The sequence below is a fragment of the Secundilactobacillus yichangensis genome, from assembly GCF_016861565.1.
Taxonomy (GTDB): Bacteria; Bacillota; Bacilli; order Lactobacillales; family Lactobacillaceae; genus Secundilactobacillus; species Secundilactobacillus yichangensis.
Genome location: NZ_BOLK01000011.1, coordinates 1 through 57,671 on the forward strand (window position 1 = coordinate 1; position 57,671 = coordinate 57,671).

Annotated in this window: 56 protein-coding genes and 1 pseudogene (1 of these 57 running past the window's edge); 44 read left to right on the forward strand and 13 right to left on the reverse strand. The window is 43.9% G+C overall.

Features of this window, described 5'->3' with window-relative positions:
- Positions 1–255: 255 nt before the first annotated feature.
- From JUE95_RS08990 to JUE95_RS09015, 6 genes are all read left to right on the forward strand, one after another.
- Positions 256–969 carry a glycosyltransferase family 2 protein gene (locus JUE95_RS08990; protein WP_203650833.1) on the forward strand — a complete coding sequence of 238 codons (714 nt, stop codon included), beginning with the start codon at positions 256–258 and terminating at the stop codon, positions 967–969.
- A 33-nt stretch (positions 970–1,002) separates the two neighbouring features.
- A complete protein-coding gene (locus tag JUE95_RS08995) occupies positions 1,003–1,509 on the forward strand; it encodes a plasmid pRiA4b ORF-3 family protein (RefSeq protein ID WP_203650834.1) in 507 nt (168 codons plus the stop codon).
- Between the two features lie 174 nt (positions 1,510–1,683).
- Positions 1,684–2,319 carry an NAD(P)H-binding protein gene (locus tag JUE95_RS09000; RefSeq protein ID WP_203650836.1) on the forward strand — a complete coding sequence of 212 codons (636 nt, stop codon included), beginning with the start codon at positions 1,684–1,686 and terminating at the stop codon, positions 2,317–2,319.
- Positions 2,320–2,472: 153 nt separating this feature from the next.
- Positions 2,473–2,754 (forward strand): hypothetical protein, encoded by a 282-nt coding sequence (locus JUE95_RS09005; protein ID WP_203650838.1) that lies wholly within the window; start codon positions 2,473–2,475, stop codon positions 2,752–2,754.
- 215 nt (positions 2,755–2,969) lie between these two features.
- The gene (locus tag JUE95_RS09010; protein ID WP_203650840.1) at positions 2,970–3,413 is read left to right on the forward strand and encodes a GNAT family N-acetyltransferase; all 444 of its coding nucleotides are present in this window, start codon (positions 2,970–2,972) and stop codon (positions 3,411–3,413) included.
- A gap of 14 nt (positions 3,414–3,427) precedes the next feature.
- Positions 3,428–3,769, forward strand: coding sequence for an iron chaperone (locus JUE95_RS09015; protein ID WP_203650842.1), 342 nt, complete (start codon positions 3,428–3,430; stop codon positions 3,767–3,769).
- 111 nt (positions 3,770–3,880) lie between these two features.
- On the opposite strand, the gene JUE95_RS09020 is transcribed toward JUE95_RS09015, so the two are convergent.
- Positions 3,881–4,912 carry a LacI family DNA-binding transcriptional regulator gene (locus tag JUE95_RS09020; protein WP_203650844.1) on the reverse strand — a complete coding sequence of 344 codons (1,032 nt, stop codon included), beginning with the start codon at positions 4,910–4,912 and terminating at the stop codon, positions 3,881–3,883.
- A 145-nt stretch (positions 4,913–5,057) separates the two neighbouring features.
- On the opposite strand from JUE95_RS09020, the gene JUE95_RS09025 reads away from it, so the two are divergent.
- Positions 5,058–6,470: an SLC45 family MFS transporter gene (locus tag JUE95_RS09025; protein WP_373305683.1), complete on the forward strand. Its 1,413-nt coding sequence runs from the start codon at positions 5,058–5,060 to the stop codon at positions 6,468–6,470.
- A gap of 33 nt (positions 6,471–6,503) precedes the next feature.
- Positions 6,504–8,816, forward strand: coding sequence for a glycoside hydrolase family 31 protein (locus JUE95_RS09030; RefSeq protein WP_203650846.1), 2,313 nt, complete (start codon positions 6,504–6,506; stop codon positions 8,814–8,816).
- A gap of 221 nt (positions 8,817–9,037) precedes the next feature.
- On the opposite strand, the gene JUE95_RS09035 is transcribed toward JUE95_RS09030, so the two are convergent.
- On the reverse strand, positions 9,038–10,144 hold the full coding sequence (locus JUE95_RS09035; protein WP_203650848.1) for a helix-turn-helix domain-containing protein: 1,107 nt from the start codon (positions 10,142–10,144) through the stop codon (positions 9,038–9,040).
- Positions 10,145–10,491: 347 nt separating this feature from the next.
- On the opposite strand from JUE95_RS09035, the gene JUE95_RS09040 reads away from it, so the two are divergent.
- From JUE95_RS09040 to JUE95_RS09140, 21 genes are all read left to right on the forward strand, one after another.
- Positions 10,492–10,785, forward strand: a complete 294-nt coding sequence (locus JUE95_RS09040) for a BMC domain-containing protein (protein ID WP_054707976.1) — start codon at positions 10,492–10,494, stop codon at positions 10,783–10,785.
- Positions 10,786–10,819: 34 nt separating this feature from the next.
- Positions 10,820–11,644 carry a propanediol utilization microcompartment protein PduB gene (gene pduB / locus JUE95_RS09045; protein ID WP_203650850.1) on the forward strand — a complete coding sequence of 275 codons (825 nt, stop codon included), beginning with the start codon at positions 10,820–10,822 and terminating at the stop codon, positions 11,642–11,644.
- 18 nt (positions 11,645–11,662) lie between these two features.
- Positions 11,663–13,339: a propanediol/glycerol family dehydratase large subunit gene (locus tag JUE95_RS09050; RefSeq protein WP_203650852.1), complete on the forward strand. Its 1,677-nt coding sequence runs from the start codon at positions 11,663–11,665 to the stop codon at positions 13,337–13,339.
- A 28-nt stretch (positions 13,340–13,367) separates the two neighbouring features.
- Positions 13,368–14,063 (forward strand): propanediol/glycerol family dehydratase medium subunit, encoded by a 696-nt coding sequence (locus tag JUE95_RS09055; protein ID WP_203650854.1) that lies wholly within the window; start codon positions 13,368–13,370, stop codon positions 14,061–14,063.
- 19 nt (positions 14,064–14,082) lie between these two features.
- Complete coding sequence (locus JUE95_RS09060; RefSeq protein ID WP_203650856.1) at positions 14,083–14,604, forward strand: diol dehydratase small subunit; 522 nt, start codon at positions 14,083–14,085, stop codon at positions 14,602–14,604.
- A 15-nt stretch (positions 14,605–14,619) separates the two neighbouring features.
- Positions 14,620–16,452, forward strand: coding sequence for a diol dehydratase reactivase subunit alpha (locus JUE95_RS09065; RefSeq protein ID WP_203650857.1), 1,833 nt, complete (start codon positions 14,620–14,622; stop codon positions 16,450–16,452).
- A 1-nt stretch (position 16,453) separates the two neighbouring features.
- On the forward strand, positions 16,454–16,804 hold the full coding sequence (locus JUE95_RS09070) for a glycerol dehydratase reactivase beta/small subunit family protein (protein WP_203650862.1): 351 nt from the start codon (positions 16,454–16,456) through the stop codon (positions 16,802–16,804).
- A gap of 17 nt (positions 16,805–16,821) precedes the next feature.
- Positions 16,822–17,517 (forward strand): BMC domain-containing protein, encoded by a 696-nt coding sequence (locus JUE95_RS09075; RefSeq protein WP_203650863.1) that lies wholly within the window; start codon positions 16,822–16,824, stop codon positions 17,515–17,517.
- Between the two features lie 9 nt (positions 17,518–17,526).
- The gene (locus tag JUE95_RS09080; RefSeq protein WP_308440904.1) at positions 17,527–17,814 is read left to right on the forward strand and encodes a BMC domain-containing protein; all 288 of its coding nucleotides are present in this window, start codon (positions 17,527–17,529) and stop codon (positions 17,812–17,814) included.
- A gap of 32 nt (positions 17,815–17,846) precedes the next feature.
- Complete coding sequence (gene pduL, locus JUE95_RS09085) at positions 17,847–18,494, forward strand: phosphate propanoyltransferase (protein WP_203650866.1); 648 nt, start codon at positions 17,847–17,849, stop codon at positions 18,492–18,494.
- A 29-nt stretch (positions 18,495–18,523) separates the two neighbouring features.
- Positions 18,524–19,027, forward strand: coding sequence for a PduM family microcompartment protein (gene pduM, locus JUE95_RS09090; RefSeq protein WP_203650867.1), 504 nt, complete (start codon positions 18,524–18,526; stop codon positions 19,025–19,027).
- On the forward strand, positions 19,009–19,278 hold the full coding sequence (locus JUE95_RS09095) for a EutN/CcmL family microcompartment protein (RefSeq protein WP_505973612.1): 270 nt from the start codon (positions 19,009–19,011) through the stop codon (positions 19,276–19,278). Before pduM ends, JUE95_RS09095 begins: the two co-directional genes overlap by 19 nt.
- 18 nt (positions 19,279–19,296) lie before the next feature.
- Positions 19,297–19,875 carry a cob(I)yrinic acid a,c-diamide adenosyltransferase gene (locus JUE95_RS09100; protein ID WP_203650870.1) on the forward strand — a complete coding sequence of 193 codons (579 nt, stop codon included), beginning with the start codon at positions 19,297–19,299 and terminating at the stop codon, positions 19,873–19,875.
- Between the two features lie 2 nt (positions 19,876–19,877).
- Positions 19,878–20,372: a GlcG/HbpS family heme-binding protein gene (locus JUE95_RS09105; protein ID WP_203650872.1), complete on the forward strand. Its 495-nt coding sequence runs from the start codon at positions 19,878–19,880 to the stop codon at positions 20,370–20,372.
- Positions 20,373–20,374: 2 nt separating this feature from the next.
- Positions 20,375–21,820, forward strand: a complete 1,446-nt coding sequence (locus tag JUE95_RS09110; RefSeq protein WP_203650874.1) for an aldehyde dehydrogenase family protein — start codon at positions 20,375–20,377, stop codon at positions 21,818–21,820.
- 2 nt (positions 21,821–21,822) lie between these two features.
- The gene (locus JUE95_RS09115) at positions 21,823–22,944 is read left to right on the forward strand and encodes a 1-propanol dehydrogenase PduQ (protein ID WP_203650876.1); all 1,122 of its coding nucleotides are present in this window, start codon (positions 21,823–21,825) and stop codon (positions 22,942–22,944) included.
- A 22-nt stretch (positions 22,945–22,966) separates the two neighbouring features.
- On the forward strand, positions 22,967–24,154 hold the full coding sequence (locus JUE95_RS09120) for an acetate/propionate family kinase (protein ID WP_203650878.1): 1,188 nt from the start codon (positions 22,967–22,969) through the stop codon (positions 24,152–24,154).
- Between the two features lie 27 nt (positions 24,155–24,181).
- Positions 24,182–24,526 carry a BMC domain-containing protein gene (locus JUE95_RS09125; protein WP_203650880.1) on the forward strand — a complete coding sequence of 115 codons (345 nt, stop codon included), beginning with the start codon at positions 24,182–24,184 and terminating at the stop codon, positions 24,524–24,526.
- A 15-nt stretch (positions 24,527–24,541) separates the two neighbouring features.
- The gene (locus tag JUE95_RS09130) at positions 24,542–25,597 is read left to right on the forward strand and encodes an oxidoreductase (RefSeq protein WP_203650882.1); all 1,056 of its coding nucleotides are present in this window, start codon (positions 24,542–24,544) and stop codon (positions 25,595–25,597) included.
- Between the two features lie 18 nt (positions 25,598–25,615).
- On the forward strand, positions 25,616–26,407 hold the full coding sequence (locus tag JUE95_RS09135; protein ID WP_203650884.1) for a tyrosine-protein phosphatase: 792 nt from the start codon (positions 25,616–25,618) through the stop codon (positions 26,405–26,407).
- Positions 26,408–26,692: 285 nt separating this feature from the next.
- Positions 26,693–27,154 (forward strand): DUF8821 family protein, encoded by a 462-nt coding sequence (locus tag JUE95_RS09140; RefSeq protein WP_203650886.1) that lies wholly within the window; start codon positions 26,693–26,695, stop codon positions 27,152–27,154.
- A gap of 50 nt (positions 27,155–27,204) precedes the next feature.
- Here the strand turns inward: JUE95_RS09140 and JUE95_RS09145 are convergent, their stop codons facing one another.
- The 8 genes and pseudogenes from JUE95_RS09145 to JUE95_RS09175 form a co-directional block, all read right to left on the reverse strand.
- Positions 27,205–28,827 carry an ABC-F family ATP-binding cassette domain-containing protein gene (locus JUE95_RS09145; RefSeq protein WP_235995392.1) on the reverse strand — a complete coding sequence of 541 codons (1,623 nt, stop codon included), beginning with the start codon at positions 28,825–28,827 and terminating at the stop codon, positions 27,205–27,207.
- 204 nt (positions 28,828–29,031) lie between these two features.
- The gene (locus JUE95_RS09150; RefSeq protein ID WP_203650887.1) at positions 29,032–30,426 is read right to left on the reverse strand and encodes a sugar porter family MFS transporter; all 1,395 of its coding nucleotides are present in this window, start codon (positions 30,424–30,426) and stop codon (positions 29,032–29,034) included.
- 526 nt (positions 30,427–30,952) lie between these two features.
- Positions 30,953–32,062 carry a 2-aminoethylphosphonate--pyruvate transaminase gene (gene phnW, locus JUE95_RS12770; protein ID WP_235995399.1) on the reverse strand — a complete coding sequence of 370 codons (1,110 nt, stop codon included), beginning with the start codon at positions 32,060–32,062 and terminating at the stop codon, positions 30,953–30,955.
- A gap of 39 nt (positions 32,063–32,101) precedes the next feature.
- A pseudogene (phnX, locus tag JUE95_RS12775) lies at positions 32,102–32,848 on the reverse strand (phosphonoacetaldehyde hydrolase); the annotation flags it as partial.
- A gap of 29 nt (positions 32,849–32,877) precedes the next feature.
- Complete coding sequence (locus JUE95_RS09160) at positions 32,878–33,738, reverse strand: PhnE/PtxC family ABC transporter permease (RefSeq protein ID WP_235995395.1); 861 nt, start codon at positions 33,736–33,738, stop codon at positions 32,878–32,880.
- Positions 33,735–34,535: an ABC transporter permease subunit gene (locus JUE95_RS09165; RefSeq protein ID WP_203650890.1), complete on the reverse strand. Its 801-nt coding sequence runs from the start codon at positions 34,533–34,535 to the stop codon at positions 33,735–33,737. The genes JUE95_RS09160 and JUE95_RS09165 overlap by 4 nt, the downstream gene beginning before the upstream one ends.
- Positions 34,525–35,295 carry a phosphonate ABC transporter ATP-binding protein gene (gene phnC, locus JUE95_RS09170; protein ID WP_203650891.1) on the reverse strand — a complete coding sequence of 257 codons (771 nt, stop codon included), beginning with the start codon at positions 35,293–35,295 and terminating at the stop codon, positions 34,525–34,527. Before phnC ends, JUE95_RS09165 begins: the two co-directional genes overlap by 11 nt.
- A 28-nt stretch (positions 35,296–35,323) precedes the next feature.
- Entirely contained in the window at positions 35,324–36,349 is a 1,026-nt protein-coding gene (locus JUE95_RS09175) for a phosphate/phosphite/phosphonate ABC transporter substrate-binding protein (protein WP_203650892.1), read from the reverse strand.
- A gap of 224 nt (positions 36,350–36,573) precedes the next feature.
- On the opposite strand from JUE95_RS09175, the gene JUE95_RS09180 reads away from it, so the two are divergent.
- The 9 genes from JUE95_RS09180 (at position 36,574) to JUE95_RS09220 (ending at position 45,961) form a co-directional block, all read left to right on the forward strand.
- The gene (locus tag JUE95_RS09180) at positions 36,574–37,908 is read left to right on the forward strand and encodes a dihydrolipoyl dehydrogenase family protein (RefSeq protein WP_203650893.1); all 1,335 of its coding nucleotides are present in this window, start codon (positions 36,574–36,576) and stop codon (positions 37,906–37,908) included.
- A 90-nt stretch (positions 37,909–37,998) separates the two neighbouring features.
- Entirely contained in the window at positions 37,999–38,583 is a 585-nt protein-coding gene (locus JUE95_RS09185) for a uracil-DNA glycosylase family protein (protein WP_203650894.1), read from the forward strand.
- Between the two features lie 124 nt (positions 38,584–38,707).
- Positions 38,708–39,367 carry an HAD hydrolase-like protein gene (locus JUE95_RS09190; protein WP_203650895.1) on the forward strand — a complete coding sequence of 220 codons (660 nt, stop codon included), beginning with the start codon at positions 38,708–38,710 and terminating at the stop codon, positions 39,365–39,367.
- A gap of 94 nt (positions 39,368–39,461) precedes the next feature.
- Positions 39,462–40,406: an ABC transporter ATP-binding protein gene (locus tag JUE95_RS09195; RefSeq protein ID WP_203650897.1), complete on the forward strand. Its 945-nt coding sequence runs from the start codon at positions 39,462–39,464 to the stop codon at positions 40,404–40,406.
- Positions 40,402–41,925, forward strand: a complete 1,524-nt coding sequence (locus JUE95_RS09200; RefSeq protein WP_235995401.1) for an ABC transporter permease/substrate-binding protein — start codon at positions 40,402–40,404, stop codon at positions 41,923–41,925. Before JUE95_RS09195 ends, JUE95_RS09200 begins: the two co-directional genes overlap by 5 nt.
- A 291-nt stretch (positions 41,926–42,216) precedes the next feature.
- The gene (locus JUE95_RS09205) at positions 42,217–43,590 is read left to right on the forward strand and encodes an Nramp family divalent metal transporter (protein WP_203650987.1); all 1,374 of its coding nucleotides are present in this window, start codon (positions 42,217–42,219) and stop codon (positions 43,588–43,590) included.
- An 83-nt stretch (positions 43,591–43,673) separates the two neighbouring features.
- Positions 43,674–44,279, forward strand: a complete 606-nt coding sequence (locus JUE95_RS09210) for a TetR/AcrR family transcriptional regulator (protein ID WP_203650899.1) — start codon at positions 43,674–43,676, stop codon at positions 44,277–44,279.
- A gap of 105 nt (positions 44,280–44,384) precedes the next feature.
- Positions 44,385–45,158 (forward strand): sulfite exporter TauE/SafE family protein, encoded by a 774-nt coding sequence (locus JUE95_RS09215; RefSeq protein WP_203650901.1) that lies wholly within the window; start codon positions 44,385–44,387, stop codon positions 45,156–45,158.
- Positions 45,159–45,343: 185 nt separating this feature from the next.
- Positions 45,344–45,961 (forward strand): LysE/ArgO family amino acid transporter, encoded by a 618-nt coding sequence (locus tag JUE95_RS09220; protein WP_203650902.1) that lies wholly within the window; start codon positions 45,344–45,346, stop codon positions 45,959–45,961.
- A gap of 62 nt (positions 45,962–46,023) precedes the next feature.
- Here JUE95_RS09220 and JUE95_RS09225 read toward each other — a convergent pair whose 3' ends face one another.
- Complete coding sequence (locus JUE95_RS09225) at positions 46,024–47,901, reverse strand: heavy metal translocating P-type ATPase (protein ID WP_235995397.1); 1,878 nt, start codon at positions 47,899–47,901, stop codon at positions 46,024–46,026.
- A 96-nt stretch (positions 47,902–47,997) separates the two neighbouring features.
- On the opposite strand from JUE95_RS09225, the gene JUE95_RS09230 reads away from it, so the two are divergent.
- From JUE95_RS09230 to JUE95_RS09245, 4 genes are all read left to right on the forward strand, one after another.
- Positions 47,998–48,390, forward strand: coding sequence for an ArsR/SmtB family transcription factor (locus JUE95_RS09230; protein WP_373305684.1), 393 nt, complete (start codon positions 47,998–48,000; stop codon positions 48,388–48,390).
- 152 nt (positions 48,391–48,542) lie between these two features.
- A complete protein-coding gene (locus JUE95_RS09235) occupies positions 48,543–48,914 on the forward strand; it encodes a cupredoxin domain-containing protein (protein ID WP_203650903.1) in 372 nt (123 codons plus the stop codon).
- 38 nt (positions 48,915–48,952) lie between these two features.
- Positions 48,953–50,881 (forward strand): copper-translocating P-type ATPase, encoded by a 1,929-nt coding sequence (locus JUE95_RS09240; protein WP_203650904.1) that lies wholly within the window; start codon positions 48,953–48,955, stop codon positions 50,879–50,881.
- Positions 50,882–51,060: 179 nt separating this feature from the next.
- Positions 51,061–52,377: a Na+/H+ antiporter NhaC family protein gene (locus JUE95_RS09245; RefSeq protein ID WP_203650905.1), complete on the forward strand. Its 1,317-nt coding sequence runs from the start codon at positions 51,061–51,063 to the stop codon at positions 52,375–52,377.
- 75 nt (positions 52,378–52,452) lie between these two features.
- Here JUE95_RS09245 and JUE95_RS09250 read toward each other — a convergent pair whose 3' ends face one another.
- Entirely contained in the window at positions 52,453–53,859 is a 1,407-nt protein-coding gene (locus JUE95_RS09250; RefSeq protein WP_203650906.1) for a C69 family dipeptidase, read from the reverse strand.
- Positions 53,860–54,057: 198 nt separating this feature from the next.
- Between JUE95_RS09250 and JUE95_RS09255 the strand changes: the two genes are divergently transcribed.
- Complete coding sequence (locus JUE95_RS09255; protein ID WP_268920921.1) at positions 54,058–54,888, forward strand: YitT family protein; 831 nt, start codon at positions 54,058–54,060, stop codon at positions 54,886–54,888.
- A gap of 107 nt (positions 54,889–54,995) precedes the next feature.
- Positions 54,996–55,226: a hypothetical protein gene (locus JUE95_RS09260; RefSeq protein WP_203650907.1), complete on the forward strand. Its 231-nt coding sequence runs from the start codon at positions 54,996–54,998 to the stop codon at positions 55,224–55,226.
- 150 nt (positions 55,227–55,376) lie between these two features.
- On the opposite strand, the gene JUE95_RS09265 is transcribed toward JUE95_RS09260, so the two are convergent.
- Positions 55,377–57,671 carry the 3' portion of an HAD-IC family P-type ATPase gene (locus JUE95_RS09265; RefSeq protein WP_203650909.1) on the reverse strand. The gene runs 447 nt beyond the window's last position, so 2,295 of the gene's 2,742 nt are visible here — the last part of the coding sequence; its start codon lies off the right edge, out of view; the stop codon is at positions 55,377–55,379.

Genomic DNA, 57,671 nt, shown 5'->3' on the forward strand with positions numbered 1-57,671 from the left:
TCTAGAAACACTGTGAAACGGCCATTTTATTTAACGGCATGTTTGCCAAAAAAGCCTACGACCTTAGTTCCACTATCACTTTATCAAAAAAGTGATGTAATCATCTCCGTCGAGATTGATTACATCACTAATGTTAGTAAGTTTAATTGGGAACACAACATTTGCAGTTTCAGTTTTAGAGTCGAGTGAAGATAATTGACTATGGCGTATATTCTGCCATAATGACGGCAAAATGAAAGTTTTGGGGTGAATACAATGACCAAGCTGACACTAGTAGTACCCACCTATAATTTAAGTCATTACTTCAATGAAGCACTTAAAACGATTGCCAACCAAACCGAAGATTTTGAACTTTGGCTGGTTGATGACCATTCAACGGACGGTACGGCAGAAAAAGCGCTGGATTTTGTGCAGGGAATTCCAATGTTTCACGTGGAACAATTTGATCGTCATCAAGGTGTTTCGGTTGCTCGCAACTTTGGCATTGATCATGCCACTGGAGACGTTATTGCCTTTGCGGATGGCGATGATCGGTTGCATCCGGACTTCGTGAAAACACTGATAAATGGCTTTCAAGAAGACACTCCCGCGGTCACGGTAGGCTATCAGTGGTGGCATACACCGATGGATCAGCGTGATCATTATGAGACACTCTCGCAGAAGGCGATGTTTCGCCAAGCGAGTCAGCGAGGTTCTGAAATTGGCGGTTATATTTGGAATAAGGCTTATTCGTTACCGGCTATCCGGCAGCAGCAGTTACGGTTTGACGAATCGCTGACAATCGCCGAGGACTACTTGTTTACCGCGACGTTTGTTGTCGATAATCCCGGTGTTTATGTCTATGACCCAGCAATTAGATATACAAAGATCAATCGGCCAAACAGTACATTGCGCTCGCGGGGATTTTCGGAACGCCGAGTTGAGGATCAGGTGTTTGATCAAATCTACCGAATGGGCGAACGTTTATAAACAATCATCAGGTGGATTAAATGGGGGTGCATCATGACAGAAAGCAGTATTATGCAACTTAAAGTGACATTAAAAAACGTCAAGCCGGATACGTGGCGTCGGGTATTGGTTCCCACAAGTATTCGGTATGACCAGCTTCATGCTATTATTCAGGTTTTATTCGGTTGGACCAATAGCCATTTACACAGTTTTTCACCAGTCGATGATCCAGCCATTGAATATGGCATTGTTATGCAAGACTTAGATGTGGGTGATGAGATGTTAGATGAGAGTGAAAATTTTGCTTATCCGGATCTCGAGAAAGGTAATGTGATGTATATTTACGACTTTGGTGCCAGTTGGACACACCAAATTGAGTTGGAAAAGATGATCACTATGAAGGCCTTTCTTCAAGCTAAGCATCATCAGCTCCCAGTAGTGTTGGCAGGTAGGGGACCAGAACGAATAGAAGCAACGGGTGATCGGGGTGGCGCTTTTAATGCACAGAAAATTAACGGCTTATTTGGTGAATTTGCCGGTAGTTGGGATGAAGCTTATTGATTTTGGCACGTTTGCATGCTGCAGACGTGCTTTTTAATTGACTGACAGTAATTTTTGGAGATTATCTACGGATTAACTGTTGACGGCTAAATTAATATGCGTTATATTGTATCGGTGGTCGGCAACATAATATGAAAGTCAACTAAAATTTAAACTTAACTGGAGGATTTCCTCATGAAAATTGGTATTATCGGTGCAACGGGACACGTTGGCCAAGCGGTATACAAAGAAGCTGTTGCAAATAACATTGATGCCACAGCAATTGTTCGCGATGCTAAAAAAGCCCAGTCTTTACTGGGTGCAGACGCACAAATCGTTGAAAAAGACGCACTCGCGTTAACTTACGATGACTTAAAGGGATTTGACTACGTTATTGATGCCTTTGCTTCACTTAAGACCTATCAGCACATTGACATGGCAGCCAATCTGATCACGATGTTCCGTGAAAATACGGCAACTAAATTGGTCTTCATCATTGGTGCCAGCACGTTATTGGATGATGATGGCAAGCCAATGATCGATACTGTTTTGAAAAAGTATGCCGGTCAGCCTTGGATTGACGCCCCCGTTCAGCAAAGTCATGAATTTGAATACCTGAAGTGGGTGGATAACGTCGATTGGATCGCCGTTACACCTCAGGATGAATTAAGTGATGGTCCTAAGACCGAATTTAAAATTGGCGGTGACCACCCAATGGTCAATAAAGAGGGGAAACCTACAACATCTACAGGTAACATTGCGGCTGCCATTGTACAAGAAATGAAAGAACCTAAGCATATCAAACAGCGTTTCAGTGTTGTTGACGCCTAATCATACGAGTAGATAAAAACAGCTCGTCCTTTTGCTGTCTCATTTAAGAAAATTGCAAGTGCTTCTTAAGCCTTTCTCAAGCTTCTTTTTGGCTTTTTTTAAGCTCTGAAATCTAAACTGGGTTTAGTTTTAAAGATAAGGAGTGTGAAGCATATGCTGCTTGACCATGATTCTAAAATGATTAACATTATTGCTGCGCAGATCACCAAGGTGTTCTATCCCTTCGTGGTCGCAAAGACTGAAAATGGTGACTATCTCCATATCAATCTATCGGATAAAGAACGTGAAGACCCCCTATTTTGGGACGAATTACGAAGTATCTTGAACGCTAAACTATGGGTACCGGTGGGGCGAAAATACCATCAGTTACTAGATAATGGCTGGCTGGTTTCCGAACCGCAAACGGATGATGGGTGGCTCGTTTCGGAGCCGTAATAACAGTGAAAAGTCAAAAACGTCTTGCTAAGGCATCTGCCAGCAAGACGTTTTTTTGCTGAAAATGAATTGCGTTACAGTAATACCATGCAGTTAGTGATAAGCTAGACATACTGATGTGCTATAATGCCATTAAATTTGAAGCAAGTGAATAAACTTAAACAGTGTTTGAGTTGATAAACTACCAGTCAGTAAATCAGAACGGAGGGACCATAATGAAATTAAGTGTGAAAAAGACTTCAGAACTATCTGTTCCTGAACTACTAGAAATCATCAAAGCCCGAATTAAGGTGTTTGTGGTAGAGCAGGAGTGTCCCTATCAAGAGATCGATGATCAAGATGACAATGCGATTCATATGATCCTTCGTGTGGATGGACAGCTGGCAGCATATACGCGAATCATTCAAAGCCCTAAACGCGGATATATCAGCTTTGGCAGAGTTTTGGTTGTTAAGGAATTTCGTAAACAACACCTTGGCCGGGAAATAGTCAGTGCCACAATTGAAGAAATTAAAGAAGATTTCCCGGGAAATGATATCAAGATTGCTGGGCAAAGTTACTTGCAGAAGTTTTACGAGTCTTTTGGGTTTAAGCCAGTTTCCGACGTTTATTTAGAAGACGGTATTCCCCATATTGATATGCTCCTTAAAGTAGTGTAATAGGGGGTGTTCAGATGAGTGTTATTACAGCGTATATTGAAGAGCAGCCAGCGGAATTTCAACCCCAACTGACGAATGTATACCAATTATTGAAGAACACCTTACCGAATGCTGAAGAAAGAATCTCGTACGGTATGCCGGCATTTTTTCAGCCTAAGGTATTGATTTATTTCGGTGCTAATCAACACCATATTGGTATTTATCCGACAAACGAAGGCATTTCATTCTTTGCGAAGGAACTGGCTGATTATGAAACGACTAAGGGCAGCTGGCATCTGCCGTATGATGAACCGCTGCCTGAACAGCTGATCGTTAAGCTGGCTCAGCACCGGTTAGCGGTAGTGCAGCACGTTTAAATCATGTTCTAAGTGGAAATTAGAGTCCGTTATTTTTGAAAAGTAGTCAAAGAGAGGTACAGCTATTTGTGTGATAGCTGTACCTCTTGTCGTGTTATAAACGGTTAATGATTACTTTAAAGCCCTTGTGGAATCACGTTCGATTACTTTAAATGGTAAGTAATTTTTTTGAACGGGGGTCCCATCAGTTAAAAACTTAATCCCGGCAAGCCCCATATCGTAAAATGATTGGCTAATACTAGTAATTCGGGGCCGTACCATGTCGACCATCTCGGTTCCGTCAAAACTGAGCAGACTGACGTCATCCGGAACCTTGAGCCCAGACTCGGTGATGGCGTTTAACATACTGACTGCCGTTAGGTCACTGGCACAGATGACACAGGTAATTTCGCGTTTCTTGGAATAAGCCTGCCACGCTTTTTCACCGTCGGCATAGGTACAGGTTCCGTACTGGATCCACTCGGGGTCGACATTAAGGTGATGATTTTCCATACACTGCAAGTAGCCCTTGATTCGCTGATTAATGGAACCAGCTGTTGGGATACCCGCCATAGCGATCTTAGTGTGACCCTTTTTAATCATGAGTTCGGTGGCAGCATACCCCATCTGGTAGTTATCGGAAGTTACAAACGGAATGGCAGCGTTTTTGACTGAGGTGGATAAACAAATACTGGGGATGCTGGTGCCATGAAGAATGCTTAACACAGTATCATCCAGTTCCAAGGAGACTAGAATAATGCCCATTACAGCCCGTTCAATCACCGTTCTAATGGCCTTGATCTGTGATTGTTCATCTTGATTACCTGCATGTAGAATAAAAACGTTCAGGTCATCTAAGGCTGCTTTGGATTCGATTGCGTCAATAATATGTTCACTGAAGTTAGACTTAGTGTTTGAAACGATAACTGCAACAATGCGGCTTTTCTGATTCACTAAATCGGCAGCGGAGGTATTACGGACATAGCCCATTTTGTTAGCAGTATCAGTGACCCGTTTAACGGTTTGACTGCTGTGCTGCCCCTTTTTATGAAGAATGCGTGAGACCGTCGCAACAGAGAGGTGGGTCACTTTAGCAATGTCTTTAATTGTGACTCGGTTATCCAATGACATGTTATCAGTCCTCAAAAAAATTTCTAATTTCATTATCTCGCTTCACGCTTAGAAATAGTAGTGGTTTAGCTTAATCTGTAACATCGTTTTAAAGAAAAACTTGTTTAAAGGCATTGTAAACGTTTACACCAAGAACTACAATAGTAGCTGTAAACGTTTACACTAACTTTTTTGGGAGGTGTTTCTTGTGGAAAGCTCACAAGGAAAATTGGGTACTGTTAAGCCGCGTGCAACGGCAAAGGCAGAGAACGCTAATAAGCAAACACATTCCCTACCAAACATTAGTTTAAAGACGATGTTCGCCATCACCTTTGGTTTCTGTGGTGTCAATATGGCGTTCTCGTTGCAAACGTCGCAAATGAGTCGGATTTTTCAAACGATTGGTGCTGATCCAACTAAACTTGGTTATTTCTTTATTTTTCCACCGCTGATTGGTATGATTGTCCAACCAATTTTAGGTAAATTCTCAGATGGTTTCTGGTCACCGCGGTTTGGCCGCCGGATGCCAATCTTAATGTGGGCAGCGCCGCTAGCAGCTATTGTGTTAGTGCTGCTGCCAAATGCCGGATCGTTTGGCTTTGGGTTTGGTTCGCTGGCTGCTTTAATGTTCGGTTCCGTTGCAATTATCTTGATGGATCTTTCAAATAACGCATGTATGCAGCCATTCCGGATGATTATTGGTGACATGGTTAACGAAAATCAAAAGGATCAAGCGTGGTCATGGCAACAAGCCTTCAGTAACGTCGGTGGTGTGTTAGCTAACCTATGCCCCTTCTTCTTAACTTGGATCGGTGTCGCTAACATCGCTAAACGCGGGGTCGTACCGCTATCAGTTCGGTTGTCATTTTACATTGCAGCCATTGTTTTACTCGCTACTTCAATCTATACGATCGTCTCTGTAAAGGAATACGATCCAATTACTTACGCACAGTATCATAATTTTGATCCTAACGAAAAGAAGAAAAAGAAGTCTTACTGGACTTTGATCAAGGAAGCGCCAAAGACTTTCTGGGAAGTTGCCCTAATTCAATTCTTTGCATACTTTGGTATTCAATATCTTTGGACTTACACGACTGGTGCCATTGCACAAAACGTTTGGCACACAAGTAACGCTACCTCTGCCGGCTTTCAATCAGCAGGTAACTGGTATGGTGTTTTAACCTTTGTTCAATCAATTGTCGGCATTTTATACGGGTTCCTCGTGCTTTCTCGTACTAGTCAATACAAGCGGAAATTCTGGTACCGCATTGGTTTGGCCAGTGGTGGTTTAGGGATGATCTGGACTGCATTCACGCATAACCAATACATGCTGATTGCAGCATTCGTTTTGATTGGGATTTGCTTCTTAACGATGCACACTGAACCATTTGCTATCTTCACGACTTCAACTGACGGCGCTAACGATGGTGCCTACATTGGCCTCTTCAACGTCTTTATTTGCTTGCCGCAAATTGTTGCATCGGTCAGCAGCTTCGTGATCTTTCCAATGGTTGGCGATTCAATGCCAACAATGATTGTCATCGGTGGTGTTTCATGGTTAATCGGTGCTGCTTTGATGGACATTATCAAAGTTGAAAAGAAAACAGCTTAATCGTAAAGTTTAGGTAAGAGGGATGAGATAGATATGACAACAGATTCATTTGATTTTACTGACAGCAACCAGCAGGTTCAGGTTGTTTCTGGCAATAAGAGTATGACGTTCTCCGTGATTAAACCAGAGATCGTCCAGGTTTTTCAAGATTACGGTAAAAGTACCCATTCGTACGCGGTTGAGGGTAACAAATCCGTTGACACGAAGTACGCCGTTGCTAAAGATGGTGACGTTATCACCATTAAGACGGATGCATTAACGGTTAAAGTTGATCCTCAGTTGCACGTGGATGTGTACGATGCCAATAATCATCCGCTGGTGGTTCACTATGACGGGCAGCGGGAATCAATCAATCAAAACATTGATGCCGCTCATAAAAAGATCGTTCGTTCTGAAGGCCATGAGGTCGCTGCAGTTGATGAAGCCAGCCACGCATATTATGAAGTGCTTAACCAATTGGATGACGATGAACAGTTCTATGGCTTAGGTGGTAAAACCGGGTTCTTAAACAAGCGCGGTTACGAGTATGATAACTGGAATACTGACGAACCGCGGCCACATATTGAAAGTTTTACTCACCTGTACAAATCAATTCCAATTTTATTTGGGATCAAACAGGGTCACCCATATGGGCTGTTCTTTGACAACACATATCGCAGTCACTTTGACCTAGGTAAGGAAAGCAGCAAGTATTACGTTTACGCAGCTGATGATGGGAATTTGAACTACTACATTCTTGGCGGGGATACGTTAAAGGATGTTGTTGCTGATTATACCTACCTGACTGGTGTCGTACCGTTGCCGCAGCGCTGGATGCTGGGTTATCAGCAGTCGCGCTGGGGCTACAGCATGGACCAAAGCCGGGTTGAAGAAATTGTCGACAAGTTTGAACAGTATCATTTACCGTTGGAAGCCGTTCACTTCGACATTGACTATATGAAAGGTTACCGGGTATTTACTTGGGACACCGATAAGTTTGCTGATCCAAAGGCGTTTCTAACGTCATTGCGGAAGCGCGGCGTGCGGGTCATCCCAATTCTTGATCCCGGTGTTAAACAAGACGATGACTATGAGATTTATCAAGAAGGGCTCAAAAAGGGCTACTTCGCTAAGAACAAAGATGGTTCCGTCTATATCAACCGGGTATGGCCAGGTAAGTCAGCCTTTCCAGACTTTGGGAATCCTGACGTCCGCAAATGGTGGGGCAAGCACTGCAAGTTCTTGCTAGATAACGGTGCTGCTGGTATCTGGACGGATATGAATGAACCTGCAACCTTTGACGGCGATATGCCAGATGATGTTGTGATGACGGATGAGGATCAGCCATCAACGGCGAAGATGATGCATAACGTTTACGGTCATAACATGGCTAAGGCAACGTATAACGGGATTAAAAACGCCACGGGTAAGCGGCCATACGTTATTACCCGTGCAGCGTATGCTGGGACGCAGAAGTACTCAACCGTCTGGACCGGTGATAACCAGAGTCTCTGGCACCACTTACAGATGTCAATCCCGCAATTATGCAACCTTGGTATGAGTGGTTTTAGTTACGCTGGCACCGATATTGGCGGGTTCAGTGCCGACACGACGCCAGAGCTATTAACGCGATGGATCGAAGCAGCACTGTTCAGTCCTTTGTTTAGAAACCATAGTGCTCTGCAAGTTCGAAATCAGGAACCTTGGGTCTTTGGCAAACACGTGCTGGATATTTATCGTAAATTCTTAAACTTACGGTACCGGTTTATCCCATATCTGTATGATTGCTTCCATAATGAGACTCAGGATGGACTACCAGTCATGCGGGCATTGGTATTAAATTATCCCGATGACAGGACAGTTCGTAATATGAATGATGAGTACATGGTTGGTGACGACGTTTTGGTTGCCCCAATTGTTCAGCAAGGCCAAACAGCTCGTGCGGTATATTTGCCGAAGGGTCAGTGGATCGCGCTTGATACAGGCGTTGAATACGCTGGTCAAACAACGATCTTGGCTAACGTGCCACTCGATAAACTGCCAATCTTTATTAAGAAGAATACGTTGCTGCCATGGGGGCAAGAGGTTGAACACATTTCTGATCAACCAGATAAAACCATGACCTTCAGATTATTCGGTGATGCTGCAACTTATACCCACTACCAAGATGATGGTGTAGACTTTAACTATCAAAATGGCGAGTATAACGAATACACCGTAACGGTAAGTACTTCAGGTGATTGCAGTGTCGATCTTACGCACCATGGTTATGATGGTCAATATAAGACGGTTAACGTGCAGCTGAATGATCAGCTTGTGACGTTTAAGTATGATGACAAGACTGCCAAGTACGTTGCAGAAAAGTAGTCGTATGATTTACTGAAAATGCTAAAAACCCCATCAAACAAATCGCGTGTTTGATGGGGTTTTTATTGTCCTATTTTTTAAATACGGAAGGCCTTTTAGTGTTTTAAGGCGCTATATGTCAAAAAGGTCAAAATAATACTCTTTTTTATCTGAAAATCATGAAAAAATAAGGCGGGTTCAAAAAAGTGCTATTTTCACTTGGTAAGTATTGCACTAGTTATTTAGTTGGCAAAGGCAGTATAAATCCACTGAACAACGGATTTTCCTTTGGTGCTGACCGCACTGGAAGGGACCGTTGGCTGTTTACAGTCAACGGTGTAGATCCAGCCGCGGGAACCCGTAGAGTCAGCTAAATTATTGATGCTGTTGAAGTAGGGATAACCGTTGACCGGTTGGGAGAAGTAAGGAATGTCATTTTCTTGAAAGTAGCGCTTGGAAACATCGAAAATGGTGTCACTATCCCGCCAAGAGATAGTGCGAGGAATCGTAAAAATCTTTTGAATTGACGTATTTTGGTGACGGTATTCGGATGGGGTTAAACCAGTGCGCTGCTTGAATATCTTGGTAAAGTAGCTGGTTTGCTGGAATCCAGTTTGGTTAGCAATATAGTTGATGGGTAGCTTTGAAAGTGCCAGCTTTTCGCTTGCAATCGCTATTTTTCGGTAGTTGATATAGTCGATGAAGTTAACGTCCAGATGCTTTTTAAAGATGCGACTGAGATAGGAAGGGGACAGAAAGACTTCATGTGCCACGGTTGAAAGTGAAATGGTGTGTCGGATGTTCTTTTCAATGTACTGAATCGCAGCGTCAATACTTTGGTTGACCCCGTCGTCGTCTTGCAGATTATTTTCTGTATTATGATACTTGTTCCGATCAGTCTTGACCGGCTGAGTGGTAATTTGATTACCTTCTGTTTTTGAAGTCTGCAAAAAAGTGTTAAAGTAACGAATTTGAGAGAGCTGTTCTGAATCCAGTGCGTCCCAAACTGTGACAGTAATGTTGAATTCCGGCTCCAGCAACTGATTGAAGATATTTTCTAAGTAGCTGCGGGATAGGTAAATGCGTTGCTGGGACACGTTCACCGAATTACAAATAATAAAGCCCCATAATCGGTGCTCAATGGTTACGGGAAAGATGGCATAGACTTTAAAACTGTCGAAATTAATGTTTTGCTGAACTTCGCTCAATCCCGAAAATACAGTATTATCCTTAAGAAGCTGTTCATCTAAAGAGTAGAAAACAGTATCAATCTGAGTGATACCCGAAAACGTTGCAACCGCTCCAGCGAGTGTGCGGTAGTCCTCTTTTTTTAATGGATAGTCGATCATAAAAGGGTCCTCCTCCAAACGACTATGATAGTTTCTTCACGTGCACAGCATAAATAACGTAAGCGCTATCAAGTCTTGCGCAACTGATTCTGAAATAATTGCAACTTTAGTTTAACATATTTTTTAAATAAATTTGTATTATTTCACACTAATGCAATAATATTTTGAAAGCGTTTACTTTTTTTGACATTGGAAAAACCACTTGCTTAAAATATCACAAGTAATATCACCTATAATGTAAGTGTTTTCAAAACTAATTGGAATTGCATCGAAATTTAGACGGCAACGATATTTTACCGTTTATTGTCTAATATCGCTGCAGTTCCAAATTTTAGGAGGAAGCTCTAATGAACCAAGAAGCTTTAGGATTAATCGAAACGAAAGGTCTAGTTGCCTCAATTGAAGCAGCCGACGCAATGGTCAAGGCCGCAAATGTCGACCTAGTGGGCCAAGAAAAGATTGGTCACGGGTTAGTCACAGTTATGGTCCGCGGTGATGTTGGTGCCGTAAAAGCAGCTGTTGATGCAGGTGTTCAAGCTGCCGAAAATATCGGTGAAGTTTTATCTAACTACGTCATTCCACGTCCACATAGCGATGTTGAAAAGATTCTTCCAGATCCTAAGAAACTCTCCGCTGAATAGTCAGGATACCTGATTTTAGATAGGAGATTAGGGTATGAGTAAGAATAAAGACGCGTTAGTTGAGCAGGTAATGGGTGAGCTTCTCAAAAAGGGAATCTCACTTAAAGATAAAAATCAGTCAAATGCATCGGGAGGATTCGAAATGAATGATTTTTTAAACTCTACTAGTGTTGTCCCTGAGTTTGTTGGAACTCGTAAAATCGGTGACACCATTGGTATGTGTATTCCCAGTGTTGACCCAACTCTGTTAGATCAACTTCACATTACAAAGCGTTACTCTGTACTTGGTATTCTTAGTGCTCGTTCAGGTGCCGGTCCACATATTATGGCGATGGATGAAGCGGTTAAGGCAACCAACACAGAAGTTGTCGATATCGAGTTACCACGTGATACAAAGGGCGGCGCTGGTCATGGTTCTTTGATTCTTGTTGGTGGGTATGACCCTTCAGACGTTCGTTCAGCTATCAATGTTGCATTGGATAACTTGAGCCGGACATTTGGGGACGTTTATAACTCTGCTGCTGGTCACTTGGAATTACAATTTACTGCCCGTGCTTCAGGTGCTTGCCACATGGCATTTGGTGCTCCTGAGGGTAAAGCTTACGGTTTGATTTGTGGTGCCCCTTCTGGGATCGGTGTTGTTATGGCCGATACTGCTATTAAAACTGCTGGCGTAAACGTACTTTCCTTTGCTTCTCCTTCACACGGGACAAGCTTCTCAAACGAAGGTATGGTTCACATTAGCGGCGATTCAGGTGCCGTTCGTCAAGCTGTTATGGCTGGTCGTGAAGTTGGCCTTAAACTTTTGGCTGAACTTGGCGAAAAGCCCGTAAATGATTTTCCATCATACATTAAGTAGCAGGGAGGAGGAACAATATTGAAACGTCAAAAAAGATTTGAAAAATTAGAGAAACGTCCAGTACATCTAGATGGGTTCGTTAAGAACTGGGACGATGAAGGTTTAGTTGCTCTTGATGGTAAGAATGATCCCAAACCAAGTATTACGATTGAAAACGGTGTTGTTACTGAAATGGATGGTAAGAAGAAGGAAGACTTCGACCTTATCGACAAGTACATCGCCGAATATGGGATTAATCTAGACAACGCTGAAAAGACTTTAAACACGGATTCAGTTAAGATCGCCAACATGATGTGTGACCCTAATGTTTCTCGTGATGAAATTATTAAATATACTACTGCTATGACACCAGCCAAGGCTGCTGAAGTTATCAGTAAATTAAACTTCGCTGAAATGATCATGGCTACCCAAAAGATGCGTCCACGTCGGACACCTATGACTCAAGTCCACGCCACCAACACTTTGGATAACCCAGTTGAAATTGCTGCCGATGCTGCCGAAGCTGCACTTCGTGGAGTTCCTGAAGAAGAAACCACCACTGCCATTGCTCGGTACGCACCTATGAATGCCATTTCAATCATGGTTGGTGCTCAATCAGGTCGTCCTGGTGTTATCACTCAATGCTCCGTTGAGGAAGCCGATGAATTGAGTTTAGGGATGCGTGGGTTTACCGCTTATGCCGAAACCATTTCAGTTTATGGGACTGACCGGGTCTTCACTGATGGTGATGATACTCCTTGGTCAAAAGGTTTCTTAGCTTCTTGCTACGCTTCACGTGGGTTGAAGATGCGGTTTACTTCAGGTGCCGGTTCAGAAGTTATGATGGGCTACACTGAAGGTAAATCAATGCTTTACCTTGAAGCACGTTGCATTTACATTACCAAAGCTTCAGGTGTACAAGGTCTGCAAAATGGTGGTGTTAGTTGTATCGGGATGCCAGGTGCCGTCGTAGGTGGAATCCGTGAAGTCTTAGGTGAAAACTTACTATGTATGTCACTTGACGTTGAATGTGCTTCTGGTTGTGACCAAGCCTTCTCTCACTCTGACATTCGTCGGACTGGCCGTATGATTGGTCAATTTATCGCCGGTACTGATTACCTGTCATCAGGTTATGCTGCCGAGGAAAACATGGATAACACCTTCGCCGGTTCAAACATGGATGTTTTGGACTACGATGACTACATCACTTTGGAACGTGATTTGGCTATCAATGGTGGTATCATGCCAATCACTGAAGAGGAATCTATCAAGATTCGTCACAAGGCTGCCGTTGCCATTCAAGCCGTCTTTGATGGTTTAGGCTTACCACAGATCACTGATGAAGAAGTTGAAGCTGCAACTTATGGCAGTAATTCAAACGACATGCCAAAACGTGACATGGTGCAAGATATGAAAGCTGCTCAAGATCTGATGACCCGTGGTGTTACTGTTGTTGACGTTATCAAGGCCTTATATGACCATGATATCAAGGATGTCGCTGAGGCTGTGCTTAAGTTAGCGCAACAAAAGGTTTGTGGTGACTACCTGCAAACATCCGCTGTCTTCTTGGATGGTTGGAAGTGTACTTCAGCTATTAACAACGCTAACGATTACAAAGGCCCAGGTACTGGTTACCGTGTATGGGAAGACAAAGACAAGTGGGATCGTCTAGAGAACGTTCCGTGGGCTTTGGATCCTCAGAAGTTGGAATTCTAACCAGTCAGGTCGAAGGGAGGTAAGCACAGTGAGTTCAGAAATCGATGAAACATTGTTAAGAAATATTATTAAAGGCGTTTTAAGTGAAGTTCAAAATACTGATACGCCAATTTCCTTTGGTAGCCAAGGTGAAACAACCGCAGTCGCTGGTGCCCAGAAAGGTGCCGCACCGGAAAAGAAGTTGGATTGGTTCCAACACGTTGGCATTGCCAAGCCAGGTTTGTCTAAGGATGAAGTTGTGATTGGTGTTGCTCCAGCATTTGCTGAAGTGTTAACGCAAACCATGACCAAGATCCAACACAAAGACATCTTGCGTCAAGTTATCGCCGGTATTGAAGAAGAAGGTCTTAAGGCCCGTGTTGTTAAGGTTTATCGGACTTCAGACGTTTCCTTCGTTTCTGCCGATGTTGACAAGTTGTCAGGATCTGGTATTTCAGTTGCCATTCAATCTAAGGGGACAACGATCATTCACCAAAAGGATCAAGCACCGTTGTCAAACCTTGAATTGTTCCCACAAGCTCCAGTTTTGACATTGGACGCATACCGTCAAATCGGTAAGAACGCTGCCCAGTACGCAAAGGGTATGTCACCAAACCCAGTGCCAACGATTAACGACCAAATGGCCCGTGTGCAATATCAAGCACTTTCAGCTTTGATGCACATTAAGGAAACGAAACAGGTTGTTGTCGGGAAGCCTGCCGAAGAAATTAAGGTAACCTTTTAATTGAGGAGGATTTATTAATATGAGCGAAGTAGATGACTTAGTAGCTAGAATTGCTGCTCAGCTACAAAAAAGTGGAAACACTTCTAGTGCGTCAACTAGTGCTGGTACTTCAACTGGTTCCGAAAAGGAATTAGGCCCAGCAGATTATCCATTATATCAAAAGCATCCAGAAAAAATTAAAACACCAACTGGCAAAAACGTTGATGAAATTACCTTGGAAAACGTTGTTAACGGCAAGGTCGACTCAAAGGATATGCGGATTACACCCGCAACCCTGAAGTTACAAGGTGAAATTGCCGCTAATGCTGGTCGGCCATCAATTCAACGGAACTTCCAGCGGGCTTCTGAATTAACTTCAGTTCCCGATGATGTCGTTTTGGATTTATACAACTCATTACGGCCATTCCGTTCAACGAAACAAGAATTATTAGATACCGCCAAGGAACTTCGTGAGAAGTACAACGCACCTATCTGTGCTCACTGGTTTGAAGAAGCTGCCGAGAACTACGAAGTCAACAAGAAGTTGAAAGGCGATAACTAGTTAGGGGTTTTTAGTATGACACGTGTAATTGGTGTTGATATCGGGAATTCCTCTACAGAAGTTGCGCTTGCTGATGTGTCTGACAGTGGTGAAGTAAATTTCATTAATTCTGGAATTTCCGAAACAACTGGCATTAAAGGTACCAAGCAAAACTTGATTGGGGTGCGTAAAGCCATCCAAATCGTTTTGCAAAAGTCAAATATGCAAATTTCCGATGTTGATCTGATTCGGATCAACGAAGCAACGCCCGTTATTGGTGATGTTGCGATGGAAACCATTACCGAAACGGTTATCACTGAATCAACGATGATCGGCCACAACCCGGGTACGCCTGGGGGTGTCGGTACCGGTTCTGGCTACACGGTAAAGTTGCTGGATCTGTTGAATCAAACGGATAAGGAACGTCCCTATGTCGTTATCATCTCGAAGGATATCGATTTCGCTGATGCTGCAAAGCTGATCAACGCTTATGTTGCTTCTGGTTATAAGATTGCCGCTGCCGTCCTGCAAAGTGATGACGGTGTGCTGGTCAATAATCGGTTGGATCATGAGATCCCAATCGTGGATGAAGTTTCACAGATCGACAAGGTACCACTGAACATGCTTGCCGCGGTTGAAGTTGCACCGCCTGGCAAAGTAATCGCTCAGCTTTCTAACCCATATGGTATCGCGACACTGTTCAAACTCTCTTCTGAAGAGACTAAGAACATTGTGCCAGTTGCCCGGGCCTTAATTGGGAACCGCTCCGCCGTTGTTATTAAGACGCCTGCAGGTGATGTTAAAGCCCGTGTTATTCCAGCCGGCAAGATCCTGATCAATGGTCAGCCAAATGGTCATGGTGAGGTTAATGTTGCGGCTGGTGCCGATGCCATCATGAAAAAGCTGAACGAGTTTAACAGCATCGATGATATTACCGGTGAATCAGGTACTAACATTGGTGGTATGCTTGAAAAAGTTCGTCAAACGATGGCTGAATTGACCAATAAGCAAAACAAGGACATTGCTATTCAAGACTTATTAGCTGTTAACACGTCCGTTCCCGTAACGGTTCGTGGTGGTCTGGCTGGTGAATTCTCGATGGAGCAAGCCGTTGGAATTGCCGCAATGGTTAAGTCCGATCACTTACAAATGCAAGCGATTGCAGACCTCATGAAAGACGAATTTCACGTTCAAGTTGAAATCGGTGGTGCAGAAGCTGAATCAGCTATCCTTGGTGCCTTAACGACACCTGGGACGACAAAGCCGATTGCCATTCTGGACTTGGGTGCCGGTTCAACCGATGCTTCAATTATCAACAAGAAGGATGAAAAGGTTGCTATTCACTTGGCTGGTGCCGGGGATATGGTCACCATGATCATCAATTCTGAACTTGGGTTGGAAGATCCATACTTGGCTGAAGATATTAAGAAGTATCCGCTGGCTAAGGTTGATAATTTGTTCCAGTTACGGCATGAAGATGGTGCTGTTCAATTCTTCGAAGATCCATTACCTGCTGATTTATTTGCCAGAGTTGTGGCTGTTAAACCGGATGGTTATGAACCGCTTCCTGGTAATTTGAGTATTGAGAAAGTTAAAATCGTACGTCAAACGGCTAAGAAACGGGTATTCGTAACTAACGCAATTCGTGCTTTACACCACGTTAGCCCAACAGGTAATATCCGAGATATCCCATTCGTGGTCATTGTCGGTGGTTCTGCCCTCGACTTTGAAATTCCACAATTGGTCACCGATGAATTATCACATTATAACTTAGTTGCAGGTCGTGGTAATATTCGGGGGATTGAAGGCCCACGAAACGCCGTAGCAACTGGATTAATTCTTTCATATGCGAGCGAGAAGAGGGGATAGTATGGCTTTTGATTCTGAACGTCCGTCAATTATTTTGGCGACACCAACGGGTACTAATGGCCAGCTTCCATCAGTTCTTAAACCAATGCTCAACGGTATTGAAGAAGAACAGATTCCTTTTCAGATTCTCGATATGGAAGGCGATTCAGCAGTTGAACGTGCCTATAATGCTTCAGTTGCTTCACGATTATCAGTGGGGGTTGCGTTTGACGATGCGCACATCATTGTGCATTACAAGAACTTAAAACCCGAAAGTCCACTGTTCGATGTTGCTATCACGGATGCTGCATCCATTCGTAAAGTTGGCGCAAACGCCGCTCGACTGGTCAAAGGAGTTCCATTCAAGAAATAAAGACAGGTGACTATTTTATGCAATCAATTGGATACCTTGAAGTAGAGGGTCTTCCTGGCGCGATTGTCGCGGCAGATAGAATGCTTAAAACAGCCGATGTTGATCTTAAATATGTTGAAAATACTAAGGGCGGTGGCTGGATTACAGTCTCTGTCACAGGTGATGTTGCTGCTGTTCAAGCAGCCATCGAAGCTGGGATCGGTGAACTGGGTGATAACGTTTACTGTTCAGACGTTATTGCTAACCCCGCACCTGGTATTGAGACCTTAGGTAAGAATGATGCAATTAAGGGCAATCATTTAGATGACAAAGGACCGGATGATCCGCAAGGACCAGATGATCCAAAGGGTCCTAACGATCCTAAAGGTCCAGATGATGGTAAGGGACCAGACAATGGTCCTGCCCCAAAGGACACCCCTAAGCCAAAAGATGATTCATTGGCGGCATCACCGGTGGAAGAATCGACTAATACAATCGATAAGGCTGGAGGAGCAAATGCTGCTCCTTTAGCTATTTCAAAAGCAAAAACACCAGATGCCAAGCAAAAGGAAGCACCCACGTCAGGAAAGTCGGCTTCGGCTAAGACTTCTGACGAAAAAGAAACAAAGAAAGCTACATGCAACTTATGCGGCGATCCTGCTTGCCCACGCAAGATGGGTGAACCCCACAAGAAATGCATTCATTACGAAGAATTAAAAGGCACCACAAAATAGGAGGAATTAATAATGAACAACGCATTAGGAATGATTGAAACTAAAGGACTTGTCGCATCTATCGAAGCTGCCGATGCCATGGTTAAAGCAGCCAACGTTGTAATGGTTGGCCAAGAAAAGATTGGTAGCGGGTTAGTTACTGTTATGGTTCGTGGTGATGTTGGCGCCGTTAAAGCATCTGTTGACGCTGGTGTTCAAGCCGCTGAAAACATTGGTGAAGTTTTAACTTCATTCGTAATTCCTCGTCCACACGCTGAAGTTGAAAACATCTTGCCTCAACCAAAAGCAACTAAGTAATCAATATTAGAAAAAAGGGTGGCTGTTAATTTATGGAATTAACTGATGAGAAACTCAGACAAGTTATTAAACAAGTGATTGCGGAGGAATGTGATCCTAACCGTGTTCAAGTTAGTGTTTCAAACCACCACATTCACTTGACTAAAGAAGATTTTAAGACGTTATTTCCACACGGCAAGATGGAAGCGTTTAAGCCCTTGAAACAGCCTGGTGAATACGCTACCGCAAACGTGGCAACGATTGTCGGCCCTGCTGGTAAGATCGAACACGTTCGGGTACTTGGCCCATGCCGGTCACATTCTCAAGTTGAGATTGCCCGTTCAGAAGCTATCGCCATTGGCGTTGATGCACCAATTCGCCTTTCGGGGCATTTGGATGGCACACCTTCTGTTAAACTTGTGACCCCAGATGGTCAAGTTGACGTTCAAGGTGTGATCGTTGCAAAACGTCACATTCATATGAGTGACGATGATGCAAAGCGTTTGGGTGTTAAACTCGGCGATACGGTTTGCGTTGAGATCTTGTCCAAAGATCGTCGGACCACGTTTAACGACGTGATTGCCCGTCCTCGTAAGGACTTCGTTCTTGAGATGCATATCGATACTGATGAAGCTAATGCCGCTAATGTCGGCATGGGCAGCACGACTTACGGCCGGATCATCGTTCCGGATAAGAAATAACATTGAATTAGTAAGGGTTGGTGGCCAAAATGGATCATCTAATTGAGCAGGTACTGACGAAAATCAGACAACGCGAACACCAATCTTTCGAAGTCGATTATCTTGATCGGACTTTACCACCTGATGATAAAGTTTTTACCGACTTTGCAAATGTATCAGTTAACGATGTAACAATCGACCTGTTAATTGAACTATATCGGGTGAATACGACCAATTCTTGGATCCACTGGATTTTGCAAGGGATTAGTTTTCAAGTAAACTTCACGTTTAACATTAGTCAATACATGGTCAACTTTATTCCTAAAAAGATGCTGTTGGATTGGCCGGTGAAATTTGTTGTTGACAAAGAGAGTCCCGTGGTTACGTTCAATAAAAAAACTGTCAGCCGGGGTGATGTTGCAGGGCTTCCTGATAAGGCGGTCCTGGTCGTTACCGACGCACAGTCTTTAACAACCGAAGCCAAGGAAGTCAGCCGGTTGAAGCAGATTACTATACAGATTAGGACTGATGAAGATTGTATATGGCAAAAGTAGTTGGAAGCGTTGTCTCAACGCAAAAAGATCGATCACTGGTCGGCAGAAAGTTAATGATTGTACAGCCGGTAAATTCTGATGGTCAAGCAGTCCGTCACGAAGAAGTGGCAGCAGACAGCGTTGGCGCCGGAATTGGTGAGTATGTTTTACTTGTTCGAGGTGCCGGTGCAAGACGCGCGACTCCAGAAGAAATTGCTAAGGATGTCAACGATTGTTCAATCGTCGGCATTATAGACCGATTTGATAAGTGATAAAGAAGGGGTAAGCTAATGGCCATTTATACTAAGGGTGGCGATAAAGGCAGCACAAGTTTATTCGACGGCAAACGTGTTCCCAAAAACTCCCTGCGAGTTGAAACCTATGGTACCTTCGATGAACTAAACGCCAATGTGAGTTTAGCGGACAAGTTCTGCCTTGATCCGGAAAACCGGAAGATCCTGCAACGGATCGAATACCGAATGTTCTTCCTTCAAGGCGAAATTGCCACTGAGGAGCCAGAAAAATTCCGGCGACAAAGTACGATCATTACCGATGAAGATGTTCATTATCTAGAATCAATAATTGACAAATACACAGCTGAATTGCCGAAGGTAACGTCTTTTATCTTACCTGGTTCCAGTTGTGCAGGCGCACAATTACATGTTTGTCGGACGGTTTGCCGTCGCGCCGAGAGACAGTTCGTTTCGTTCATGGAAGAAAATGACGTTCGTCCTGAACTGGAACGTTACGTTAATCGTCTTTCTGATTTCTTCTACATTATGGCTCGTTCTGAAGACCATGTAGCAGAGAATCAAAAGATCATTAACATGGTTGTTGATCGGTATAAAAAGGCAATGGAGGAATCCTAATTATGAACAAAGAACAAATTAGTCAAATCATCGGTGAAGTTTTAGCTGATAACGGCGTTCAGGCTCCTAAAGAAGATAAGACGAACGTTTTTGATAAGCACAAGATGGAACGTGCAATCGATGCCGGAATTGCCAAAGCTAACGAGCTTAAAGTTGGTGTGACATTTGCAATCATGGATTGCAAACAAGTTGTTCAAATGTCATATCATATGCCAAACGGAAATTTAGTGGGCACATTCTTAGCACCTAAAAAGGCTTGGTCCGCTATTGCAATGAAGGAACCTACTAAGGATATCAGCAAAGATATCCAACCAGGTGGGCCTTTATACCAAATGGAAACAATGCTGGATGGCAAACTAGTGTCATTCCCAGGCGGTATTCCATTGACTTGCGACGGTGAGATTTTCGGTGCCGTTGGTGTGAGCGGTGGTTTGATTGAAGAAGATCAAGCTATCTGTGAAGCTGTCGTAAGCGAATTTCTAAAGGAGAGTAACTGAGTATGGCAGATCAAAATATTGAAGCAGAAATCAGACGAATTTTACAAGAAGAATTAAGCGGTAACGCTTCATCTAGTGATACTGGTACAACAACCAGCCAACCTGATGGCTTAGGTAACGGGATCTTCACCAACGTGAACGATGCGATTGCTGCCGCTAAGCAAGCTCAGGAAATCTTGGAAGATAAACCACTTGCCTTCCGTAAAAAGATCGTTCAAGCAATCAAAGACGGTTTCGGCCCATACATTGAATATATGGCAAAGCAGACCCGTGAAGAAACTGGCATGGGGACTGTTGAAGCCAAGATTGCTAAGTTAAAGAACGCCCTCTACAACACACCAGGCGTTGAATTACTGGAGCCAGAAGTTGAAACTGGTGACGGTGGTATGGTGATGTATGAATACACACCATTTGGTGTTATCGGCGCTGTTGGACCAAGTACAAACCCTTGCGAAACGGTTCTGAATAACTCCATCATGATGATGTCTGCCGGGAACACTGTGTTCTTTGGTGCTCACCCAGGTGCTAAAAACATCACCCGATGGACTGTTGAAAAGTTGAACGAGTTTGTTTACAAAGCTACTGGGTTGAAAAACGTGCTGGTTTCTCTAGACACGCCATCAATTGAATCCGTTCAAGAAATGATGAAGCACCCAGACATTGCAATGCTGGCTGTTACCGGTGGTCCTGCCGTTGTGCACCAAGCATTAACGAGCGGTAAGAAGGCCGTTGGTGCCGGTGCTGGTAATCCACCTGCAATGGTTGATGCTACCGCTGATATCGATTTGGCAGCGCACAACCTTTACACTTCAGCTAAGTTTGACAATGAAATCCTGTGTACTTCTGAAAAGGAAATTATTGCTGAGAATTCAATCAAGGATGAACTCTTGAAGAAGATCGTTGCTAAGGGTGCTTGCCTATTGACTGATCCTAAAGACATTAAGCACTTAGCTGACATGACCATTCAAGACAACGGTGCCCCTGATCGGAAATACGTTGGTAAGGATGCCACCTTCATTTTGGAAGCTGCCGGTATTTCATACACTGGCGATCCTAAACTGATTATGATGGATGTTGACAAAGACAACCCATTGGTTAAGACAGAAATGTTAATGCCAATCTTGCCAATCGTTGGCTGCCCAGACTTTGATTCCGTCTTAGCTACAGCCATTGAAGTTGAAGGTGGCAATCACCACACCGCTTCAATTCATTCAAACAACATCGAGCACATTAACAAAGCTGCTCACCGAATGAATACTTCAATTTTCGTTGCAAATGGACCAACATTTGCCGCAACTGGTGTTGGTGATAACGGCTACTACAGTGGTGCTGCTGCGCTGACAATTGCTACCCCAACTGGTGAAGGAACTACCACTACTAAGACCTTTACCCGTCGTCGTCGTTTCAACTGTCCACAAGGGTTCTCACTTCGTTCTTGGGAGGTTTAACTATGGAAGAGTTTAAAATTCCAACCAAGGTCTTCTCTGGCAATGACAGTCTAACTTGGCTGCAAAAAATTTCAAATAAAAAAATCTTAATGGTGTGTGACGCCTTCTTACCTGGGACACCAACACTTGATCGAATCAAGAAGAATGTCGAAGGTAAAAATGAAGTCACCATCTTCTCTGATGTGAAACCAGATCCACCTCTGGAAAACATCATGGCCGGTGTTGAAGTCTTCAACAAAGTGCAACCTAACGTTGTTATCGGTATTGGTGGCGGTTCTGCCATTGATACTGGGAAAGCTGTTCGGTTCTTTGGTGAAAAGCTCAACAAATATACCATCGACTTGTTCGTTGCTGTACCAACGACCAGTGGGACTGGATCAGAAGTCACACAGCATAGTGTGTTAACTGATACAGAGCACCATAAGAAGGCACCAATCATGGAAGACAGCATCATTCCTGACGTTGCCTTGCTGGATCCGCAACTGGTAATGACGGCACCTAAGAGTGTCAGCGCGTTCTCAGGACTTGACGTCTTGACCCACTCACTGGAATCATTAGTTGCTCAGGATTCAAACACAATCACCGATGCGTTAGCTGAAAAAGCTGCTAGTGTTATCTTGCATAACCTGGTTGAATGCTATCGTCATGGTGATAACGAAGCAGCACGCAAGGTTGTGCATGAAGCTTCCTGCGCTGCTGGTATGGCTTTTGCCAATGCCGGTCTCGGGATTGCGCACTCCATTGCCCACCAATTAGGGGCTAACTTCCACGTGCCGCATGGTTTAGCATGTGCCATGATGCTGCCACACGTTGTTTTATACAACGCAAGCAAGTCTGAATATGCTTTGCACAAGTACGCTGAAGCCTTTAAGAAGAGTGGTTTAGTTTCAAACAGCATGAGTGATCGAATCGCGGTTAAGCGTTTAGCTGCTCAGATTCAGCACATGATGGTTGAAATGAATTGCCCACAGACGCTGAAGTCATTTGGTGTTGATCCAGATAAGGCAGAAAAAATGTGCAAAGTCGTTGTAGATGGCGCTAAGAAGGATGGGACTTTCCCTGGTAACCCAGTTGTGCCTTCAGACGAAGACCTAGCTGCGTTATATAAACAAGTCATTAAATAAGATTTAGAGAGGAAGCACACCTATGTCACAGAAAATCCTTGCCATTAATGCTGGGAGTTCTTCTTTGAAGTTTAAGCTTTATGATATGCCCGAAGAAGTTGTCCTGGTAAGCGGATTGGTTGATCGTATTAGTCACGAAGACGCTATTTTTACTTATAAAATTAGTGGTCACGATGACAAACATAAAACGGTACAACCGGTCAAAGACCACACGGCCGCTGTCCAACTGGTGATCGATGCACTTCTAGGAAGTGGACTCATCAAAGACAAGTCTGAAATTGTCGGTGTTGGTCACCGGGTCTCACACGGGGGGCGTTATTACACCCAGTCAGTTGAGATCGATGATGATGTTGCCGAAAAGATTGATGAATTGTCCGTTCTTTCACCGCTGCACAACCCTGTCAACCTGTTAGGAATTCAAGCTTTTGAAAAATTATTGCCTGAAGCTAAAGAGGTTGCAGTCTTTGATACTTCCTTCCATAGCACGATGCCACGCAAGGCATTTATGTACGCGCTTCCTTATAAATATTACACAGAAGATGGCGTACGGCGCTATGGGTTCCATGGTCAATCACACCAATACATTTATGGCGAGGCAACTCGCTTATTGGGTGAACAGACGACAAGTAAATTGATTTCTTGTCATTTGGGCAATGGAGCAAGTATTTGCGCCATCAAGGATGGCAAATCAGTCAACACTTCCATGGGCTTTACGCCGTTAGCTGGTCTCGTGATGGGGACCCGTTCAGGAGATGTTGATCCTGAGATTCTGCCATTCCTGGAAGAAAAACACCATCTGAGTTCTGAAGATGTTCGTAGCATGCTGAATCATGATTCTGGCTTAAAGGGCTTATCCGACGTTTCTAACGACGTTCGGGACGTTCTCGAAGCTGAGAGTCAGGGTAATGACCGCGCTAAGTTGGCGCTTGAAGTATACGTTCATCAGATTCAAGAATATATCGGCAGTTACACTACCGATCTTGAAGGTCTGACAACGTTGGTCTTTACCGCTGGTGTTGGCGAACATTCCGCACCAATCAGACAACGTGTTTGCGAACGGCTTGGCTACCTTGGTGTCAAAATCGACGATGCCAAGAACCAAGCTAATGAAGTCCAGATTCAAGCTGATGATAGTCGTGTTAAAGTTTTGGTCATCCCAACTGATGAGGAATTGATCATCGCTCGTGATACGCAAAAGATCGTTGGTTAAAAACAGTCGTAACGGAGGGGTTCAGTAATGGCTAGGAATATTGAGCGTACGATTCAAGAATACGTCCCAGGTAAACAAGTTACGCTGGCTCACATCGTTGCAAATCCTACCGAAGATATTTATGAGAAACTCGGTATCCAGATTCATAAAAATGCGTTAGGAATTTTGACGATTACACCAAGTGAGGCTTCCATTATCGCTGGCGATATTGCTACTAAGGCAAGCAACGTCCAATTAGGATTCATTGATCGTTTTAGTGGTTCCGTTGTCATCGTGGGGGAAGTTTCCGAAGTCGAATCGGCGTTGACACAAGTAATCGATAAATTGCATACGTTACTTGGTTTTGATATTCCTAGCATTACAAGAACTTAAATATGGAGTGGTTATATGAAAATTGATCAAATATTCAGTCCATATGAACTTAACAAGCGCGTGACGCTTCGTAACCGCCTTGTTTTGGCGCCCTTAAACATTCAATCATCGTTATTTGATGGAACCGTTAGTCTTAATGACCTTAACTTTCATAAGGCGCGAGCAAAGTACGTTGGTCTGGATATCATTGGGTCGGCCTACATTTCTGACTCAGCAAACACCGCGTACGGGGCGATTAGCGTTGCCGATGATAGTAAAATTGATGGGCTGAAAAAACTTGCGACAGTGATTCACCAAGGTGGCAGCAAAGCTATTCTGCAGCTGGTTCACGCTGGTCGAATGACAAATTCGAACATTTTAAGAGGCGCTCAGGTAATCGCGCCAAGTGAAATTCGGGCTGCACATGGCGATGTTGATCTACCAAAAGCGATGACCAAGGCTGAAATCGAAACGGTGATTCAGCAGTTTAAAGCAGCCACAGTTCGCGCGATTCAAGCAGGGTTTGACGGTGTTGAACTGCACGGAGCAAATACCTTTTTGTTCCAGCAGTTTATGTCACCATTGTCAAACCACCGAACCGACGAATATGGTGGTTCGCTTGAAAACCGAATTCGATTCTGTGCCGAAACAGCGAAGTGCGTTCTTGATACAGCGCACGCGCATAAACCAGGATTCATTGTTGGTTATCGCATCTCTCCAGAAGAATTTGAGCCTGGTGCACTGAAATTGGGTGATGACCTTGTCTTGATGCAGGTACTTGGCAAATTAGGGATTGACTATCTTAGTCTCTCATTGCGCCAGTACGATCAGACCTCGATTACCTGTGAGTCCTTGTCAGACTTGCGAATTGCTGACATTGTTAAGCAGGCGGTTGGTGACGATCTTCCTGTCATGGTATCGGGTCATCTTGGGACACAGTTTGCGTTTGAACGGGCTTCCGGTGACTTGTTTGCCGTCGGAAGGAAGTTCTTAAATCAGCCAAACTGGCCTGCTAAGACGCTTAATCCAGGTGTCCAGCCGCAATCCACTGTCACTGGAGCTGTGATTCCATATACAACATTGAATCTCTAAGGGCAAAGGGTGATATTAATGACGCGATACAATGAGGCAATCCCAATATCAGGCGGGCTGAACTGTCGAGATCTCGGTGGTCACGTCACTCGTGATGGCAGAACTGTCAAGTGTCATAAATTAATACGATCCGGTCATTTGTCTGAATTAACACCCACTGGTCAACAGCAACTGTTAGACTATGGTGTTACAGTTGATATCGATTTACGGTCTAGTGCGGAACTTAGAAAGTATCCTGACTTAATTCCTTCAGGGATCGAATTTATTCACTTCCCGTGTTTGGATAACGATGATACAGAGAGTACTGGAACTGTGAATGCGTTAAAGAGCTTTTATTCACGTAGCGCTCACAGTGGTTATCTGCGGATGCTATACGTTTATCGTAAACTTGTGATTAATGAACACTCGCAATCCGCGATGCATCAGGTATTTGCTTATTTACTTGCACATGGTGATGAGGCAACTGTCCTCTATCACTGCTCGGCAGGAAAAGACCGAACGGGGTTAACAAGCTTGCTGATTCTATCAGCGTTGGGCGTTGCTCCAGAAGACGTGAAACAAGATTACTTGTTAGCGAATAAATTCCTTGTCGATCGGTTAAATCAACGGATTCGTGATGCAAAGCAGGCTCATGCAAATCAGAACTTTATTAGTTCAATTCGAGACCTGTCTACGGTGCAAGAGGATTATTATGATCAAGCTATGACTTTGATTAACTATGAGTTTGGTGGTATCAACGCGTATTTACACGATGTTGTCCATCTCAGTGATGCTGATATTCAACGCTTACGAACCATCTACCTCGAGTAGGGGATGGCAATAAAATAAGCCTTTGAGGCAATTAAAGGTCTTCTTTCAGCGAAATGGTTGAAAGAGACCTTTTTGTTTTATGCTGATTTTTTTACGGCTTGAATTAGGCCATAAACTGACCTAGCTGTAAGCGTTCGGTACCGTGATGAGGTGTGAGATGTTTCATGTGAAACATTCTTTAGTTGAAGGGATAGTAATTTTAAAGCGAAACCGCTATACTTTGAGATGATTTATTTGTATGGTTGTCAATTAACGGGTAGAAAATTAAACAGACGGGGGATCAAAATGAGTTATAAAGTTGATTTTAAAAATGTTGAGCAGGTTGGTTTAGAGAGCTCACCAGTTGCACCAGCATTGGCAGGATTACGGGCTAATGAAGCACGTTACTTCTGGAATAAGTACAAGCATGAATACGTGACCGAACCTGCCAGTGAGCATCCAGAATTAGTAGATTACGTGAACGATGTTTTATCAGAACGAGATTTAAAGATTCAGTCTAAACCACTTGAAGTCTCACAGTTTGAGGTTGAAGGGACTAAGTGGACCTACGTGTTTTACGAAAATGGTTTGGCAATTAACGTGATGTATGCGTTAGATCCAGAGGGTAAACGTGCGGTTGGCTTTAAACTATCTGACGGTATGGAAGTGCCCGCAGAATTAGCTGATAAGTTTAAATTTGCCCGTCAAAGATCAAAGTTAGCCGGCACTATTCGGGGCAGTTATTTTAAAATCAAACAGGAGCACTAAAAAAACGTCATCTCAGATTTGAACTGGGATGACGTTTTTTAGTGCGTTTATTAATAGATTTTGCCCACCTGTGCTTGTGCAACTTCGTGTGCCATAAAGTCATCATACGTGGTGTCGGCGCGGTCTACAACGCCCTTAGGCCCCACTTCGACGATATGATTGGCAATCGTTTGAATAAACTCGTGATCATGGCTGGTGAAAACCATAGAACCCGAAAAATCAATCAAAGCATCGTTCAAACTTGTAATGCTTTCCAAGTCTAAATGGTTCGTCGGGTCGTCCAGCAAGAGAACGTTTGCCTTACTGAGCATCAGTTTGGAAAGGTAGCTCCGAACTTTTTCGCCCCCAGAAAGAACGGGAACTTCTTTAAGAACTTCGTCACCTTTGAACAGCATCTGTCCTAGGAAGCCGCGCAAGAAAGTATTGTCGCTTTCTTCCTTGCTGGCGTACTGGCGCAGCCATTCCAGAATATTCAGGTTATCGTTGCTAAATTCTGGATTTAAGTCCTTTGGCATGTAGGCCCGGTTAGTCGTCACACCCCAGGTAATGGTACCAGTATCAGGTTCCATTTTGCCAGCAAGCAGTTGCATGAGCACGCTGGTGGTGACATCAGAACGCGAGATCAAAGCAGCCTTATCCCCAGGACGGAGGATGAAGTTGACGTTATCGAGAACTTGATGACCATCAATGGTTTTGCTGACATTCTCCACTCGCAGGAGATCATTACCAAGTTCGCGTTCTGGCGTAAACTTGATGAATGGGTATTTACGTGAACTAGGTTTAATGTCGTCCAAAGTAATCTTATCTAATTGCTTTTTACGGGAAGTAGCTTGTTTAGACTTTGAGGCGTTTGCTGAGAAACGGGCAATAAAGTCTTGTAGCTGTTTAATCTGTTCTTCTTTTTTAGAGTTAGCCTGATTACGCAGCTTTAAGGCGAGCTCTGAACTTTGCAGCCAGAAGTCGTAGTTGCCCACGAAAAGTTGAATTTTACCGAAGTCAACGTCGCACATATGTGTACATACAGCGTTCAGGAAGTGACGGTCATGGCTGACAACGAGAACAGTGTTCTCATAGTCGGCAAGAAAGTTTTCTAACCAGCTAATCGTCATTGGATCCAAACCGTTGGTTGGTTCGTCTAAAAGTAAGACGTCCGGTTTACCAAACAGTGCTTGTGCCAATAAAACTTTAATCTTTTCACTTTCCGGCAGATCTTTCATCAATGATTGGTGCTGAGATTCTGGGATGCCCATGGATTGCAGTAGCTGGCTAGCGTCACTTTCAGCGTTCCAGCCGTCCATTTCAGCAAATTCACCTTCAAGCTCAGCGGCTTTGATGCCGTCTGCATCGGAAAAATCGGATTTTGCGTATAGCGCATCCTTTTCCGTCATGACTTGATAGAGATGCTCATGGCCTTGGAGGACAGTGTTTAAAACAGTTTGATCATCAAAGGCAAAGTGGTCTTGCTTTAAACTACTCATCCGCTCGTTAGGGCCTAGCGAAATGTTTCCAGTAGTAGGGGTTAATTGGCCTTCAAGAATTTTAAGAAAAGTTGACTTACCAGCTCCGTTAGCACCAATAATGCCGTAACAGTTGCCGGGAGTAAACTTTAAATTAACGTCATCATACAGTTTGCGGTCCGAAAAACTCATGGACACATTGGTTACAGTTAACAAGTTAGTACCTCACTTTATAGTTGTCGAAATCAAGAAATGTGAATCCGTCCCTATATAGTATCAGATTTGTTCGGTACTTTCCATCGTAGAATGGCAGGAAATGAATTTATCCTTGGAAACCAAAATAGCGTTTCTAAATCGGCCGGTTTAGAAACGCTATTACCTATTTAAAAAGTAATTATTTTAATCTGCAAACTTAAATGGTTATTTAACAGCTTTTTTGGCAGCTTCTTTATCTGCTTGCTTATGACGCATTTCCATTTCAATTTCTTCAAGTGTTTTACCACGGGTTTCGGGAACCGCGTAAATAACAAAGAAGATTGAAACGATGGCGAAGAAACCAAATACTAAGAATGGACCACCGACGTTGTTGTGGAAGAAGGTCAGTAATACTAAGAAGAACTGTGAAACGATGAAGTTACCGATCCAGTTAGCGGCAGAACCGATTGAGTTACCAATTCCACGAACATTTAATGGGAAGATTTCGCCTAACATCAACCAGCAAATAGGACCCCATGAAACCGCAAAACCGAAAATATAAAATGCGATTAGGATCATTGTTGGTACCGCAGCAGTTTTAACGCTAACGGTAAAGTTCAAGATAGCTAAAATAAAAATTGAAATGGACATCACGATAGAACCAAATAGTAGAATGGTCTTACGGTTAAATTTGTCCATAATATTATAAGCTAATACCGTGCAAACAAAGTTGACGATCCCGATACCAACGGAAACCCAAATGGCATCGCCGTCAGGGAACCCAAAACCTTTAATAAAGACTTGCGGTAAGAAGTAGATAACTGAATTAATCCCGACTAATTGCTGCAGCAGCATTAAGCCAACGGCGACTCCAACGGCTGGACGAGCAAAGGTAAGCAGTTCCTTGATCCCGCCCTTAGGTTGATTAGCGATAGCTTGGATGTCAGCTAACTCCTTGTCAGGGTCTTCGTTAGTTTTAGCACGTAAGTTGTGTAAAACGTCTCTAGCTTCATCGATTTTACCCTTTTCAACTAAGTATCGTGGTGATTCTGGGAGAACCAATGAGCCGAAGAACAATGCTAAGGCAGGAATCAAAGCTGACCCAAGCATCCACCGCCAGTCACGCATGCCTAGTAGGTTGTGACCCAAGAAACCTAAGTTTGAAACGTAAGCCAGCAGAATACCTAAAGTAACCATCAACTGGAACATCGTCCCAAGTGAACCACGATGAGGAGCGTCAGCAAGTTCAGCTAGGTAGGCTGGTGTTAATGCTGAAGCAGAACCTACGGCGAATCCAAGGATGATTCTAGCAACAACCATTGATGCAAATCCTGAAGCTGTCATTGATAGTCCTGATCCAAGTAAGAATAGGAGAGAAGCAACTAGTAACAGACGCTTCCGCCCAAATTTATCTGATAAAGAACCAATTGATAAAGCACCAACTGAGGAGCCAATTAGAACGGATGAGGTAATGAAACCAGTCTGTTCAATGTTGAGGCTAAAATCGGATTCAATCAGTGATGAAGCACCTGAAATAATTCCGGTATCAAAGCCAAACAAGAGGCCACCCAGTGCGCCGAAAGTAAATATGAAGAAAGTACTCAAATGACGTACACGCATGATAATCTCTCCTAACTTATAGATAATAGCTTTTTAACAACCCCAATTGTAAGCTTTTATATTTAAAACACAAACGTTTACATTGCCTATAAATCAAAAAGTAAAGCGATTTCAAATTTGGATAGGATAGGGATTTCAGTAACTAATAAAAATACAAAATCATGTTAATTTACTCACATATACTGTCATGGGTTCGCTGACGTTCACAAGTCAACGATTAATATTTTTAATATAGTTACCATAAGTTATAAAATCAATAATTGGTATACCCCAAAATGTTTTTTGAATTATTTTTTTAGCTTAGGGTCATCATGATAAATTTTGGCTTATTTTGCTGCATATAAAACATTTATCAAGCTTAAAATCGGTGTAATAATTCTATCTGTCTTCAAACTAAATAACACTAGTCATTCCTCTAGCTGGAGAAAATGACTAGTGCTGTTTAGTTTAAAACGGTTTGAATCGCCAGAACTATGTTGATCGTTAACTCATAAATACGATCTTAGTTGTTGTGTTAACTGATAATCTAGTTACCGACTGGAAGCTGTAACTCTTCTTTAGTATAGGTTTTGATTAAGTTCAGCAGGTGGTTGATATCATCAGCTGAAACTTCACCGATGTTACCAATTCGGAAGCTGTCACACTTTGAAACCTTGCCCGGATAAATAATGAAGCCACGATCTTTTAGGTATTCGTAAAATGCCCGGAAGTTAAAGTCAGCCGTTGGATACTTAAAGGAAGTAATAATCGGTGATTGAACATCTTCGTTGATTACTAATTCATAACCCAGCTCCTGCATACCTTTCCGTAAGAGCGTTTCATTCGTGTGATAACGATGTGTCCGAGCAGTGACACCACCTTCCTGTTCGAGTTCACGTAGCGCTTCAGCAAAAGCATAAACAACGTGGGTTGGAGACGTAAAACGCCACTTACCATCATGGTCTTCGAAGGTTCGATACTGCGCGTATAGATCTAGAGCTAAGGAACGGGCATTACCTTCAGTTCCTTGTAAAGTCTTCTTTTTAGCTAGTACAATACTAAATCCGGGAACGCCTTGGACACATTTATTTGAACTCGTAATCAGATAGTCAGCCCGAAGTCTTTCCAAATCGATCGGTACACCACCGAAGCTGGACATAGCATCAACTATGGTAATAATGCCTTTTTCGGCCAGCGCTGGGATGATGGTTTCAATTGGGTTTAAGATACCCGTAGTAGTTTCGCAGTGAACGACTGCAAAGTGAGTGACTTCTGGGTGTTTGGCTAAGGATTCCTCAACTGCAGTTAAGGTGACTGTCTGATCTTCTGGTACTTGAAGGTCAACGTGGGGAATCGATAGATAATCAGCAATTTCAATCATGCGTTCCCCATAGGCCCCGTTTGCTGCAATCAAGAGAGTGGCATGCTGCTTAGGAACAGCAGTGCCGATTGCTGCTTCGACACCGAAACTGCCGCTGCCTTGCATCAGGACGGCTGTGTAATCGTCTTCTGAGGCTTTGCCGACGGCGACAAGTTCATGACGAACCCATTGCGTAAGTTCTTTGTAGTCATCATCCCAGGTACCATGGTCAACTAGCATGGTTTCTTTGACGGTGTGGCTGGTTGTCAGCGGACCAGGTGTCAGCAATAGCGGCATTTCATGCTGTTGATCATTAATCGCTTCAATTAGCGGGATTAAATCAGCGATGTTATTAATGGTTTCATCGGCACCAGCTTCCTTCAAAATTACAGCTGCTTTGGCCTGGCAGCGGTCACGTTGTTCAATGTCTAATTCATTGAATTCTTGTTGCGACAGCCCAATTAAATTGCCACCGTCAACAACCCCGATTGAAATTGTGCCAGCGTTTTTACCTTCTAAAATGTCGTTAACTGTGTCGCCGACTTTGATGACGTGAGAAGGATCGGAAATGTTCATCTTCCTGATTGCAAGTTCAACCATGGCTGAACTTGGACGGCCCACGTGGTTGGTTTGTTCCGAAGTGATGTTATAGGCAGGCTTATAACCTTGTTTAGCTGCCAGTGGCAGGATTTGATCTAACATGGCTTGCGTATAGCCGGTGGTTGTTGCTAATTGAATATGATGGGCATTAGCAAACTTAATTAAGTCAGTCATACCAGGCTTAAGTTGAGCGGTTTCAGCAAGCACCTTGTTAATTTCAATTTGGAACTGAGCGTAAATTTCTTCAGCGGCTTTTGCTAGGGGAATAGTGGGGTGAGTCGTTTCCCAAGAACTTGATATTTCAGAATTTTGAAGTATTTTACGAACGTGAGTTAATTTATCCAAACCAACATCTTGACGGATGGTGGCTTCACTTAAATCAATATTAAAGTGTGCAAAGGCGTTTTTAAAGGCAATGATGGGGGCACGGCTGCCATAGTCAACGGCTGTGCCGGCCCAATCTAATACAATGGCTTCAATCATAAAGCATTCCTCCTATTTTAATTAAATACCTAGCGATTACTATTGGTGACAGAGCGCAGACGGTATGAAATGATCTCTAGTATCAGCGCAAAGGCTAAAATCATGTAAACCATCACACCAACTTCGTGGAAGTTGAAGTAGAAGCTGCTTGACATGAAAAGCTGATACCCGATACCGCCAGCACCAGCTGCGGCGCCAACAGCAATGGCGTCGGCAAAGTTAATTTCAAAACGGATGAAGGTCCAACTAAGGTAACTTGGAATCAGGTAGGGGATGATGGCCTGACGGACGATAGCACTCTTTTTAAGCCCCATGGCCCGCATGGTTTCAATAATCTCCGGTGCAAGTTCATCCATACTGTCGGCATAGACCTTGGTCAGATAAGCAATACTGTGAAAGGTGATGCCGACCACTGCTGCATTAGCCCCCAGGCCAAAGACGACACTGTAGATCAGAACCCAAAGGACGGTTGGAATGGCACGAATAACGGCCATGAAGCTTTGGATACCCAACACTAGATAGTTGGGGGCTAACCGCCTCGTACTGGCTAAAGCAAAGAAGAACGCTACGGTAGAACCAATTAAAGTGGTCAAGAAGGCTAAAAGAATACTTTGGCCAAGTGCACCCAAGAGGGCTGCAAAAGTGGTGTTAGCAAGGTGCGGTTGCAGAAACATGATGTTAATATTCTCTACAAAACTCGCTAGTGCCGCGCCCAATTTAAAATGGTTTGGGATCATTGTCGGTAGTGTCATCAGTGTGATATAGGCCAGCACAATCAGTGTGAGTAGAATCGTTACACGACGTCGATCCCGAAGACGTAAGGGAATTGACAGCTTAGGACCGGCTGGAACTCTAGTGGGGATGGAAATTTGATTTTCTGGTTTGATCACGATAATAGCCTCCCAATCAGGTTGGAGATAAGTTCAACCGATACCACTAAAATGATGACGGATAGTACAACTAAACCAGCTGCTCCATACCTTAAACTCTTAAAATAGAGATTGAAGATAAAGCCGATACCAGTCCCAGTCAGTAAGCCAACTAAGGTGGCATCACGAACGTTATTTTCAATCATGTAAAGTATCCAGGACATAAGCGCTACTGCAATTTCTGGCAAGAGACCCTGGAAAATGACTTGCAGGTAGGTAGCACCAGTGGCCTGTAGTGCCTGAATTTTTCCGGTGCCAAAATCCTCGATGGTTTCCATAAAAGCCCGTGTGAGAAAGCCTAGCGTCATAAAGAACAGTGCCAGGAAACCTGTGAGGTCATTTTGTTTGAACGAAAAGAGCAGAATCATTGCCCAGGCAACGATTGGAATATTTCGCAGCAGTGACGAAAAAGCGCGAATGACCCAGCTGATGGTAATGGCAGGTGTTAGGGTTTTAGCACCAATAATCGCTAGAAATAGCGATACCACGGCAGCACAGGTAGTGGCCGCAACGGCGACTAAAAAGGTTCGAAAGAGCTGCTGCAGGATTTCACCCCAGTAACCTTTGGAGGCCTCATTGGGAATGAAATTTTGAATCAGCCACACAATACCGTCTTGAACGTTGAGTAACGAGTGAGTCTGAAACCCTAGTCCAATAGAAGCGCCAACATAAGCTATTCCAAGAATGACGATAATGAGTGTCAATCTAAAACGCTTTTTACTGAAGAAACTATTGATTTCCTGAACATCAGAACTCATGCACTAGGCTCCCTTCTGTATTGGCGTCCTTTTGATAAATATTTGCGATGGCCGCATCAGAGAGTGCCTTTGTACGATCGTCGAAAACGACCTGGCCGTTATTGATACCGATGACGTGGTCCGCATATTCTCTGGCAATATCAACTTGATGGAGATTAATCAGAACTGAGATACCGTCATTAACGGCCAGATCCCTGAGAATATCCATTACCGTAATCGTTGATTTGGGATCCAACGACGCGATCGGTTCATCACATAAAATGATTTTGGGGTGCTGCATGAGCGCGCGAGCAATGCCAACACGTTGTTTTTGGCCACCACTGAGGTTACGGCATTGCTGATAGGCAAATTCACCCAGGCCAACCTTTTGCAGAAGTTGCAAAGCTTCTTCCTTTTCCCGGTTACGATACATCGAGAAAATACCCGCCAGATTTGATTTGGTGCCTAGACAGCCGTGTAAAACGTTCTCGATGGCAGTTAGCGGTTCGATCAGATTATAGTTTTGAAAGATCATACCGATTCGACAGCGAGCTCGTCGTAACTGTGCGCGGTTCAATTGACGCATATCGGTATTATCGAACAAGATTTCACCGTCATCGTCCTGGATCAATTGATTGATACTGCGTAAAATAGTCGTTTTACCGGCACCGGAAGGCCCAATAATCACGGTTACTTCACCAGGTCGAACACTAAAAGAAACATCAGTTAACGACTTTTTCTCGCCGTCGTAGCTCTTAGCTAAGTGCTTCACTGTTAACATCAGGGGAGGGCCTCCTTAGATTACCGAATTATTCACCAAGTACCTTGTGGGTTGGGGCGTACCATTTATCAGAAATGGCAATGAATTGGGTATCGCCATCCTTAGGTAGCAGGCTGTGTACCTTAGCGTTAGATGGTGCAAAGAATTTCTCATCTTTAGCGATGCGGGATGAAGTCAATGCGCTGATGATCTTCTTAGTATCTGATTTACTGATCATCTTTGAATTCACTGCAATCGGCTCGTTTTGTACTGGATAAGCGGCTAGCGCGATGCTTTCCTTACCACGGACGCTATTAAACGGTGCTGGTGCGTTGGCATTGATCTTAAAGTCAGCACCTGCTTTGGTTGAATCATTGGTGAATTTTCCGTATGAAACCAGATCCATATCATCGAAAGCAGCTACATCAGCATCACCTTTAAGCAAGTTGACGGCTGAACCTTGGTGCGAGCCGCCAAATAGGACTTTAGAGAAGAATTTGCCGCTTTGCTGTAAATCATCTTTATTTTTCAACTTAAAGCTAGTTTGGATAGCACCGGCTGGGATGGCAAAACCTGACGTTGAAGTATTTGAGACGAATGACATCTTCTTGCCCTTAATCTTTTCAAGGCTATACTTGCCATTTACTTTATACTGGCTGGCTTTATCCTTAGGTACCATGATGTAACTGTGATACTGAGCGTCCTTCAGTGTGCCGGACTTACCAGAGTAAGTGAGGATTGGTTCAACAGAAGCGTTTTGCTTGTGTGCCTGAATGTAACTATCTGGTCCCATCAGCGCAATTTGTGCTTTTCCAGAAGAAATAGCTTGAATGGCAACGTTGTAGTCGGTAGTGGTTTTAACGTCCACCTTTTTTCCAGTGGCTTTGTGAATCTCGTTAGCTAGCGCCGTTCTGGCTGGACCGGCTTCTTTAGCAGAGTCGCCAGGTAAGAAAACGACCGTTAGATCTTTTGCTTTTTGGTGTCCTCCAGTAGTGTTTGAAGAACTGCAGCCAGCTGCTGCAAGTGATAATCCGATAATTCCGGCGGCAAATAAACTCGTTTTGAAAATAGTCATCTTAAATAACCCCTATCTATGTTTGATAGGCTTAATACTAGCGGGTGATTGTAAATACAACATAAATCCTTCGTAAATATTTATAAATAACGTGTAAATGTTTGGTAAATAAGAACTGCAATGGTATAAGATTACTATGGTGTAAAGGCATAACTTTGGCGCCATAGCACACTTTGTAGTATGTTGAAAGGTGAAATGATAAGCAACGAACAGGAGGGGTTCATATGGCGTTTGATTACGATACGATTGTTATTGGTGGCGGGCCTGGTGGATTAGCTGTGGCATACGGCTTAAACAGCCAGCAGAAGGTTTTGGTGATTGAAGGTAATCTGTGGGGCGGAACATGTCCCAACTTCGGCTGCGACCCTAAAAAGATGCTTTATGGTGTTGTGGAGGCCAAAAGACAGGTGATTCGCTATCACGAAAGTGGGTTACCGGCAGAACCCAAAGTCGATTGGCCAGCAATGATGGCGTTTAAGCGCGGCTATACGGAAAAAATCCCAACGGGCACTGAAGCAGGTTTAAAAGGTGCCGGTATTGACCACCTTCATGGCACTGCGCAATTCGTCGATGGTCATACGGTTCGAGTGGGTGATCAGCAGGTCACGGGTCAGCAAATCGTAATTGCCACTGGGGCAACTCCTAATATTCCGGACATTCCTGGTAAGGCAGCCTTTAAGACTAGTACGGATTTCCTGAATCTGGATACTTTGCCCGAAAAGGTTGGGTTTGTTGGTGCTGGTTACGTTGCGATTGAACTGGCTAATATTGCAGTTGAAGCTGGCGCTGAAGTTCACATTTTCCAGCATAATGACCGTTTGCTGCGTAATTTCCCGCAAGAGTATACCGAGCGGCTAAAGAAAATTTTGGCTGATAAGGGTATTCAATTCCACATGAATACTAACGTTACTGCCCTGCAAACGACTGATGATCAAGTCAAAGTAACGACGGATTCTGATGGATCGTTCACCCTAAATACCATTTTTGCCGCAGCGGGACGGCGCCCCAACTTGGATCAGCTAAATTTAGATGGAATTGGGGTTACAGTAGAACCGCAAGGCATCAAGGTTGATGACCATCTAAGAACCAGCGTGCCGTCCATCTATGCGATTGGCGATGCCATTGCTAAATCGGTGCCTAAGTTAACGCCGGTTTCTGGCATTGAAGGTCGTTATGTTGCCTCGGTAATCGCTTGTGACACACATGATCCAATTCAGTATCCGGCCATTCCCCATACGGTGTTCGCCGGGCCGGAACTGGCGCAAGTTGGTGTGACGCTTGAATCAGCTAAGCAAGCTCCTGATCACTATACAATTAGTGACCAGCCGGTAGGTTCCTGGTATACGTATCATCGGCTCCAAGATCAGAACGCCCACGTGACGACGATCGTTGATAAGACTTCTGGGAAATTAGTCGGTGCAATCGTTTTGGCGATTAATGCTGAAGAACTGATCAACGATTTTTCTGAGCTGATCACTCACGGGACACCGGCTAAAAATGCCACTGACTGGACCCCAGTTTATCCAAGCGTTACTAGTGATCTCGGGTACTTTTATTAAGCAAATGAAATGAAGTAAACCCCTTGTATGTGTATGCATACGAGGGGTTTGTCATGTTAAAATGAGGTATCAAGAATAGGAAGTGGAAAAATGGGGCGCGCAAAAGATATTTACCGGGAAATTATGGCGGATCCGCAGAATGCGGAGTTCACCAGACAGGGCATTGAGCCGCTGTACCACGTTGAACCTGAAGCACGAATTTTAATCATTAGTCAGGCACCAAGCCGAAAAGGTCAAGAATCGATGACGTATTGGGACGACCCAAGCGGTGACCGATTAAGATCATGGATGGGGATGAGCCGTGATGAATTCTACCATTCTGGGAAATTAGGAGTGGTACCGCTGGACTTTTATTTCCCGGGAAAAGGCAAGCAGGGGGATCTGCCGCCTAGAAAGGGATTTGCCGAAAAGTGGCATCAGCCCGTTTTAGAACTGATGCCCAAGGTGTCATTAACCCTGCTCATTGGTGCTTATGCTCAGAAATATTACTTGCAGAAACGACGCCAAAAAACGCTCACAGAAACCGTGGCACATTACCGTGACTATTTGCCTGAGTACTTTCCTATCGTCCATCCTTCCCCGTTAAATTATGGCTGGATGCATCAGCATCCTTGGTTTGAAGACGAGGTCGTACCAGAACTGCAAGCTGAGGTTAGACAATTGCTTGAATCCTAAGTAGTATTTTTGGAGAATCTAACTGAGTTTCTTAATTAAAAGTAAGCATTTTGGCTGTTCTACTTGAAGATAAATCATATTTACGGTAGTCTATACGCCAGGATTGCCAGAAACGGAGACGCTCATGAATAAACAAGTTTTCTTTGATTTTGATGGCACCATCGTTAATTCCCAGCACGGCATTATTATGGCGGTCAAAAAGATGGTGGACGAACTGCAGCTGCCGCATTTGACGGATGCAGAATACCGGCTGTTTATTGGTCCAACGGTAACTGATAGTCTCAAGAAGTTTTTTCCTTCGCTGTCAGAGAAACAAATTAACGCTGGTGTCGCTAGATACAGGGAGAACTATAACTCGCAAGGGCTATTTGACTTGGAAATTTATCCGGGAGTTGAAGTGGCACTAACAACTTTGAAATCGGCTGGGTACCAGCTAAATTTAGCTTCTGCAAAACCAGAACCCGTTTTACGACGGATTGTCGATAAATTTCAGTTGAACAATTACTTTAACGGTATTTATGGTGCAACTGAGAACCGTAAGATTCGGGTTCAAAAGGCGGATATTTTGGCATATGGGCTTGAACAAAGTGGTGCTACTCAAGATCAAAGCGTCATGGTTGGTGATCGTTATACGGATATGAACGGCGGGTTCGAAAACCACGTGAAAACACTGGGTGTCACCTATGGCTTTGGCGATGCAGCGGAGCTTCGTGCGGCCAACGCAACAGCACTGGTGACGTCATCTGCAGAGCTCCCCGCTGGTGTGAAGCGATTATTAGGATAATAAGGTTAAGGAGCGCTTAAAGCGACCCTTTTTTATTCATTTATAAAGAACAGAGTAAGGATTAGAACTAGAGATTTAAACCGAGGTGATTCTAGTGATTGAACTGCTTAACGTAAACAAAGAATATCAAGATCAGCATGCACTTGATCACTTAAGTCTCACCATTAATGATGGTGAATTATTTGTGTTAGTTGGTCCATCTGGCAGTGGTAAAACGACCTTATTAAAAACCATTAATCGCTTGGTAGTGCCAACGTCTGGACAGGTGAAGATCGACGGTAAGGACGTTGCAGAGATGAATTTGCAGCAATTACGCCGTCAAGTTGGCTATGTGCTGCAAACCGGTGCCCTATTTCCGAATATGACAGTGGCTGAGAATGCCAGTGTTCAACTGGATAATTTAAAGTGGCCGGTGGAGAAGAAGCGTGCCAGAATTGCCGAATTGATGACTGAGGTCGGGCTTGATCCTGATCATTTTCTTGATCGGATGCCAAGTGAACTTTCTGGTGGCGAAGCACAACGGGTCGGAATTGTACGCGCATTAGCCTGCAAACCGGGCTTAGTCCTCATGGACGAGCCGTTCAGTGCTTTGGATCCAGTGTCGAGACGGCAACTGCAGCAAATTGTCATTAACCTGCATCATGAGTTAGACAGCACAATTGTTTTTGTGACTCATGATATGCATGAGGCACTGCGTCTAGCTGACCGAATTGCTGTCGTGCACAATGGCAAGCTGCAGCAGGTCGGTACGCCAACCGAGATCTTAGCGGAACCGGCCAATGCGTTTGTCAGCAATTTCTTTGCGGATGAACAGCAAACTGACCAATTATTAGGCCAAGTTTTGGCTTCGGGATTTGGCCGGCCGGCTAAACCTGACGAACCAGGAACTAGAATGGTTAAAGGTCAAAGCATATTTGAATGGGCAACTGCACTTCGAGAGTCGCAGCTAGATCAAGTTATCGTGGATGACAAGGTGCTGACTGACCATGATTTAATCGATTATCTTGCATCACTTGAAATGGAAGGTGACAGTCATTAGTCAATTAATAAGTTATGTTAATAAGAATCACAGTGACTTATTACAGGCTCTGTGGCAGCATATTTCAATTTCTTTAATCGCTATGCTAATCACGATTTTGATTGCTATTCCATTGGCAATTGCACTGATTAACCACCGTCGAATCGGTGAGCTTTTCCTTCAAATTACTGGGGTGATTCAAACCATTCCCAGTTTGGCAGTTTTGGGGATTCTGATCCCATTTGTTGGAATTGGAACGGTTCCCGCAATTATTGCGTTAGTGCTATATGCTATTATGCCGGTTTTTCAAAATACTTACGCCGGGCTCACTAATATCGATCCAGTCTTGATAGAAGCTGCTGATGCACTCGGGGTTACGCCGCAATTCAAGTTGTTTAAAGTTGAATTACCATTAGCAATGCCGATGATTTTATCGGGGATTCGAATTGCCACTGTGATGGTCATTGGAACTGCAACGTTGGCTGCTTTGATTGGTGGTGGCGGTTTAGGGACGTATATCCTGCTTGGTATTCAAACAAATAACAATACGGCGTTGTTAGTGGGCGCTATTCTTTCGGCTATCTTGGCTTTATTAGCTAACTGGCTGATTGCATTATTGTCAAAGGTGCCTTTAAAACGTCTTGGTATTTGGACGTTAATCCTGGTTATCATTGGTTTGGGTGGTACCATCAGTCATCAATTACTTAAGCCGCAAGCTCAAACGGTCACCATTGCTGGTAAATTAGGCGGTGAGCCGGAAGTGCTGATTAATATGTATAAGGACCTGATCGAGCGAAACGATTCCAAGGTAAAAGTGACGTTAAAGCCTAACTTTGGTGGTACCAGTTTTCTATTCAAAGGGCTTCAAAGCGGGAAAATCGACGTTTACCCTGAGTTTACGGGAACCGTTTTGCAAACGTTGGTCAAGGGCAGTAAAATCGTTAATCATGACCCTGAGATTGCGTATGAGAATGCGCGTGATGATTTGAAACAGCAGTTTAACATGACTTATTTGAAACCAATGGCATATCAAAATAATTACGCCGTCACGGTTCGACGAGATACTGCTGCTCGGTACCATCTGCGGACGATTAGTGATTTAGCCAGGGTTTCAAATCAGCTTTCAGGAGCCTTTGATCCGGATTTCTATCAGGAAAGTAACGGCTACCCGGGACTGAGGAAAGCCTATGGGTTAAATTTAAAATCGGCTAAGACAATGGAACCATCGCTTCGGTATGAAGCCCTAGCTGATAAGCGAGTGGACGTTACAGATGGATATACTACTGATCCGCAAATCAAGAAATATCATTTAGTTATTCTTAAAGATAACAAGGAATTCTTCCCCACGTACCAGGGAGCACCGTTGATGAAAACCAGTTTTGCTAAGCAGCATCCAAATGTAGTTAAGCAGCTGAATCGTCTGAGCGGTAAAATATCGATTGCTGATATGCAAAACATGAACTACCAAGTGACCGTTAAGCATCGCAAAGCGTCGGTAGTTGCTCGTGAATATTTACAAAAGCACCACTATTTGAACTAACAGAAAACACCAAGTAAGACTGTGAGAACAGTTTTGCTTGGTGTTTTTATTTTAGGGTTTCCGAATTAATTCTTCTACTTGGTTAACTTTTGCTTGTAATTTTAATTTATGGTGGTAATATATGTTTTGGTAATTGAGCGGGCGCTCAGTCTAAAAACGAACTGCTTTGAATGTTTGGATCAAGGAAATGATAACTTGATATGGAATTAAACGTAGACGCTTAAGGTTATATCAAATTTGGATTTCAATGACCAACCGAATTTCTAAGCCAATAGAAAAGAGGTTTTTATGATGAAAGAAACAGATACAGAGAAACACAACTTCGTCCAAGATGTTGACGGTGAAGGTAAGAGTCTTGATGAAGTAAATGGTTCAGTTGCAGTCCCTAAAAACGGGGGTTTCTGGAAAACGCTAATGGCTTATACCGGACCAGGTATTCTAATTGCCGTTGGCTATATGGATCCAGGTAACTGGATTACGTCAATTGCTGGTGGTGCACAGTTTAAGTACAAGCTATTAGCGGTTATTTTAATCTCTAGTTTGATTGCAATGCTGCTACAGGCCATGTCCGCTAAGTTAGGAATTGTAACGGGTAAGGATTTAGCTCAGCTGACCCGTGAACGAACTAGTAAGGGTGTCGGCTTTATTCTTTGGGTGATTGCTGAATTAGCAATTATGGCAACGGATATTGCTGAAATCATTGGTTCTGGGATTGCTCTCAAGTTGCTGTTTAAGATCCCGCTGGTTGTTGGGATTCTGATTACAGCCGCTGACGTTTTGATTTTACTGTTACTGATGAAGTTAGGCTTTAGAAAGATTGAAGCCATCGTTGCCACGTTAGTAGCCGTTATCCTGTTAGTATTCGCATACGAAGTTGCGCTGTCAGACCCAAGTATTGCTGGGATCCTTGGCGGCTACATTCCACAAACCGACATTGTCACTAATCATTCGATGTTATACCTGTCATTAGGGATTGTTGGTGCGACGGTTATGCCTCATGATTTATATTTGGGGTCGTCAATTTCGCAAACCCGTCAGCTTGACCGTTCAAAACCAACCGATATTGCCCGGGCAATTAGATTTTCAACGATCGACTCTAATTTACAGCTGTTCATTGCCTTCATCGTTAACAGTTTACTGTTAATTCTTGGTGCGGCACTGTTCTTTGGTACGAACAGCTCATTAGGGCACTTCGTTGATTTGTTCAATGCTTTGAGCAACAGCCAAATTGTTGGTGCAATCGCCAGTCCAATGCTCAGTATGTTATTCGCTGTGGCACTGCTGGCTTCAGGTCAAAGCTCCACGATTACTGGGACGTTAGCCGGACAGATTATCATGGAGGGCTTCATTCGTCTTCGGATTCCGTTATGGGCTCAAAGATTAGTCACCCGTTTACTATCTGTGACACCAGTGCTGATCTTTGCGATTATCTATCATAGTAATGAAGCTAAGATTGAAGATCTGCTGACTTTCTCACAAGTATTTCTGAGTATTGCCTTGCCATTCGCAGTTATTCCGCTTGTGATGTTTACCAGCAGCAAAAAGATTATGGGCCAGTTTGCCAACCGGGCTTGGGTAAAATACAGTGCTTGGATAGTAACAGTCATTTTGATTGTGCTGGACGTTTACCTTCTTGGACAGCAAATAGTTGGCATGATGAAGTAAGACTGTAGGGACAGATTTCAGTGATAAATTGAGAGGCTGTCTCTTTTTTATACCGTGAAAAGCTGCAAAGTGGGGATTAAATGATGAGTAAAAATGAAACCAAGAGTGACCAGCATAAAGAAAAAATCCTAAAGATTTCCCGGGAAATGTTTGCCCAGCACGGGTATGAAGCAACCACCACACGGATGATCAACCAAGCCGCGGGAACGGCAGAAGGCTTGATGTACTATTATTTCCCGCATGGCAAACACGAAATCTTGGATACGATTGTGTATCAGGGAATTATTAACCGTGTTAATCAGCTGCACATCGTGTTTACCGATTGTCATACAAAAGCTGACCTTGAAGAGCGATTGATGCAGATTTTTGAGAGTGTTTGGCAAGTTTTTCAAGATAAGGAGAACTATCAGTCATTCGTGATTACAATTCATGAGCGGATGCTGTTATCTGATGATCAGGCTAATTGGCTGCTTCAGATTTTAGAGGGACTTGTTGATGAGATCGCCAAACAGCTAAAAAGTGCGCCAGTTCTTCAATCAATGTCAGACCACCAGTTCCGGCCATTAGCACGGGTAATCGTCTCCATTTTTCAAAAGGTCATTTACGATGAGCTATTGATTAAGGATAACCGGCAGCTAACCGAGCAGATGAAAGCTCAGATCAGACCACAACTGAGCGTGGTGCTTTAAAAGTAGAAGCATGTCTACTGACCAATGACGGTTTTGAGACATGCTTTTTTGCTGCCTGCCACTGCGCTATACTAGTCAGGTAAATGTTTTTTGTGGGAGGCCGATATGCTACACGCTATTTTAATTACAATTTATCTAATCGTAGCAGGTGCTACTGCCGGTTTTTTAAGTTCGGTAGCTGGCCTTGCTTCTTTGGTTTCCTATCCTGTGCTATTAAGTGTGGGTGTACCACCGGTAAGTGCGGACGTGACGAATACCGCCGCCCTTATTTTTACGGGGTTAGGGTCGACGATGTCGTCTACTAAAGAGCTTAAAGGCAACCATACCACTATGTGGCACGTCGGACTTCTAACGGCGTTTGGTGGCATTATTGGCTGTTTGATTCTGGCCTTTCTGCCATCTTCAAGTTTTGAACACGTGGTGCCGTTTCTGATTTTTCTGGCGGCGGTAATGATGATGGTTTCAGGTAACAAGAAACCGGCTGCTAAAACAAATCAACCGATAAAATTAGGGGTCCGAATACTTAAAAATATGGCCATCTTTCTGGTCGGTATCTATATTGGTTATTTTGGTGCTGCAGCCGGTATATTTATGCTGGCAATTTTAACCGTGACACTGGATAAACCCTTTGTGGTAAGCAATGCCATCAAGAACTTCTCATCGCTGTTAACAAACGTGATTTCGCTGATCATTTACGCCTTCACCATTAAAGTTTATTGGCTAATGGCGGTTCCCTTAGCGGTGGGGATGTTTATTGGCGGCTATGCTGGTCCGGTGGTGATTCGTCACGTGCCGGTTAAACTATTGCGAAATTTGATTACGATTGCTGCGTTTTGCCTCTCCGGCTACCTGTTCTACACGGCCTACTTTGGCAAATAGGGCAATCTTGACATTCTTGTTCAGTTCCCGTATGCTGTTTGGAGTTAATTAAATCGCTAATAGCTTGGCCATCGTCGGGTGGCTTTGATAGGCAGCTACTTCTAGTCGCAGATGCAGCGTCTCAATGACGTTGAAGGCTGGAACGGGTGCCTTTTTCTATGCGAGTTGAAGAGGAGAAGTTAATCATGGCGTCAGTAGTTTTACGTGGGATGTTGATTAGTTTTGCGCTAGTTTCATCCATTGGGCTACAAAATCTGTTCGTTTTTAACAGCGCGATGAGTAACCGAATGCAACGGGCGCTGCTGATCTGTGCCTTTGTGTGGATCGCGGATACCACGCTAACAACCGTTGCCTTTTTAGGAATGGGTGCTCTAGTGAGCCGTTATCTTTGGCTTAAAATTATCATCATGTTCCTCGGGGGACTAATCGTAGTGTGGACGGGGATTGGTATTTTACGGTCAGCCAGCCAAATCGAACTTGGCAAAAATGATTCACAAATGCCGTTAAAAGAGGCTTTTGCCAGTGCCTGGATCGTGACGTTTGCCAATCCGCAGGCGATTATTGACACGGGTGTGACCATGGGCGCGTTACGTGGGACCCTGATCAATGCAGAAGTGCTGCCCTTTTTAGGCGGTATTATCATTGCTACGGCTATTTGGTTCTTTTCAATCACCATTATCGTTGGGGTTCTAAAGAGCCGGCTGCCAAAGCGGATACTGATATGGGTCAATATTATTTCGGGGATTATCGTAGTTGGCTATGGTATCCTGTTGCTTATTAATGCGCTCCGGTTAATTTTCTAAATTAAAAAACAGCCTTGAATCAGGCTCGATAATGGTTATCGGTCTTGATTCAAGGCTGTTTTTTATTGCCGTTGAAGACGCAGTGCGTTCATAATTGCAATCATTGTTACGCCAACGTCTGCAAAAACGGCTTCCCACATCCCAATGATGCCGAATGCACCGAGAATCAGGAAGATAATTTTAATCATCAGAGCAAACGTGATATTTTCCCAGACAATTTGTTTCGTGCCTTTGGCGATTTGGATGATTGTCGCAATTTTGGATGGCTGATCATCCATAATGACGATATCAGCAGCTTCGATAGCAGCGTCGGCGCCTAGACCGCCCATGGCAATGCCCACATCCGCTCGGGCAAGTACTGGTGTATCGTTGATGCCGTCACCAACAAAGGCGACCCGATGGCCAGCAGTATGGGTGAGATCTTCAATTTTTGAGACCTTTTGTGCCGGCAGCAGCTCTGCTTCTACGTGGTTTAAGCCCAGTTCGTGACCAATCTGATCGGCAACCCCTTGATTGTCACCAGTTAATAGGACTGCGTGTTCAATGCCTAGTTGCTTAAGTGTACTAATTGCAGTTTTAGCGTCCGGCTTAGGCTGATCAGCAACTTTAATACTGCCGGCGAACTGGTGATCAATTGCAACGTAGACCGTTGTACATTCCACTTGAGCAGCTGGCATTGCGATGTGATTTTCACTCATTGCTTTAGCATTACCCACCACAACGTCCTGGGCGTTGATCGTTGCCTGAATACCGTGCCCAGCGGTTTCGTGAATGTTTTGAACATAGAACTGACTGAGATCACCTTGGTAGGCGGTCGTGATAGAACGAGCGATAGGGTGGTTAGAGTGTTGTTCTGCCGCGGCTGCGATCCCTAATAACTGCTGTTTGGTCAAAACTGCAGGCTGAATCGCATTCACCGTGAATTGCCCCTGAGTTAAGGTACCGGTTTTATCAAACGCCACGGTGTTCACTTGCGTTAAAGCTTCAAGAAAGTTGCTGCCCTTAACTAGGATACCGTGTCGCGATGCAGCGCCGATTCCACCAAAGAAGCTTAGTGGTACTGAAATTACCAAGGCACATGGACAGCTGATAACTAGGAACACCAGCGCACGGTTGATCCAAGTGGCCCAAGTACCTAATTGAAGCAGCGGCGGGAAAACCGCCAGCAAAACTGCGAGACCAACTACGATTGGCGTGTAGATTTTAGCGAAACGAGTGATGAATTTTTCGGTCACCGTTTTCTTTTGCGCGGCGTTTTGAACTAGGTCCAAAATCCGTGCCACAGTAGATTCCTGATAGGGTTTAGTGACACGGATATCAATGACACCAGTGAGGTTGATGGTACCGCTTAGAATGGTGGAACCCACTTGAACGTCACGTGGCAGCGATTCACCAGTCAGTGCTGAAGTGTCTAAACTAGTGTTGCCCTTTACTAATTGACCATCCAGAGCAATCTTTTCACCTGGTTTCACCCGAATGATTTGCCCGGGAGTGACTTGTTCTGGTTTCACCAGCCGTTCACCAGTAGTCGTCACAAGCGTAGCAGTTGTTGGCTTTAGCTTCAGTAGAGATGAAATGGACTGTTTTGACTGCTGAACAGCGAGATCTTCAAACAGTTCACCGATTTGATAAAATAGCATAACTGCGATAGCCTCAGGGTAGTCGCCCAGTGCAATCGCGCCAACGGTTGCTACCGTCATCAAAAAATTCTCGTCGAAAAAGTTACCATGAACGATGTTTTTCAACGATTTCCAGATGACCGGGTAGCCGATAATAGCGTAAGAAGCGATATAGAATAGAATTTTTGTTGCAGAGACTGGTAAACTAACAGCAATTAATAATATAATGGTTGAACTGGCGATCATTATTAAATCGCTTTTGTGTTCTAGAAAGTCACGCACTGTTTTAGTTGTGCGTGAAGAAATGGTTGCCAATTTCATTATTCTCACCTCGATACATATTGACATATGCACATATCTTAATATGTATTGTACCTGTCCTATTATTGAATTGCAAACGCATTCGCGGTTTTTGCAATGAAAAAGTACCCGAAAATGAACATTATGGAGGCAGTTAAGTCACTAATGGAAGATCCTAAACATTTAGAAATCGTTAAGCACCTGAAAGACCATTTAATTGTATCCTCGGAGTTAGAGAACGTTGTTGCCTTATTTAAAACCTTAGGCGACGTCACTCGCGTGCGGATTATCTTAGCACTTGCCGAATCAACGCTCAGTGTGACTGAACTGACAAAAGTTTTAGATTTAAATCAGTCTACAGTCTCCCACCAGCTGAGTTTGCTGAAACAGCAAAATCTCGTGAAGGGGACCCGCAGTGGTAAGAATATTCACTATGAACTGTCTGATAGGCACATCATGACCATCGTGGATCAGGTAAAAGCCCACGTTACTGAGCACGGAATGAGCTAGTTAAAACTGCATAAAATACCCTTAAATAGGCTGGCCTGAAAAAATTGAGGCTAGTCTATTTTTTGGTTGACATTTGTAAACGGAGCCGTTAATATATAGTTGTGGTTTACAAATGTAAACGTAAGGATAAATTCACTTTGGAGGCTTAAAAAATGCTCAGAATACTTGTTTTAATCATTGGCCTGTTACTAATCGGGTTCATTACCTGGTGGTTTTTCGGCAAGCATGCTATTGCAACTGAAACAGCCAGTGTAGCTGATGATATCCAGCAAATTGACGTTAACGTCAACGGCGGATATTCACCCGAAAGAATCGTTTTAAAGCGGGGAGTTCCAGCAACTCTGAACTTTACCCGTCGTGACCCATCAAGCTGTTTGGACCGGGTGGTTTTTCCGGATTTTGGGATTAACCGTGAATTGCCAAAGGGGGAGCAGCAGTCAATCCAAATTGATACCAGTAAAGCAGGCGAATACCAGTGGGCCTGCGGCATGGATATGTTCCACGGCAAGCTGATCATTAAGTAAGTGCAATCGATAAAAGTTTTGGAAAGTGGTGAGTAGACATGTCGATCACAAGTCGTTTTTGGATCTCATTGATCCTGTCCCTACCAATGTTGGCGGAAATGATTCTACACCCGTTTGGCTGGATGCTGCCCGGCGGTGAATGGACAATGTTAGTGCTGACGACAGTCATTATGGCAGTTTCAGCCGGACCGTTTTGGCAAAGCGCTTGGGCTTCCTTTAAGAAACACCATTCTAATATGGATACATTGGTGGCAATTGGAACAGCGACAGCTTATTTTTATAGCGTTTACGCCATGATTACTCATCAAGCTGTTTTCTTTGAGAGCGCCGCCTTTGTGACTACCTTTGTATTACTGGGTCAGGTGTTTGAGGAACGGATGCGTAACAACGCTTCTAACGCCGTTGAAAAATTAGTCAATCTGCAGGCTAAAGAAGCCAATGTGATGAGGAATGGTGAGTTGATCAAGATTCCTTTAAGTGAAGTCAGCGTCGGTGATTTGATTCGCGTAAAGCCGGGCGAGAAAATCCCGGTAGACGGTGTTATCACTAATGGCAGCTCCGCAATTGATGAATCTATGGTTACGGGTGAAAGTATGCCAGTTGAAAAGCATACTGGTGATCGGGTGATTGGCTCTACGGTCAACAGTAACGGTACGTTTTTGTTTAAGGCTGAAAAGGTTGGCAGCGACACGATGTTATCGCAGATTGTTGAACTTGTTCGAAAGGCACAGAACAGCCATGCGCCAATTCAAAAGTTAACCGATCAAGTTTCCAATATTTTTGTGCCAATTGTTTTGATTCTTGCCATTTTGACCTTTCTCGTTTGGTATGTATTGTTAGGTACTAGTGTTGCTAACGCTTTGATTTTTGCGGTTTCAGTAGTTGTAATTGCCTGTCCATGTGCGCTGGGGCTGGCAACGCCCACAGCGTTAATGGTGGGCACCGGCCGTTCTGCTAAAATGGGAATCCTCATTAAGAATGGTGAAGTTCTAGAAGCCGTAAACGATATTACTACTGTAGTCTTTGATAAGACTGGCACCATTACAATGGGGAAACCGGCAGTTACTGACATTGTTGGTGATTCACAGCGGGTACTATCTTTAGCGACCAGCTTGGAAGCTGATTCGGAGCACCCATTAGCTGCTGCCATTTTAGCTAAGGCTAAGGCGGAAAAGGTTTCTCCAACCGCTGTAACGGATTTTCACGCAGTTGAAGGTAAGGGTGTAGAAGCTATAGTGGACGGAAAAGCAGCTTTCATTGGCAACGATAAGTTACTGACAGATGACTCGGTGTCAGCTGATTTAAAGCAGCGTGCCGTGGCATTGCAGGCGGAAGCAAAGACGGTGGTTTTTGTGGGTATCGGTGATGAAGTGATTGGCTTGATTGCAATTCAAGACGCATCAAAAGCAACTTCGAAAGAAGCCATTGCTGCTCTAAAAGCACGTGGTCTCAAGACCGTGATGCTGACGGGTGATAACGAACGAGTGGCTAAGGCGATCGCTGATCAAGTCGGAATCGATTCAGTAATTGCGGATGTCCTACCAGCTGATAAGGCGAACCGCGTTCAAGAACTTCAGAAAACTGGCAAGGTAGCCTTTGTAGGCGATGGTATTAATGACGCACCAGCTTTGACCGTTGCGGATGTCGGTATTGCTATGGGGTCGGGTACCGATATTGCCATTGAATCTGGTGGTATCGTACTCGTTAAAAATGACCTCCGCGATGTGGATCGGGCATTGGCAATCAGTCGTAAAACTTTTAACAGGATCAAGCTCAATTTATTCTGGGCGTTCATTTACAACGTTTTGGGGATTCCTGTTGCAGCGGGAATTTTCTACGGCATTGGATTAACTTTGAGCCCGGAGCTGGCGGGCCTCGCGATGGCGTTCAGTTCGCTGTCAGTGGTCACGAGTTCCGTTTTGTTAAACCGTGCCAAAATTACCAGCAGCGTTTCAAAAGCTGTTTAGTTGAATTTAACGAATCACGTGTCAAAATAATAGCAGCCTAATCATCAGTTAATTAACAGGTGACTAGACTGCTTTTTAAAATGGTTAACAATGTGACAACTCTCAGTAATCTCCCATTTTTCTCAAAAAGCTGACCGTTATAATGGTTTGAGTAAACCTTTTGAAAGTAGGAATTGACTGTGAAACCAAATGAACCCGCCCCAAAAGGGAATTTTGTCGGTCTTATACCGCTGATTTTCTTTCTTATCCTCTATATTAGTTCGGGAATAATTACTGGCAGCTTTGATAATATGCCATTGCTAGTGGCAATGATGCTGGCTAGTATCGTTGCCTTTTTGCTGAAAGACGATAATCGTAAGGATACTTTTAACGACAAATTAACCGTGTTCTTTAAGGGTGCCGGTCAAGAAACTATGATTTTAATGATCATTATTTTTCTGCTGGCCGGCGCCTTCTACTACGTCACGAAATCTATGCATGCCGTGGAGACTATTACTGATATTGGGTTAACCTATCTGCCTAAGTCCTTCTTAGTCCCAGGAGTTTTTATACTTGGCTGTATTTTAAGTTTCGCAATGGGGACCTCTATGGGAACTGTTGCTGCTTTGATGCCAATCGCGGCCAGTATTGCCCAGATGGCACATATCAGTATGCCATTAATGGCTGGAGTGGTGGTCAGCGGTGCGATGTTCGGTGATGATTTATCACTGATTTCTGGATCGGCCATTGTGTCGGCGAAGACCCAGGGTGTGACGATTTTTGATAAATTCAAAACTAACGCTATCATGGTTGTTCCAGCAGTGTTCATTACTATTGTACTATTAATGACCGTTCATGTAGGTCACGCGAACATCAGCAGCCTGGGGACGATTCACTGGCTGAATATTTTGCCATATATTGTGGTAATCGCATTATCGTTTATGAATATTAACGTGTTAATCGTCCTGCTAATGGGAATTGCGACTGCAACGGTAATTGGGATTAGTGTCGGTAGTTTCGATTTTATTGGCGCATTAGATTCGATTCATAAAGGGATGCTATCCATGGCTGATATTTCACTGATCTCTATTGTAGTCGGTGGTTTAGCAGCCTTAATGACGCACATGGGCGGTATTCAGTGGTTATTAAATAAAATCACAAGACACGCCCATGGTGCGCTAGGTGGCAAATTCGCCATTGCTGCTTTGATTCTCTTACTGGATTTAATTACCACTAATAATACCGTTTCAATTATGATCGCAGGGCCGATCTCCAAGGACCTGTCAGAGACGTACCACATTTCGAAGTCGTATACTGCTAGCATTTTGGATATCTTTTCCTGTGTTGGCCAGGGATTGATTCCGTATGGCGGTCAATTGCTAATGGCGGGTGCCATCGCACAGGTTTCGGCTGCGTCGATCGTACCATACAGCTGGTATTGCGTGGTATTAGGCATTGTCTCGATTCTTTTCCTAGTCAGCCGATTTTCACCGAAAGCAGAACGGGTTAAAATTTAAGCTAAAAATAACCTGATTTTCCATCCTTATTCATGGAAAATCAGGTTATTTTAGTTAAGCATCAAATGATAAAAATTAGTCGTTCAATTGAAATTTCAGTTTCATTTGCGGTTCACCCAGTGCTAACATTTGGCCCAACAGAACGTTAGAGTTCTTCTTGGCAATGTCAGCCATCTGGTTATTAACCTTTTCGAGGTAAGCAGATAAGTCAGACTGGTTAGCGGATTCTTGGTCAGTCTTGATTTGAAGGTTCCGGCATTGTGCAACGGTGTGTTCTTCAAACAGGTTTTCCTGATCTTCAAAAAGTGCGAAGTCGCGATCGCCGATTAAGGCTAGGACGTTTGGCAGCCAGTACATATTGGTTGGATCGCAGTTGCCAGTCGTATTTTTATAGGATTCTGGTGTATCGGTAACGTTAGCGTAGAAGGGTACGACGGAATTAAAGGTGTTCGGACCAAAGGCAAGCCAGTGAATTCCAGCAATTTCGGCTGGAACATCATTGCGAATTTGCAGAATATGCAATTCCTGGTTCCGGTTGATGCCAATTGGACGAAACTGTTTCTTTTGAGCTTCGGTACCGGTACCATAGGGATCATATGGTGTATTTTGATAATGAGAACTCAAAACAAACTTCATATCTTCAATGGAGATTTTCTTATTAGTCCGGCAGATAAATGGCAGATCCTGATCGATTGGAGTGGTATCAAATTCTGGATTGAAGTACTTTTGACCGTACCATGCCCGCGGGTTGTTGTAGCGGGTATCTTTGATAGTGGCGCTACCAAAGATGTGACGTAAATTAACCTGATCCTTGTCTGGATTCATATGGTACTTTTCAATCATGTCAGGCAGATCTTTCGCGAATAAGGTGTCGTCTGAATTGAAGTCGAATTGATCAATGTTCAGACGGTTAGGTGCGATGACGTAAGCATCGTCCGGGATCCGAATGGCAGCCCAGTGATGACCGCCGATCGATTCAAAGTACCAAACCTCATCCTTATCGGAGAAAGCCATGGCGTTCATTTCATAGGTCCCATACTTTTCCAGCAAACTGCCTAAACGTTCAACGCCTTCACGTGCTGAATGGCTGTAAGGTAGGGTAATGGCTGTGATATCTTCTTCACCGAGGCCCTCTTCAACTAATGGATCCACACCTAAAATACGAGAATTTGTAGTGATGGTTTCGGTAGCCGTCATTGCAACATTATCACTGTTAATTCCGGCAGCAGCCCAGATACCGTCATCTTCCACCGCATTAGGCGTTGAGGTATAACGTAATGGATTATCCGGTAAATCAATTTCAAATTTGCTTAGAACCGCTTTGTAATGCCGAGGCTGGTCTTCGGGATTAACGACAACAAATTTTTGCGGGTTTAATGGACCGGCACCGTCCTCATTTCTTGCAATTATAGTGGAACCATCAATTGAAGCTTTCTTACCCACTAGCATCGTGGTGCAAGAGCCCTTGATCCGTTTAGTCATGCAAACACTTCCTTTAATTTAATTACTACTCCATTGTATCACGTTGGTTTATAACAGCTGTGTTTACTAACAATAACTTAAATGTTTCATGTGGAACAATTCCTGTAAATAAGAGCGGTTTGTCAGTCAAACAAGGTTGATTTAATTAATCTCCATAGCGTAAAGTATATAGTAAAGGGACATGAGGAGAGCTTGTAATTGAAATCAATCGTTAAAAACGGTATACAAATAATTCTCGGTGCGATGATTTATGCGCTGGCAATTAACTATTTTCTGATTCCTAATCGAATCGGTGAGGGTGGTGTTACCGGTTTAACAGCACTGGGATACTATACCTTTAAAATTTCACCTGCACTGACCAACATCGTCTTAAACGGAATTTTGGTATTAGTCGGCTTTAAATTATTAAAACGGGAGACGGTCTTTTATTCGCTATGGGCGGTTCTTTGGATCAGTATTTTTCTAAGGGTACCGGTTTTTATGCCGTACCATACTAGCCAGACAGTGATTGCGGCGATTGCTGGCGGAGTCTTGATGGGAATCTCAATGGGACTAATTTTTCGTGCCAAGGGGACAATTGCAGGGAGTACCATACTGGCTAAAATTGTTAACCGTTACTTAGGCATCCGAAATGGGTCAGCCATGCTGTTTTTTGATTTGATTGTGGCCATCCCGTCCGGATTGGTCATCGGATTTCAAAACATGTTATTAACGGTTATGGAACTATATGTTTCGGCGGTTGTGCTGAATAAATACTTGGATGCAGTAGGTGCCAAGCGTTCAGTACTCGTGCTTTCAAATCATAATCAAGACATTGGGAAAGCTTTGTCTGCTAATTTGGGGCAGGGTGTCACGATGCTGAAGGCAACCGGTTTTTATAGCCAACAGGATATGGATGCACTGCTATACATTTGCAGCAATCGAGACTGGACTGCAGTTATGCCGATCATTATGTCAGTAGATCCGGAGGCGTTAGTCGTGACGGATCAGGTTCGCAGTGTCCGTGGTAGCCATTTACCGGATCTGTAATTAAATAGTTCAGGAAGAAGCACCATTGAAAAAAAGGTGCTTTTTAATTTCAAGTAGTTTTAGGATACCCTAAAATATGTTATTATGTAGCATGGAGGTGGAAAATAATGACAACTATTTACATGCATCCGACGGCCCATTTCGAAAGAGTTAATTTATCTGATGGCAGTAAAGCAGCAGTCAACGTCGTAAAGACCCCCAAAGGGCAACGTTATCAGTTTTTGTTTAACGGTCATATGCATCCCAATTTCTGGTGCGACCAACCCATAAAGAATGGTCAAACAATCAATGTTACGTCGATCGATGGACCAGAGAAATTTCAAATTGAATTACGTTGATAAGTTGAAACATGGTCATATGTTAGTAGCGGATATGTGGGAATATTTCAGATTAGCAGCCTAAAGATAGTGGGATTATGTCCCGGGAAATACAAAAGCAAGGATACCAACCATTTTTGATTGATATCCTTGCTTTTGTTTATTCAGGACTTAACTGATACGATCCTTATGAAGATGGTCCCAGCGCATTCTAAATAGTTTGACGATTTCGGTGACGACTAAAACAATGAAGCCCATGATAATTGGAATCCCCCAGCCATAGTGGAAGTTAATGGCAGTGGTGTGGAAGACACCCTGCATGAATGGCAAGTAAATAATTGCCAGCTGCAGGATAATGAGCAAACCGATGATATAAAAGGCCATCTTATTCTGGAAGAAATACTTTGAGATAACTGGGTGGTTATTTCGCAAATTGAATAGGTAGAAGATCTTACCAAAAATCACAATGTTCAATGTCATGGTGCTGCCCATCAAAGCTGTAATGCCATGCCCAACCAGCATATCGTAAGCGAAGATACCTAAGCCGGCAATCAACAGTGAAACGTAGATTACCTCAACTACATCCATCTTTGATAGGATACCGGCTTTAACGTCTCGGGGACCGCGGAACATAATCCCGGATTCAACCGGCTCGAAAATGAAAGCAAACTGAATCGTTAAGGCGGATACCATGTTGATCCACAGCAGCTGCGTCGGGTATAGCGGTAATGACTGATCCATAATGATACTTAAAACCACAATCAGGCCTTCAGCAAAGCTAGTTGGTAACAGGAACCGAATGGTTTTACGAATATTATCGAAAACGTGTCGGCCTTCCTTAACGGCTGCCAAGATAGTGGTGAAGTCATCGTCGGCAAGCACCATGTCCGCGGCACCTTTAGCCACATCAGTTCCTTTGATACCCATGGCGACACCGATATCAGCCTGCTTTAGAGCAGGGGCATCGTTGACACCGTCACCGGTCATTGAAACCACGTGGCCGAGAGATTGCTGAGCACGAACGATCCGCAGCTTATCCGCTGGCGTTGTCCTGGCAAACACAGTGTAGTTATCAATCACATCAGCGAGTTCATCGTCTGAGAGCTGGTTCAATTCCGGTCCGGTAATGGCTTGAGGAGTGTCAGAAAGGTTTAGCTGGCGGGCAATTGCTGCAGCGGTTTCTGGATCATCACCGGTGATCATTTTAACTTGAATGCCGGCATACCTCAGTTTTTTAACGGCGTTGGCGACTTCTGGGCGTGGAGGATCAATGATTCCAACTAGGCCAACCAACGTTAACCCTTTACCAATCATATTCGGATCAATTTCGGTAATTTCCTGGGAAATAACCTGATAACCTAGGGCGACCACTCGTTTACCTTGGCGGGTTAGCTGGCTCATCTGTTCAGCCATGGCTCCGGTGTTAACCTTGCCACCCTGGTCTTGAATCAATTTAGCCAGGGTTTGAGGGGCACCCTTCACCATCAGGATACGCTGACCATTGTAATCAACGAGTCGAGCAGAATAGCGGAAGGCTGAATCGAAAGGCAATGAGTCGATTTCATTCACTGTCGGCTCGTCGTGGTTTAGCTTATGAAATAGTGCTGTTAGGGCGCCATCGGTTGGTTCTCCGGTCAGTACCCATTGACCGTCTTCTTCATTAAAGACGGCATCGGAAGTTTGACCTGCAATTTGAACTAACCAGTTTAAATGTTCATTATGCTGCCAATCAACGGGCTGACCGTTGGGATCTTGAATCTGGCCTTCAGAATCATAGCCAACACCGGATACTTGATATTGATGTTCCGGTGTCAGGATATCGGTAACGGTCATTTCGTTTTTAGTTAAGGTACCCGTTTTATCCGTATTAACGATATCCACAGCACCAAGTGTTTCCACCGCAGGGAGGGTTTTAACGATGGCGTTTTGCCTCGTTAACTGCCGAGTCCCCATAGCTAGGACAACTGAGGTACTTGCTGGTAGGCCTTCAGGCATTGAACCAACAACCATGGTGATAACCGCAATCAGCAGAGTTGGCAGACTGTAAACGTGAATTACTGCCCCTAAGACGAAGAGCAAGATAGCAGCGACCACAATGGCGATGGAAAGACCGACACCTAGACGGTTCAGATTTTGCATCAATGGTGTTGGCTTGGCCTTAACTTCAGCCACGTCTTGTTGAATCTTACCGATTTCGGTATGAACACCGGTGGCAACGACCACGCCTAACCCAGAACCGCTAGTAACAGCTGTGGACGCGAAGGCTTGATTACGGCGTTCAGCTAGGGGAACGGTCTCGGCGTCGATGGGTTCTTCAATTTTCTCCACTGAATCTGTTTCACCAGTTAGTACTGATTCTTGAATGTTTAAATTATCAGCTTCAATTAGCCTCAGATCAGCTGGAACTGAATCGCCAGCTTCTAGCCGTACGAGATCGCCTGGAACTAATTCTCGGGAGGGCAAGGT

What these genes read in the sequence shown, in the direction of transcription:
- JUE95_RS09135 (WP_203650884.1), top strand. Translation starts at nt 25,616, where the DNA reads ATGACGCGATACAATGAGGCAATCCCAATATCAGGCGGGCTGAACTGT.
- JUE95_RS09260 (WP_203650907.1), top strand. Translation starts at nt 54,996, where the DNA reads ATGACAACTATTTACATGCATCCGACGGCCCATTTCGAAAGAGTTAAT.
- pduL (WP_203650866.1), top strand. Translation starts at nt 17,847, where the DNA reads ATGGAATTAACTGATGAGAAACTCAGACAAGTTATTAAACAAGTGATT.
- JUE95_RS09040 (WP_054707976.1), top strand. Translation starts at nt 10,492, where the DNA reads ATGAACCAAGAAGCTTTAGGATTAATCGAAACGAAAGGTCTAGTTGCC.
- JUE95_RS09100 (WP_203650870.1), top strand. Translation starts at nt 19,297, where the DNA reads ATGGCCATTTATACTAAGGGTGGCGATAAAGGCAGCACAAGTTTATTC.
- JUE95_RS09240 (WP_203650904.1), top strand. Translation starts at nt 48,953, where the DNA reads ATGTCGATCACAAGTCGTTTTTGGATCTCATTGATCCTGTCCCTACCA.
- JUE95_RS09210 (WP_203650899.1), top strand. Translation starts at nt 43,674, where the DNA reads ATGAGTAAAAATGAAACCAAGAGTGACCAGCATAAAGAAAAAATCCTA.
- JUE95_RS09070 (WP_203650862.1), top strand. Translation starts at nt 16,454, where the DNA reads ATGGCTTTTGATTCTGAACGTCCGTCAATTATTTTGGCGACACCAACG.
- JUE95_RS09175 (WP_203650892.1), bottom strand. Translation starts at nt 36,349, where the DNA reads ATGACTATTTTCAAAACGAGTTTATTTGCCGCCGGAATTATCGGATTA.
- JUE95_RS09105 (WP_203650872.1), top strand. Translation starts at nt 19,878, where the DNA reads ATGAACAAAGAACAAATTAGTCAAATCATCGGTGAAGTTTTAGCTGAT.
- JUE95_RS09180 (WP_203650893.1), top strand. Translation starts at nt 36,574, where the DNA reads ATGGCGTTTGATTACGATACGATTGTTATTGGTGGCGGGCCTGGTGGA.
- JUE95_RS09060 (WP_203650856.1), top strand. Translation starts at nt 14,083, where the DNA reads ATGAGCGAAGTAGATGACTTAGTAGCTAGAATTGCTGCTCAGCTACAA.
- JUE95_RS09000 (WP_203650836.1), top strand. Translation starts at nt 1,684, where the DNA reads ATGAAAATTGGTATTATCGGTGCAACGGGACACGTTGGCCAAGCGGTA.
- JUE95_RS09235 (WP_203650903.1), top strand. Translation starts at nt 48,543, where the DNA reads ATGCTCAGAATACTTGTTTTAATCATTGGCCTGTTACTAATCGGGTTC.
- JUE95_RS09120 (WP_203650878.1), top strand. Translation starts at nt 22,967, where the DNA reads ATGTCACAGAAAATCCTTGCCATTAATGCTGGGAGTTCTTCTTTGAAG.
- JUE95_RS09225 (WP_235995397.1), bottom strand. Translation starts at nt 47,901, where the DNA reads ATGAAATTGGCAACCATTTCTTCACGCACAACTAAAACAGTGCGTGAC.
- phnW (WP_235995399.1), bottom strand. Translation starts at nt 32,062, where the DNA reads ATGCCGCTATTGCTGACACCTGGTCCGCTGACAACCAGCCACACCGTC.
- JUE95_RS09110 (WP_203650874.1), top strand. Translation starts at nt 20,375, where the DNA reads ATGGCAGATCAAAATATTGAAGCAGAAATCAGACGAATTTTACAAGAA.
- JUE95_RS09075 (WP_203650863.1), top strand. Translation starts at nt 16,822, where the DNA reads ATGCAATCAATTGGATACCTTGAAGTAGAGGGTCTTCCTGGCGCGATT.
- JUE95_RS09140 (WP_203650886.1), top strand. Translation starts at nt 26,693, where the DNA reads ATGAGTTATAAAGTTGATTTTAAAAATGTTGAGCAGGTTGGTTTAGAG.
- JUE95_RS09150 (WP_203650887.1), bottom strand. Translation starts at nt 30,426, where the DNA reads ATGCGTGTACGTCATTTGAGTACTTTCTTCATATTTACTTTCGGCGCA.
- JUE95_RS09185 (WP_203650894.1), top strand. Translation starts at nt 37,999, where the DNA reads ATGGGGCGCGCAAAAGATATTTACCGGGAAATTATGGCGGATCCGCAG.
- JUE95_RS09035 (WP_203650848.1), bottom strand. Translation starts at nt 10,144, where the DNA reads ATGATCGACTATCCATTAAAAAAAGAGGACTACCGCACACTCGCTGGA.
- JUE95_RS09010 (WP_203650840.1), top strand. Translation starts at nt 2,970, where the DNA reads ATGAAATTAAGTGTGAAAAAGACTTCAGAACTATCTGTTCCTGAACTA.
- JUE95_RS09125 (WP_203650880.1), top strand. Translation starts at nt 24,182, where the DNA reads ATGGCTAGGAATATTGAGCGTACGATTCAAGAATACGTCCCAGGTAAA.
- pduM (WP_203650867.1), top strand. Translation starts at nt 18,524, where the DNA reads ATGGATCATCTAATTGAGCAGGTACTGACGAAAATCAGACAACGCGAA.
- JUE95_RS09130 (WP_203650882.1), top strand. Translation starts at nt 24,542, where the DNA reads ATGAAAATTGATCAAATATTCAGTCCATATGAACTTAACAAGCGCGTG.
- JUE95_RS09215 (WP_203650901.1), top strand. Translation starts at nt 44,385, where the DNA reads ATGCTACACGCTATTTTAATTACAATTTATCTAATCGTAGCAGGTGCT.
- JUE95_RS09020 (WP_203650844.1), bottom strand. Translation starts at nt 4,912, where the DNA reads ATGAAATTAGAAATTTTTTTGAGGACTGATAACATGTCATTGGATAAC.
- JUE95_RS09005 (WP_203650838.1), top strand. Translation starts at nt 2,473, where the DNA reads ATGCTGCTTGACCATGATTCTAAAATGATTAACATTATTGCTGCGCAG.
- JUE95_RS09190 (WP_203650895.1), top strand. Translation starts at nt 38,708, where the DNA reads ATGAATAAACAAGTTTTCTTTGATTTTGATGGCACCATCGTTAATTCC.
- pduB (WP_203650850.1), top strand. Translation starts at nt 10,820, where the DNA reads ATGAGTAAGAATAAAGACGCGTTAGTTGAGCAGGTAATGGGTGAGCTT.
- JUE95_RS09220 (WP_203650902.1), top strand. Translation starts at nt 45,344, where the DNA reads ATGGCGTCAGTAGTTTTACGTGGGATGTTGATTAGTTTTGCGCTAGTT.
- JUE95_RS09165 (WP_203650890.1), bottom strand. Translation starts at nt 34,535, where the DNA reads ATGAGTTCTGATGTTCAGGAAATCAATAGTTTCTTCAGTAAAAAGCGT.
- JUE95_RS09205 (WP_203650987.1), top strand. Translation starts at nt 42,217, where the DNA reads ATGAAAGAAACAGATACAGAGAAACACAACTTCGTCCAAGATGTTGAC.
- JUE95_RS09015 (WP_203650842.1), top strand. Translation starts at nt 3,428, where the DNA reads ATGAGTGTTATTACAGCGTATATTGAAGAGCAGCCAGCGGAATTTCAA.
- JUE95_RS09230 (WP_373305684.1), top strand. Translation starts at nt 47,998, where the DNA reads ATGAAAAAGTACCCGAAAATGAACATTATGGAGGCAGTTAAGTCACTA.
- JUE95_RS09030 (WP_203650846.1), top strand. Translation starts at nt 6,504, where the DNA reads ATGACAACAGATTCATTTGATTTTACTGACAGCAACCAGCAGGTTCAG.
- JUE95_RS08995 (WP_203650834.1), top strand. Translation starts at nt 1,003, where the DNA reads ATGACAGAAAGCAGTATTATGCAACTTAAAGTGACATTAAAAAACGTC.
- JUE95_RS08990 (WP_203650833.1), top strand. Translation starts at nt 256, where the DNA reads ATGACCAAGCTGACACTAGTAGTACCCACCTATAATTTAAGTCATTAC.
- phnC (WP_203650891.1), bottom strand. Translation starts at nt 35,295, where the DNA reads ATGTTAACAGTGAAGCACTTAGCTAAGAGCTACGACGGCGAGAAAAAG.
- JUE95_RS09065 (WP_203650857.1), top strand. Translation starts at nt 14,620, where the DNA reads ATGACACGTGTAATTGGTGTTGATATCGGGAATTCCTCTACAGAAGTT.
- JUE95_RS09115 (WP_203650876.1), top strand. Translation starts at nt 21,823, where the DNA reads ATGGAAGAGTTTAAAATTCCAACCAAGGTCTTCTCTGGCAATGACAGT.
- JUE95_RS09250 (WP_203650906.1), bottom strand. Translation starts at nt 53,859, where the DNA reads ATGACTAAACGGATCAAGGGCTCTTGCACCACGATGCTAGTGGGTAAG.